General features: G+C 63.3%; 49 protein-coding genes and 1 riboswitch (2 of these 50 running past the window's edge). Of the genes, 29 read left to right on the forward strand and 20 right to left on the reverse strand.

The genetic code is table 11. The annotated features are described in order from the left end of the window. Positions 1-38: the 3' end of a L,D-transpeptidase family protein gene (locus AB8717_RS00265; protein WP_443750926.1), read on the forward strand. It extends 472 nt beyond the left edge of the window; the window shows 38 of its 510 coding nt (coding positions 473-510); the start codon falls outside the window, past its left edge; its stop codon occupies positions 36-38. Here AB8717_RS00265 and AB8717_RS00270 read toward each other — a convergent pair whose 3' ends face one another. Continuing rightward, positions 39-662, reverse strand: a complete 624-nt coding sequence (locus AB8717_RS00270; RefSeq protein ID WP_443749022.1) for a YggS family pyridoxal phosphate-dependent enzyme — start codon at positions 660-662, stop codon at positions 39-41. Positions 663-721: 59 nt separating this feature from the next. Between AB8717_RS00270 and AB8717_RS00275 the strand changes: the two genes are divergently transcribed. Beyond that, positions 722-1357, forward strand: coding sequence for a thiamine phosphate synthase (locus AB8717_RS00275; RefSeq protein ID WP_443749023.1), 636 nt, complete (start codon positions 722-724; stop codon positions 1355-1357). Here AB8717_RS00275 and AB8717_RS00280 read toward each other — a convergent pair. After that, a complete protein-coding gene (locus AB8717_RS00280) occupies positions 1354-1797 on the reverse strand; it encodes an NtrZ family periplasmic regulatory protein (protein ID WP_443749024.1) in 444 nt (147 codons plus the stop codon). The genes AB8717_RS00275 and AB8717_RS00280 overlap by 4 nt on opposite strands. 586 nt (positions 1798-2383) lie before the next feature. Here AB8717_RS00280 and AB8717_RS00285 point away from each other — a divergent pair. After that, positions 2384-2908 carry a DUF3576 domain-containing protein gene (locus AB8717_RS00285; RefSeq protein ID WP_443749025.1) on the forward strand — a complete coding sequence of 175 codons (525 nt, stop codon included), beginning with the start codon at positions 2384-2386 and terminating at the stop codon, positions 2906-2908. 135 nt (positions 2909-3043) lie between these two features. On the opposite strand, the gene rimO is transcribed toward AB8717_RS00285, so the two are convergent. Beyond that, complete coding sequence (gene rimO, locus AB8717_RS00290; RefSeq protein WP_443749026.1) at positions 3044-4453, reverse strand: 30S ribosomal protein S12 methylthiotransferase RimO; 1410 nt, start codon at positions 4451-4453, stop codon at positions 3044-3046. A gap of 131 nt (positions 4454-4584) precedes the next feature. Between rimO and fsa the strand changes: the two genes are divergently transcribed. Continuing rightward, positions 4585-5238: a fructose-6-phosphate aldolase gene (gene fsa / locus AB8717_RS00295; protein WP_443749027.1), complete on the forward strand. Its 654-nt coding sequence runs from the start codon at positions 4585-4587 to the stop codon at positions 5236-5238. Positions 5239-5285: 47 nt separating this feature from the next. Here fsa and AB8717_RS00300 read toward each other — a convergent pair whose 3' ends face one another. Further along, positions 5286-6527: a serine hydrolase domain-containing protein gene (locus tag AB8717_RS00300; protein ID WP_443749028.1), complete on the reverse strand. Its 1242-nt coding sequence runs from the start codon at positions 6525-6527 to the stop codon at positions 5286-5288. A gap of 127 nt (positions 6528-6654) precedes the next feature. Then, complete coding sequence (gene glmM / locus AB8717_RS00305; RefSeq protein ID WP_443749029.1) at positions 6655-8010, reverse strand: phosphoglucosamine mutase; 1356 nt, start codon at positions 8008-8010, stop codon at positions 6655-6657. Between the two features lie 352 nt (positions 8011-8362). Between glmM and glmS the strand changes: the two genes are divergently transcribed. The 4 genes from glmS to AB8717_RS00325 all read left to right on the forward strand — a co-directional run bounded on the left by glmS (position 8363) and on the right by AB8717_RS00325 (position 15013). After that, on the forward strand, positions 8363-10204 hold the full coding sequence (glmS, locus tag AB8717_RS00310; RefSeq protein WP_443749030.1) for a glutamine--fructose-6-phosphate transaminase (isomerizing): 1842 nt from the start codon (positions 8363-8365) through the stop codon (positions 10202-10204). Positions 10205-10718: 514 nt separating this feature from the next. Further along, positions 10719-11207, forward strand: coding sequence for a hypothetical protein (locus AB8717_RS00315; RefSeq protein ID WP_443749031.1), 489 nt, complete (start codon positions 10719-10721; stop codon positions 11205-11207). A gap of 23 nt (positions 11208-11230) precedes the next feature. Then, the gene (locus tag AB8717_RS00320) at positions 11231-13240 is read left to right on the forward strand and encodes a TonB-dependent receptor plug domain-containing protein (RefSeq protein ID WP_443749032.1); all 2010 of its coding nucleotides are present in this window, start codon (positions 11231-11233) and stop codon (positions 13238-13240) included. 57 nt (positions 13241-13297) lie between these two features. After that, complete coding sequence (locus tag AB8717_RS00325) at positions 13298-15013, forward strand: methyl-accepting chemotaxis protein (protein WP_443749033.1); 1716 nt, start codon at positions 13298-13300, stop codon at positions 15011-15013. A 9-nt stretch (positions 15014-15022) separates the two neighbouring features. Here the strand turns inward: AB8717_RS00325 and AB8717_RS00330 are convergent, their stop codons facing one another. Further along, positions 15023-15940: a metallophosphoesterase gene (locus AB8717_RS00330; RefSeq protein WP_443749034.1), complete on the reverse strand. Its 918-nt coding sequence runs from the start codon at positions 15938-15940 to the stop codon at positions 15023-15025. 98 nt (positions 15941-16038) lie between these two features. Between AB8717_RS00330 and AB8717_RS00335 the strand changes: the two genes are divergently transcribed. Beyond that, the gene (locus AB8717_RS00335; protein WP_443749035.1) at positions 16039-16518 is read left to right on the forward strand and encodes an SRPBCC family protein; all 480 of its coding nucleotides are present in this window, start codon (positions 16039-16041) and stop codon (positions 16516-16518) included. Next, positions 16508-16813: an ArsR/SmtB family transcription factor gene (locus AB8717_RS00340; RefSeq protein ID WP_443749036.1), complete on the forward strand. Its 306-nt coding sequence runs from the start codon at positions 16508-16510 to the stop codon at positions 16811-16813. Before AB8717_RS00335 ends, AB8717_RS00340 begins: the two co-directional genes overlap by 11 nt. Here AB8717_RS00340 and metE read toward each other — a convergent pair. The 3 genes from metE to AB8717_RS00355 form a co-directional block, all read right to left on the reverse strand. After that, complete coding sequence (gene metE / locus AB8717_RS00345; RefSeq protein ID WP_443749037.1) at positions 16810-19149, reverse strand: 5-methyltetrahydropteroyltriglutamate--homocysteine S-methyltransferase; 2340 nt, start codon at positions 19147-19149, stop codon at positions 16810-16812. The genes AB8717_RS00340 and metE overlap by 4 nt on opposite strands. Before the next feature lie 103 nt (positions 19150-19252). Next, positions 19253-19457, reverse strand: a riboswitch (cobalamin riboswitch). A 54-nt stretch (positions 19458-19511) separates the two neighbouring features. Continuing rightward, a complete protein-coding gene (locus tag AB8717_RS00350; protein WP_443749038.1) occupies positions 19512-19994 on the reverse strand; it encodes a group I truncated hemoglobin in 483 nt (160 codons plus the stop codon). A gap of 13 nt (positions 19995-20007) precedes the next feature. Then, entirely contained in the window at positions 20008-20883 is an 876-nt protein-coding gene (locus tag AB8717_RS00355; protein WP_443749039.1) for a DUF3034 family protein, read from the reverse strand. A 224-nt stretch (positions 20884-21107) separates the two neighbouring features. Here AB8717_RS00355 and AB8717_RS00360 point away from each other — a divergent pair, with 224 nt between their 5' ends. The 3 genes from AB8717_RS00360 (at position 21108) to AB8717_RS00370 (ending at position 24125) form a co-directional block, all read left to right on the forward strand. Then, positions 21108-22319, forward strand: coding sequence for an LL-diaminopimelate aminotransferase (locus AB8717_RS00360; RefSeq protein ID WP_443749040.1), 1212 nt, complete (start codon positions 21108-21110; stop codon positions 22317-22319). 267 nt (positions 22320-22586) lie between these two features. Next, positions 22587-22793 carry a hypothetical protein gene (locus AB8717_RS00365; RefSeq protein ID WP_443749041.1) on the forward strand — a complete coding sequence of 69 codons (207 nt, stop codon included), beginning with the start codon at positions 22587-22589 and terminating at the stop codon, positions 22791-22793. A 72-nt stretch (positions 22794-22865) separates the two neighbouring features. Continuing rightward, a complete protein-coding gene (locus tag AB8717_RS00370) occupies positions 22866-24125 on the forward strand; it encodes a glycosyltransferase (protein WP_443749042.1) in 1260 nt (419 codons plus the stop codon). Here the strand turns inward: AB8717_RS00370 and AB8717_RS00375 are convergent. Then, entirely contained in the window at positions 24109-25071 is a 963-nt protein-coding gene (locus AB8717_RS00375) for a hypothetical protein (protein ID WP_443749043.1), read from the reverse strand. The genes AB8717_RS00370 and AB8717_RS00375 overlap by 17 nt on opposite strands. A 126-nt stretch (positions 25072-25197) precedes the next feature. Between AB8717_RS00375 and AB8717_RS00380 the strand changes: the two genes are divergently transcribed. The 4 genes from AB8717_RS00380 to rimM all read left to right on the forward strand — a co-directional run bounded on the left by AB8717_RS00380 (position 25198) and on the right by rimM (position 28762). Next, positions 25198-25683, forward strand: coding sequence for a MarR family winged helix-turn-helix transcriptional regulator (locus tag AB8717_RS00380; RefSeq protein WP_443749044.1), 486 nt, complete (start codon positions 25198-25200; stop codon positions 25681-25683). A 210-nt stretch (positions 25684-25893) separates the two neighbouring features. Then, complete coding sequence (gene ffh, locus AB8717_RS00385) at positions 25894-27471, forward strand: signal recognition particle protein (protein ID WP_443749045.1); 1578 nt, start codon at positions 25894-25896, stop codon at positions 27469-27471. 39 nt (positions 27472-27510) lie between these two features. Further along, positions 27511-27948 carry a 30S ribosomal protein S16 gene (gene rpsP, locus AB8717_RS00390; protein ID WP_443749046.1) on the forward strand — a complete coding sequence of 146 codons (438 nt, stop codon included), beginning with the start codon at positions 27511-27513 and terminating at the stop codon, positions 27946-27948. A gap of 307 nt (positions 27949-28255) precedes the next feature. Beyond that, positions 28256-28762 (forward strand): ribosome maturation factor RimM, encoded by a 507-nt coding sequence (gene rimM, locus AB8717_RS00395; RefSeq protein ID WP_443749047.1) that lies wholly within the window; start codon positions 28256-28258, stop codon positions 28760-28762. Positions 28763-28955: 193 nt separating this feature from the next. On the opposite strand, the gene AB8717_RS00400 is transcribed toward rimM, so the two are convergent. Further along, positions 28956-29705, reverse strand: coding sequence for an SDR family NAD(P)-dependent oxidoreductase (locus AB8717_RS00400; RefSeq protein WP_443749048.1), 750 nt, complete (start codon positions 29703-29705; stop codon positions 28956-28958). A 97-nt stretch (positions 29706-29802) separates the two neighbouring features. On the opposite strand from AB8717_RS00400, the gene AB8717_RS00405 reads away from it, so the two are divergent. Together AB8717_RS00405 and AB8717_RS00410 are read left to right on the forward strand one after the other, a co-directional pair. Then, entirely contained in the window at positions 29803-30699 is an 897-nt protein-coding gene (locus AB8717_RS00405; protein WP_443749049.1) for a LysR family transcriptional regulator, read from the forward strand. A gap of 37 nt (positions 30700-30736) precedes the next feature. Further along, entirely contained in the window at positions 30737-31750 is a 1014-nt protein-coding gene (locus tag AB8717_RS00410; protein ID WP_443749050.1) for a LacI family DNA-binding transcriptional regulator, read from the forward strand. 63 nt (positions 31751-31813) lie between these two features. Here AB8717_RS00410 and AB8717_RS00415 read toward each other — a convergent pair whose 3' ends face one another. Further along, positions 31814-34246 (reverse strand): glucan 1,4-alpha-glucosidase, encoded by a 2433-nt coding sequence (locus tag AB8717_RS00415; protein WP_443749051.1) that lies wholly within the window; start codon positions 34244-34246, stop codon positions 31814-31816. 376 nt (positions 34247-34622) lie between these two features. On the opposite strand from AB8717_RS00415, the gene AB8717_RS00420 reads away from it, so the two are divergent. From AB8717_RS00420 to AB8717_RS00430, 3 genes are all read left to right on the forward strand, one after another. Next, entirely contained in the window at positions 34623-35642 is a 1020-nt protein-coding gene (locus AB8717_RS00420) for a LacI family DNA-binding transcriptional regulator (RefSeq protein ID WP_443749052.1), read from the forward strand. A gap of 430 nt (positions 35643-36072) precedes the next feature. Continuing rightward, a complete protein-coding gene (locus AB8717_RS00425) occupies positions 36073-38871 on the forward strand; it encodes a TonB-dependent receptor (RefSeq protein ID WP_443749053.1) in 2799 nt (932 codons plus the stop codon). Positions 38872-39156: 285 nt separating this feature from the next. Continuing rightward, positions 39157-40674, forward strand: coding sequence for a tryptophan halogenase family protein (locus AB8717_RS00430; RefSeq protein ID WP_443749054.1), 1518 nt, complete (start codon positions 39157-39159; stop codon positions 40672-40674). Here the strand turns inward: AB8717_RS00430 and AB8717_RS00435 are convergent. The 3 genes from AB8717_RS00435 to AB8717_RS00445 are packed head-to-tail and all read right to left on the reverse strand — an operon-like array spanning position 40671 to position 43670. Continuing rightward, a complete protein-coding gene (locus tag AB8717_RS00435; RefSeq protein WP_443749055.1) occupies positions 40671-41525 on the reverse strand; it encodes an alpha/beta hydrolase in 855 nt (284 codons plus the stop codon). The genes AB8717_RS00430 and AB8717_RS00435 overlap by 4 nt on opposite strands. Positions 41526-41532: 7 nt before the next feature. Continuing rightward, a complete protein-coding gene (locus tag AB8717_RS00440) occupies positions 41533-42309 on the reverse strand; it encodes a DUF1365 domain-containing protein (protein WP_443749056.1) in 777 nt (258 codons plus the stop codon). After that, positions 42309-43670: an NAD(P)/FAD-dependent oxidoreductase gene (locus AB8717_RS00445; RefSeq protein ID WP_443749057.1), complete on the reverse strand. Its 1362-nt coding sequence runs from the start codon at positions 43668-43670 to the stop codon at positions 42309-42311. Before AB8717_RS00445 ends, AB8717_RS00440 begins: the two co-directional genes overlap by 1 nt. A 154-nt stretch (positions 43671-43824) precedes the next feature. On the opposite strand from AB8717_RS00445, the gene AB8717_RS00450 reads away from it, so the two are divergent. The 3 genes from AB8717_RS00450 to AB8717_RS00460 are packed head-to-tail and all read left to right on the forward strand — an operon-like array spanning position 43825 to position 45499. Then, positions 43825-44457, forward strand: coding sequence for a sigma-70 family RNA polymerase sigma factor (locus AB8717_RS00450; protein WP_443749058.1), 633 nt, complete (start codon positions 43825-43827; stop codon positions 44455-44457). Next, positions 44454-45110 (forward strand): ChrR family anti-sigma-E factor, encoded by a 657-nt coding sequence (locus tag AB8717_RS00455; RefSeq protein WP_443749059.1) that lies wholly within the window; start codon positions 44454-44456, stop codon positions 45108-45110. Before AB8717_RS00450 ends, AB8717_RS00455 begins: the two co-directional genes overlap by 4 nt. Then, a complete protein-coding gene (locus tag AB8717_RS00460) occupies positions 45110-45499 on the forward strand; it encodes a DUF2177 family protein (RefSeq protein WP_443749060.1) in 390 nt (129 codons plus the stop codon). Before AB8717_RS00455 ends, AB8717_RS00460 begins: the two co-directional genes overlap by 1 nt. On the opposite strand, the gene AB8717_RS00465 is transcribed toward AB8717_RS00460, so the two are convergent. From AB8717_RS00465 to AB8717_RS00485, 5 genes are read right to left on the reverse strand one after another with little or no spacing between them, the layout of a single operon-like run. Beyond that, on the reverse strand, positions 45477-46379 hold the full coding sequence (locus tag AB8717_RS00465) for a hydroxymethylglutaryl-CoA lyase (protein ID WP_443749061.1): 903 nt from the start codon (positions 46377-46379) through the stop codon (positions 45477-45479). The two genes, AB8717_RS00460 and AB8717_RS00465, sit on opposite strands and share 23 nt — an antisense overlap. Beyond that, positions 46376-47542, reverse strand: a complete 1167-nt coding sequence (locus AB8717_RS00470) for an isovaleryl-CoA dehydrogenase (RefSeq protein WP_443749062.1) — start codon at positions 47540-47542, stop codon at positions 46376-46378. The genes AB8717_RS00465 and AB8717_RS00470 overlap by 4 nt, the downstream gene beginning before the upstream one ends. 4 nt (positions 47543-47546) lie before the next feature. Next, positions 47547-49268: an acetyl/propionyl/methylcrotonyl-CoA carboxylase subunit alpha gene (locus AB8717_RS00475; protein WP_443750832.1), complete on the reverse strand. Its 1722-nt coding sequence runs from the start codon at positions 49266-49268 to the stop codon at positions 47547-47549. After that, positions 49268-50026: an enoyl-CoA hydratase-related protein gene (locus AB8717_RS00480; protein ID WP_443749063.1), complete on the reverse strand. Its 759-nt coding sequence runs from the start codon at positions 50024-50026 to the stop codon at positions 49268-49270. Before AB8717_RS00480 ends, AB8717_RS00475 begins: the two co-directional genes overlap by 1 nt. A gap of 5 nt (positions 50027-50031) precedes the next feature. Then, positions 50032-51639, reverse strand: coding sequence for a carboxyl transferase domain-containing protein (locus tag AB8717_RS00485; protein WP_443749064.1), 1608 nt, complete (start codon positions 51637-51639; stop codon positions 50032-50034). A gap of 80 nt (positions 51640-51719) precedes the next feature. On the opposite strand from AB8717_RS00485, the gene AB8717_RS00490 reads away from it, so the two are divergent. The 4 genes from AB8717_RS00490 to AB8717_RS00505 all read left to right on the forward strand — a co-directional run. After that, positions 51720-52586, forward strand: coding sequence for a LysR family transcriptional regulator (locus AB8717_RS00490; protein WP_443749065.1), 867 nt, complete (start codon positions 51720-51722; stop codon positions 52584-52586). Positions 52587-52685: 99 nt separating this feature from the next. Beyond that, complete coding sequence (locus AB8717_RS00495) at positions 52686-54743, forward strand: FAD-dependent monooxygenase (protein ID WP_443749066.1); 2058 nt, start codon at positions 52686-52688, stop codon at positions 54741-54743. A 62-nt stretch (positions 54744-54805) separates the two neighbouring features. Further along, positions 54806-55906 (forward strand): DNA polymerase IV, encoded by a 1101-nt coding sequence (dinB, locus tag AB8717_RS00500; protein ID WP_443749067.1) that lies wholly within the window; start codon positions 54806-54808, stop codon positions 55904-55906. 272 nt (positions 55907-56178) lie between these two features. Further along, positions 56179-56598, forward strand: partial view of an OmpA family protein gene (locus AB8717_RS00505; protein ID WP_443749068.1) — the 5' portion only. 810 nt of this gene lie beyond the right edge of the window; only the first 420 of its 1230 coding nucleotides appear in the window; the start codon lies at positions 56179-56181; the stop codon falls past the right edge of the window.

Raw genomic sequence — 56598 nt, forward strand, 5'->3', positions numbered from 1 at the left:
AAGCCGAGCCGGGCAGCCAGGTCGAGATTCGCGACTAACTAACTCCGCGCGCCGAAAATGGCCGAACCGACGCGGATTTCGGTCGAGCCGAAGGCCAGCGCAGTCTCGTAGTCGTCGCTCATGCCCATACTGAGCTGCGTTATGCCGTTGCGCCCGGCGATCTTTTTCAACAGTGCGAAACAGGGTCCGCGCGGGCCTTCGACCGGCGGAATGCACATCAGGCCGGCGACCGTCAGCCCATAGGTTTCGCGCGCGGTCTTTATAAAGGTGTCGGCCTCGCGCGGCGCGATACCGGCCTTCTGCTCTTCCTCGCCGATATTGACCTGGATCAGCAGCTGCGGCGACCGCGCCTGTTTCTGGATTTCGTCCGCGATGGCGCGGGCGATCTTGTCGCGGTCGACCGTTTCGATGACGTCGAAAAAGGCAACCGCGTCCGCCGCCTTGTTGCTTTGCAGAGGTCCGATCAGCCGCAATTCCAAGCCGGGATAGAGATCGCGCTTGCCGTCCCAGCGCTCGACGGCTTCCTGGACGCGGTTTTCGCCGAAACGGCGCTGGCCGGCCTCGAGCACGGGTTCGATCGCGGACCAGGCCTGCGTTTTCGAGACCGCGGTCAAAATAGCGCTGTCCTGCGGCCGCCCGGCCGCTTTCAGGGCCTTGTGCATCTTGCCGACAATCTTAAAATAGCCGGCAGCGGGGGAGGACTCGGAAAGTGTGTGCGGCGATGACATACAAGACCCGCTTTCAGTATCTGTTCGACAAGGCCCGGGACATAGCGCAGGCGCAGGCGGTTTTGAACCCGGCGGATCCCCGCCTGCCACCACTTTTTTTCGTCACCGACCCGAAACGTACCCCCCACCCGGAAGATATCGCCGCGCACCTGCCGGCGGGTTGCGGCGTGATTTACCGGTCCTTCGGCGAAGGCCATGCCGTGCAACGCGCCCGGCTGTTGCGGAAAATCGCCGACGATGACGGGCTGGTCCTGCTGATCGGCGACGATGAAGACCTTGCGCGTGAGGTCGGCGCCGACGGCGTTCACCTGCCGGAACGCCACATGGACCGCGCGCCGGCCCTGGCCGAAGACTTCCTGGTGACCGTGGCCTGCCATTCGCCCGACGCGATCGGCCGGCGGGATATTCATGCCGCCCACGCCGTGCTGGTGTCGCCGGTCTTCGCCAGCCGCAGTGCTTCGGCGGCCGGGGTCGAGCCTTTGGGTGTCAAGGGCGTACGGGCGCTGGTCGCGGCCAGCCCCGTGCCGGTCTACGGCCTGGGCGGCATCAGCTGCGACACGATCGGCATGCTGAAAGACAGCGGCCTGTCGGGGGTCGCCGCGGTCGATGCGTTCAGTTTATCTGATTAGAATTTAAACGTCGTTTCCAGGCGGACGCGCGGATGCGCCGTATTGGCCTGGGCGGCCGAGCTGGGCTCGGGCTTGAAGGCTTCGGTCTTTTCGCCGAAACCGGCAGCGACACCGACGCGTAAGGACGGCGACAGCTTGTAGAAAGCGCCGGCATCGACATCGTTGAGGCCGGATGGGCGCGATTCGGGCTGGTTGACGTCGAACTTCAGACCCCATTTGCCCTTGAGATCGAACTGGTAGACCTTGGACTTGCCGAAGGTCGTCGTCTGGTCGCTGATATAGGAGTCGCTGGCCGAAAACGGCGTGAGCGCGACGATATCGTTCGACTGATTGGCCTGTGCGCGTGCCTTGGACGACTGCGATGTAACCGCCCAGGCGGGAGCGCTTCCGGCCGCGGCCAGAATCGCTGCACACAGAGCGAGGGTTACAAAGGGCTTCATTCCGTCTTCAGTCTAACTCGATGGCGAATAAAAAATATACGCGACAAGCTGTAAAACTTCGGAAATTGCCCTGGTGCCCCCAAAGCGCATCCGCGAAGACCGTAGCTTCCGGCCGTATAAGTTTACACACCCATTCAGGCACACTTATATCAAGATCGAATAAAACCGATCGGCGATCGGGTCAAACGGATATGGGGCGCCTTTCGCCTATTTGCGATATTCGCCTATCGGCTGTGTCCAAACGGCCACGGATTCCGCCATATTTTGGTAATAATTCTATAATTTTTTCATATTAACAAAGGTTTACGTTAAGACAGGATGAGGGTCTGCAAGGGCCGCTTTTCCGGGCGGACCGGCCGCGCCCTTATGCGGGGCCACAGTCTTTCGCGGGCGTAACGCACACGGCAAACTTCGCGAAGTTTGGACTTAAATTTGCCGGACTGTTGCGATTGATGTAAACGAACTCTTGTCATCCCCCTTAGGCTGCATGCTATAGAGGTCGGCCAAGAGGCGGCGATAATTGGAAGACTCCCGGCAAAACGCAGTGGAAACAGGGGTCTCGACAGAGATGCGGAGTGATCATTCGATGACGACTATGCGACGTTCGGCCCTGGTCCTGGGGGCTTTGGCCGCGACCCTCGCTTTGGGCGCCTGCGCGAGTACCGCGCACAAGACCGACACCGCATCGGCTTACAAGACCCCTGCGACCGAAGACGAAAAGATTCCGCTTAGCCACCTGTTCGGCGGCGGCAACGGTCCGAAGAAGTCGAACGTGACCGAGCAGGCGGGCATCGGCGTGAACGCCTATCTGTGGCGCGCGTCGCTCGACACCATTTCCTTCATGCCCCTGACCTCGGCCGACCCGTGGGGCGGCGTGATCATTTCGGACTGGTACGCCAATCCGCAAAAGCCGGATGAGCGTTTCAAGACGACCATCTACATCCTCGACTCGCGCCTGCGCGCCGACGCGCTCAACGTCTCGGTCTACAAGCAGGTCCAGGTCAATGGCCAGTGGCAGGACGCCGATGTCTCGCAGCAAACCCAGCTCGACATCGAAAACGCCATCCTGACGCGCGCCCGCGAACTGCGTCTGTCGAACGTCAAGAACTAAGCGGTTCAGCCGCGCAAAGATAAAAGGCCGCTGGGGTTCCAGCGGCCTTTTTCGTTTTTTAAATCCGCGATATGAGGCGGTGCATCGGCTTTCGCATCGCCCTCATACAGCGAAGCGATAGGGCAAAAGCTTGCCTTATATGCGTGAAATGATCCTGTGCATTGGTTTGCGCGCCGTACCGGGCACCCGATTGAGCTTGATCAGGCCTTCGGGCTCGCCCCACAGGTCATAGGCGTCGGCGCGCGTCACCTTGGCCTTGACCAGGTCGCCAGCCTTCAGGCCCGTAAAGCCCTTCAGGAAGATATGGCCGTCGATTTCGGGGGCGTCGCCGCGCGTGCGGGCGATGGCCGTGCCGTCGTTGCGGATGTCGTCGACCAGCGCTTCCTCGATGCGGCCGACCTTGGCTTGCAGCTTCTGCGCCGAGATGCGTGACGCCACCGCCATGAAACGCGCCAGGCGGTCCTGCTTGACGTCTTCCGGCACATGATCCGGCAGCAGCTTGGCGGCCGCGCCTTCGACGTTTTCGTAGGCAAAGGCGCCGACGCGGTCGATCTTCGCCGCTTCGAGCCAGTCGAGCAGGAAGTTGAAATCGGCCTCGGTCTCGCCCGGGAAGCCGACGACGAAGGTCGAGCGGAGCGTAATGTCCGGACAGATTTCGCGCCACGACTCGATGCGTTGCAGGGTCTTGTCCTGATTGCCCGGACGGCGCATCGCCTTCAAAATCTTGGGACTGGCGTGCTGGAACGGGATATCGAGATAGGGCAGGATCTTGCCCTCGGCCATCAGCGGGATGACGCCGTTCACATGCGGGTAGGGGTAGACATAGTGCATGCGCACCCAGATGCCGAGTTCGCCCAGGCCGCGCGCCAGGTCTTCGAACGACGCCGACCAGTTCTGGCCGCGCCATTCGCCTTGGGCGTAGCGGATATCGAGCCCGTAGGCCGAGGTGTCCTGGCTGACGACCAGCAGTTCCTTGACGCCGGACTTGGCCAGGGTCTCGGCCTCGCGCAGCACCTCGGCCACCGGCCGTGACGCCAGGTCGCCGCGCAGGCTCGGGATGATGCAGAATGAGCAGCGGTGGTCGCAGCCTTCCGAAATTTTCAGATAGGCATAATGTTTGGGTGTCAGGCGCACGCCGGGATCATTTTCGGGGACCAGCGGGCGGAACGGATCGGGTTTTGGTGGAACGATCGTATGAACGGCGTCCATCACGGCGTCGTACTGGTGCGCGCCGGTGATCGCCGCGACATTGGGAAAGCGCGCGCGGATCAGGTCGGCTTCGGAGCCCATACAGCCGGTGACGACGACCTTGCCGTTCTCGGCCAGGGCCTCGCCGATGGCATTCAGGCTCTCTTCCTTGGCGGAATCGAGGAAGCCGCAGGTATTGACGACCACGACGTCGGCGCCGGCGTAATCGGCGGCGGTCGAATAGCCTTCGCCGCGCAGGCGCGTCAGGATGCGTTCGGAATCGACCAGGGCCTTGGGGCAGCCCAGGGAGACAAAACCCACCTTCGGGGCGTCGGACTTCAAAACGGCATCACTCATAAAGATAGAACTTGCTTTTCCATGGGGGAATGGGATTAAGGCTCCCCATACCGAATATTGACGCCGGGCGGAAGCTATTCCCGACACAGATAGTCAGGAAATATCCCCCTACAATACTGAAAGGGCCTTTAATGCTGCTTTTCGCCGATACCGCCGACACCAAGGTCCTGGCCGAACTGAACGAAACCGGCCTGATCGACGGCGTGACGACCAACCCGACGATCATCGCCAAGTCGGGCCGTAACATGTTCGAAGTGATCAAGGAGATCTGCGAACTGATCGAAGGCCCGATCTCGGCCGAAGTCGCCGCGACCGACGCTGAGACCATGATCAAGGAAGGCGAAAAGCTGGCGACCATCGCGTCGAACGTCGTGATCAAGGTGCCGCTGACGCTCGAAGGCCTGAAGGCGACGAAAGCCTTGTCCAGCCAAGGACTGATGACCAATGTCACCCTGTGCTTCTCGGTCAACCAGGCCCTGCTGGCCGCCAAGGCGGGCGCGACCTTCGTGTCGCCCTTCGTCGGCCGCCTCGACGACCAGGGTGCCGACGGCATGCAGCTGATCCACGACATCCGCACGCTTTACGACAATTTCGATTTCGACACCGAAATCCTGGCCGCAAGCCTGCGCACCCCCGCCCATGTCGCCCAGGCCGCGCTGGCCGGCGCCGACTGCGCGACCCTGCCGCCGCAGACCTTCAAGGACATGTTCAAGCACCCGCTGACCGACAAGGGTCTCGAAACCTTCCTGGCCGACTGGGCCAAGACCGGCCAGACCATCCTGTAAGGATCGTCATTCCAAACGTGAAAAAGCCCGGCAGGTGCCGGGCTTTTTTATGCCTTGATGGCCTGGAGGCCAAGCTTGGTCGCCTCGGTGCGCAGGGATTTCTGCGCGGCGCTGAAGCCAGGGGCCCCGCCGCCGTCCGAATTGTACAGGATGGCGACCGTCAGCTGGGTTTCAGGCACGCTGCGCAGGTGGCCGGTAAAGCCGTTGACGCGGCCGCCGTGCGAAATAACCTTCAGGTCGTCCTCAGGCAGGGTGCCGATGCCCATGCCCAGGCCATATTCCATGGCTTCCGGACCGCGGTGCTCATAGGCCGGCGTGCCGTTCTTCAACAGGGTGGGGGTCGTCATCGCCATGACGCTCTGGGCCTTCAGAACCTTGCCGGTCAGCAGGGCCTTGTGCCACAGGCACAGGTCTTCGGTCGTAGAACGGATCGCACCGGCGCCGCCGATGAAGCTGGGCGACACGGGCGGGTTCAGGTCGAAACCGTGCGGGGCGCGGAAGTTCGGCGTGTAGCCGGCGCAGACATTGGCCGTCGTGCAGGTCTTGTCGATGACCGTGTTGCGCAGGCCGGCCGGCCGGAACAGGTGCTGGTCGGTAAAGTCGGCGAAGGCCAGGCCCGATACCTTCTCGACCACGATACCCAGCAAGGCGAAGCCCGAATTGCTGTACAGCCACGACGTGCCGGGCTGGAAGCGATAGAGCGGCGTGCGGCTCTTGATGATCGGCACCAGTTCGTCGGCCGTATAGTCGCGCGTCTGCGCGGCGACCAGGATGTCGTGGCTCTGGCCGTTGATATAGTCGGACAGGCCGGCCGTATGGCTCAGCATCTGGCGCAGGGTGATATCGGCGGCGCGCGGAAAATCGGGCAGGAAGCGGGCCAGCGGATCGTCGAGCGTCAGCTTGCCCTGTTCGGCCAGCAGCAGGATCGAGGCGGCGGTGAACTGCTTGGTGATCGAGGCGACGCGCGATCCCGTCACCGGCGTCATCTCCACGCCCGATTCGACATTGGCCTGCCCGAAGCCCTTGGAATAGAGCAGGGTGCCCTGGTGCATGACGCTGAGGCTGAGGCCTGGCGTCAGCTTGCGCTTGACCATGCCATCGGCCAGGGCGTCGAGCGACGGCCAGTCGTGGATATCGCGCGGAATATCGACGGCGGCCAGCTTTTCGGCCACGGCCCTGGGCGTGGCGGCGGGTTTCGACGCCATACGGGCAATTTGCGTGGCGCTGCCGGCCAGGCTCAACAGAACCAGCCCGGCCAGACCTGTTTTCAGGGTCGTCCGGCGGGACACGACCCTTGGATCGAAAAGGCTCGCGCCCTCTGCCCCCTGATCGTCATGCTCTGTCATCATACGCTACTACCTCGATAGACTGTCGTTACCCCCGACCGCTGCCCGGCGGAAACTTGCGGGTTCGCCGTCACCCTGCGATGGCGGCGGAAATATTCCCGACCACGGTCCGGACCTGCTTTTCGTCATCGCCCTCGGCCATGACGCGGATCAGCGGTTCGGTGCCCGAAGGCCGGACCAGTACGCGGCCCGAGCCCTTGAGCATGGCCTCGCCCTCGCGGATCGCCTGCTTGACGGCGTCGGACTCGAGGGGCGAAGTGCCCGTGAAGCGAACATTTTTCAGAACCTGCGGCACCGTCTCGAACTGGCGGCCCAGCTGGCTCATGGTCTGGCCCGATTCCACCAGCACCGCCAGGACCTGGAGGGCGGCGATAAGGCCGTCGCCGGTCGTGGCGTGGTCGCTGAGGATGACGTGTCCGGACTGTTCACCGCCCAGGTTGAAGCCGCCTTCGCGCATGCGTTCCATGACGTAGCGGTCACCGACCTGGGTACGGTGCAATTTCAGTTTACGCTGGTTAAGAAAACGTTCAAGCCCAAGGTTCGACATGACGGTGGCGACGACGCTGCCGCCCTTTAGGAGGCCCTTGGCGGACAGGTTGCCGGCGATGATCGCCATGATCTGGTCGCCGTCGACGATCTGGCCGTGTTCGTCGCAGATGACGACGCGGTCGGCGTCGCCGTCCAGCGCGATGCCGATATCGGCGCGCAGTTCCTTGACCTTCTCGGCCATGGCCTGCGGCTGGGTCGATCCGCACTTTTCGTTGATATTGATGCCGTCGGGCGTCACGCCGATCGAGAAGACCTCGGCGCCCAGCTCATAGAGGGCCAGCGGCGCGACCTTGTAGGCGGCGCCGTTGGCGCAGTCGATGACGATACGCAGGCCGTTCAGCGTCAGGTGGCGCGGGAAGCTGGCCTTGGCGATTTCGACATAGCGCCACTGGGCGTCGTCGACGCGCTGGACGCGGCCCAGCTTTTGCGGCTCGGCGATGCCTTCCAGGATATTGCCGTCCATGCGCGCTTCGATGGCCAGCTCGACCTCGTCGCTAAGCTTGTAGCCATCAGGCCCGAACAGCTTGATGCCGTTGTCGGCGAAGGCGTTGTGCGAGGCCGAGATCATGACGCCCAGGTCGGCGCGCATCGAGCGCGTCATCATGGCGACGCCGGGGGTGGGCAGGGGGCCGAACAGGCGCACGTCCATGCCGACGCTGGTGAAGCCGGCGACCAGGGCCGGCTCGATCATATAGCCCGACAGGCGGGTGTCCTTGCCGATGACCACCAGGTGGCGGCGATCGGTTTCCGACATGAACATCTTGCCCGCCGCCATGCCGACGCGATAGGCGACTTCGGCCGTCATCGGGAAGGTGTTGGCGCGGCCGCGGATGCCGTCGGTGCCGAAATATTTTCTTTGGGTGGGCGTGGCGCTCATCAAGGACTCAACGAATTGGTATTATTCGGAAAAAGCAGAAAACGCGATTGGCTGCTTATAATCGACCCAGCGATTCCCGTGCAGTCACATCTTCGTGCCCGATGTTACAGAAGCATGGTTAAGAACTGATTTTTCCGGCAATTGGCAAGGGCTGTGAAATGTTTGGTCACCGCAATTTACGTGTCATCCACAACCGCTCTGTTATTAGAGCGCAATCCGACAAAGTGGATACCACTTTTCGGACAAATTGCGCGTTCAAGCAAAGACTTGAGACGCGCCTGCGATTCCTTGTAAACGCAGACGCGCGTCTCAAGCGAAAAACAACGCTCCCTGATCGAGGATATAGGACCACATGTGCGGCATTATCGGCATTATCGGCAATTCTGACGTCGCGCCCCGCCTGCTGGAGTCGCTCAGGCGACTGGAATATCGCGGCTACGATTCGGCGGGCATCGCCGTGCAGACCGGTCACGGTCCCGAACGCCGCCGCGCCGAAGGCAAGATCCGCAACCTCGAAGCCGTGATCGACGAACAGCCCCTGCCGGGCGTCGTCGGCATCGGCCATACACGCTGGGCGACGCACGGCGCCCCCAGCGTCCGCAACGCCCACCCGCACCACTACGGCAAGGTGACGCTGGTCCATAACGGCATCATCGAAAACTTCGCCGAGCTCAAGGCCGAGCTGAAGGCCAAGGGCCAGGTTTTCGAGTCGGACACCGATACCGAAGTCATCGCCCATCTGCTGAACGATGCCCTCGAAGGCGGCCAGCCCCTGAAGGATGCCTTCAAGCGCGTGCTCGACCGCCTGCACGGCGCCTATGCCCTGGCCATTTTGGTCGAAGGCGAGGAAAACACCATTCTCGGCGCGCGCCGCGGTTCGCCCCTGGTTATCGGCTGGGGCGAAAACGACGAAATGTTCCTGGGTTCGGATGCGCTCGCCGTCGGGCCGTTCACCCAGCGCGTCACCTATCTCGAAGAAGGCGACTGGGTCATTCTTTCGCGCGGCGGCGCCCAGACCTTCGACGCACAGGGCTTCCTGGTCAACCGCCCGGTGACGACGGTGTCGGCCTCGGCCGCCCTGGTCGAAAAGGGCTCGTATCGTCACTTCATGGAAAAGGAAGTGCACGAGCAGCCCGACAGCTGCCAGCGCACCCTGTCGGCCTATCTCGATCCGGTCGCCGGCGAAGTCCGCGCCGACATCAAGGCGGCTCTGGACTTCAGCCAGATCGTCCGGATCCAGATCATCGCCTGCGGCACGGCCTACTACGCCGGCTCGGTGGCACGCTACGCCTTCGAGAAGCTGGCGGGTCTGCCTGTGGATGTCGAGGTCGCCTCGGAATTCCGCTACCGCAGCCCGGCCATGATGCCCGGGACGCTGGCGGTCGCCGTGTCGCAATCGGGCGAAACGGCGGATACCCTGGCGGCGCTGCGCTGGTGCAAGGACGAAGGCCTGAAGACCGCCGCCGTCGTCAACGTCCATTCCTCGACCATGGCGCGCGAAGCCGACCTGATGTGGCCGACCCATGCCGGCCCGGAAATCGGCGTCGCCTCGACCAAGGCGTTCACGGCCCAGCTATCGGCCCTGCTGTGCCTTGCCGTCTGTGCGGCGCGCCAGCGCGGCCGCATCACGGCGCACGAAGAAGCGCACCTGGTCCAGGTCCTGCTCGAATCCCCCGGCCTGATCAGCCAGGCGCTTGGCATGGACGCGGACATCGTCCGTATCACGCATAAACTGTCCAAGGCGCGCGACGTCATCTACCTCGGCCGTGGCGACATGTACCCGCTGGCCCTGGAAGGCGCGCTCAAGCTCAAGGAAATCAGCTATATCCATGCCGAAGGCTATGCCGCCGGCGAGCTGAAGCACGGACCGATCGCCCTGATCGACGAAAACACGCCGGTGGTGGTCATCGCCCCGGACGACGCTCTGTTCGAAAAGACAGCGTCGAACGTCCAGGAGGTCGCCGCGCGCGGCGGCCGCGTTATCATGATCACCGACACGCCGGAAAAGGTGCCCGCCCTGTCGGAAGACGCCGCCAGGACCCTGACCGTGGTCAAGGCCCCGGCCTGCGACCCGTTCATCGCGCCGCTCGTCTATTCGGTGCCGATCCAGCTGCTGGCCTACCATACGGCCGTGCACAAGGGCACCGACGTCGACCAGCCGCGCAATCTCGCCAAGTCGGTCACGGTCGAATAGGGTTTTCCGGCCACCTTGTCCGAAATCGCTGCGACATCTTTGTCGCAAATCCTTACCTTGAGGAAAGAAGTCGTCCTGTGGTTGCGGCACCATAATGCCGCACCGCAACAGGACTTGGCCGCCCGGCTGTTAACGCCCGGCTGCCGCGGGACGGAATTGCCGGTCCGACTTTCTGCTTACCGCAGCCCTCGACGGGGCCGGGCGCGGTCATACCGGCTTGCAAAAAGTGCCGTGAAAAGCCCGGAATTTCTGTAAAACACAAGGTTATACCCGGTAATACCGCTGAAATTCCTTATATTTCGGAATGCCATCCGGTTATTAACGCTTGCCGCCGGGGAACAGTAAGTCGATCTGTCAAGTGCAGTTTGCAAACCTTTGCACAAATACTCAAACCATAACCTTTTGTTAGCCATTTTGCCGATTGTTTGGCCCCAATGGCACCAGAAAGTGGTGTCCAGCAGTGAGGCTTACAATGACAAAACGTCCTTTGCGTTTCGCAAGCGCGGCAGCGGCCATGGCGCTGCTTTCCATCCCTTTATGTGTCCATGCCGACGGCGCCCGTGAAATCCAGGTCGCCGGACGGACCCTGACCTTCCTTGACGGCGGGCCCTCGGGCAAAGTCGTTTTTGCAATCGTTTTCGATCCCTCGAAGCCGGCTTCGGTCGCCGAGAAGGATGAGGTCATGTCGGCCCTGGGCAGCGGCATGGCCGCCGGCGGCGCCACCATCGTGGGCAAGCCGGTCGAAGCCGGCGCGGCCGCCTCGGCCGGCGATGTCGGCGCCTTCTACATGACGCACGGCGTGAACTACGCCGCCGTGGGCGCCGTCGCCAAGTCGAAGAAGACATTGAGCATCAGCTCGGACATGGCCTGCGTCCAGTCGGGCGCCTGTGTCATGGGCGTGGCCGCCACCCCCAAGGTCGAAATCGTGGTCAATTCCGCGACCGCCGCCGCCGTTGGCGCCAAGTTCAAGGCCGCCTTCAAGATGATGATCAAGGAAATCTAGGCCCCGGGCCTGTGGAGTGTATCATGCGTAAAGTCGCAATCGTTTGTAAAATCGCCGCCTCGGCCCTGCTGCCGCTGGCCTTCGCCGCCGGCGCCCACGCCCAGTCGATCGACTATGGCTCGCTCGAACAGTTGTTCGGGGAGCCCGTCACCACCTCGGCCACCGGTTCGCCGCAACGCTCGACCGAAGTGCCGGTCGACATGACCATCATTTCGGCCGACGACATCAAGCGCTCGGGCGCCCACGACCTGCCGACCCTGCTCGGCCGTGTCGCCGGCGTCGACGTGCTGAACTGGTCGAGCCAGAGCAGCGATGTCGGCATCCGCGGTTATGATCAGCCGATGTCGCCGCGCCTGCTGGTTCTGGTCAACGGCCGCCAGGTCTATCTCGACCACTACGGCTTCACCGCCTGGTCGACGATTCCGGTCCAGCTGTCGGAAATCCGCCAGATCGAAGTCGTGAAAGGCCCGAACGCAGCCTTGTTCGGCTTCAATGCCGTGTCCGGCGTCGTCAACATCATCACCTACAATCCGAAGTACGATAATGTCGGCTCGGGTTCGGTGACGGTCGGCTCGCGCAACGACAAGGAAGTGTCGCTGGTCCAGACGATGCGCCTGACGCCGAGACTGTCGGCCCGCATCTCCGCCGGGGCCGCCAAGATGGACGAATGGGACAATACGTCCAACTTCACCTCCAACCAGTACTGGGCGACGCCGTCCCGCGCCACCTTCAACCTCGATACCGTGGCGTCGCTGACCGACAAGACCGAGCTGCGCTTCGAAAGCTCGTACTCGAATACCCAGGCGTCCGATCGCGTCTCGAACTATGACGCCATCTTCGGCAAGTACATCACCGGTTCGGTGAAGCTTAACCTGACCTCGGACACCTCGCTGGGCCTGGTGACGGCGACCGCCTATCGCAACACCCTGCGCGTCGACAACTACCTCGGCGGGCCGATCACCCTGCGCAACACCATCAGCGTCTACCAGGTCCAGGACCTGTTCAAGGTCGGCAAGCACACCTTCCGCCTCGGCGTGGAATACCGCAACAACGAAATGCCGACGACGCCGCTGGCCGGCGGCCAGGTCAGCTATCGCGTCGTGGCGCCGTCCGCCATGTGGAACTGGGCGATCTCCGACACGGTCAGCACGGCCCTGGCCGTCCGCTCGGACAATGTGTCGCTCAAGCGCACGGGCACCTTCCCGGCCGGCTTCCCCCTGGCCAGCAACGCCAACTGGGACCGCGACTTCTCGACCTTCAGCTACAATGCCGGCCTGGTCTGGCGTCTGAGCGACAAGGATACGGTCCGTCTGATGGGCGCCCGCGGCGTCCAGGCCCCGACCCTGATCGAGCTCGGCAGCTTCCAGCTGGTGGTGCCGGTGACCGGCGGCGCGCTGGCCGTCATGGGCAATCCGACGATCGCGCCCAGCGTGGTCGAAAACACCGAGGTCTCCTATGACCACAGCTTCAAGGCCGCCAAGCTCGGCATCCGCCTGTTCAGCCAGTCGAGCGACAACATCAAGGGCCAGCCCGACTCGACGCACCTGCTGCAGTATCCGACCCTGACGACCTATCCGGCGATCGGCTGGGACAACGCCTCGAATTCGAAGATGAACGGCTTCGAGATCTCGGCTTCGGGCAAGCTGGGCAGCAATGCGCACTGGAGCGGCGACTATACCGGCACGGACATCAAGGATACGGCGCTTGCCGGCCATGATGTCGTCGCCAGCCGCGTCGACTTCTCCCGCCTGTCGCCCAAGGAACGCGCCAATTTCAACATCGGCTGGGCCGGCGGCAAATGGACGCTCGATGCCTTCGTCCATCAGACCGGTCATTTCGAAACCTTCGCGCCGACGACCTACGCCATCGTGAAGATCCCGGCCTACACGACGCTGGCCGCCAATATCGGCTATGACCTGGGCCACCAGATGACCCTGGCAGTCAGCGGTCAGAACCTCAGCGGCGCCCACGTCCAGACCGCCGGCTTCAAGGTTCCGTCGACCGTCCTGGTCTCCCTGTCCAAGCGTTGGTAACACCATAGCCGCCGGGCCTTCCGCCCGGCGGCTTCCTCCTCTCCTAGAGTGCATGCCATGACCTCCCCGATCAAAAGCTGGACCCGGCCGTCAGACTGGCCGTTTATCTGGAAATTCCTGGTTCCGTCCGTGGTCGCCATGGTGCTGATCGCGGCCCTGGCCATCGCCGCGACCCTGGCGCTCGGCGCCCAGGCCCGGCGCATGGAAACCGTCGTCAACGGCACGATGGAAAACGCCATGTTCCTGAGCCAGGTCCGGGCCGACCTGCGCGGCGACGCCCGCGACCTCTATAACGCGCTGGCCGCGCGCGCCGGTGGCGACACCACGACCGGCAGCAGCGCCAACGCGTCCAGGATCGCCGAGAACCTGAAGTCGCTTCAGGACCGCGTCAAGGCGCGCGCCGCCAAGGCGACCGATCCCGAGGACAAGAAGGCCTATGACGAGCTGATCAAGGAAATCGACGGCCAGAAGGGCGCCGTGGAATTCGTCTCCTCGATGCTCGAAATCGACCTGAACGCCGCCATCTCCTTCCTGGGGCCATACGCCACCTCTGAAAAGAACACCGACGCCATCGTGCAGAAGGTGCTGGACCGCACCGAAGCCCGCGCCAAGGCCCAGGCGGCCGAAAGTGTGCACTCGGCGCAGGGCCAGGGCATGCTGATTGCCCTGATCGCCGGCATTGCCGCCGTCGTCGCCGGCGCTTTCGGCGTCATGATCGGCCGCAGCACGTCGAAGTCGATCGGCGCCATCGCCGACGCCACCCGCCGTCTGGCGGCGGCCGACATGTCGGTCGATCCGCGCCAGCTGCAGCGTGGCGACGAACTGGGCCAGGTCGTCCAGGCGCTGGAAGTGTTCAAGGACGTAACCCAGCAAAGCCGCGCCCTCAGCGCCGAACACGAAGAGGCCGCCCGCGCCCGTCTGGAACGCGCCGCCGAGATGGAAAGCCTGATCGGTGGCTTCAACAGCGAATTCGCCGGGCTGATCCGTGGCGTCGAAAAGGCGTCCGGCCACCTCGAGCAAAGCGCTTCGATCCTCAACACCGCGTCTTCGGACAATGCCAACCGCGCCCATTCGGCGGTGACCTCGATCTTCTCGGTGCGCGATTCCATGAGCGCCGTGGCGGCCGCCTCGGAGGAACTGGGCGCGACGATTTCCGAAGTCGACCGCCAGGCCTCGGCCTCGGCCGATGTCGCCCGCGAAGCGTCGCAGCGCGCCGACCAGACCCGGTCGGTGGTGGGCGACCTGACCCAGGCGGTCGCCCGGATCAATGAAATCGTCGACCTGATCTCGTCGGTCGCCAAGCAGACCAACCTCCTGGCCCTCAACGCCACCATCGAAGCGGCGCGGGCGGGCGATGCCGGCCGTGGCTTCGCGGTCGTGGCGCACGAGGTCAAGAGCCTGGCCGACCAGACGTCCAAGGCGACCGAGGAAATCCGCAACCGGATCGGCGATGTCCGCCGCGCCGCCGACCGCACGACGCATGAAATCGGCAGCATCGCCGACGTCATCGTCCAGATGCAGGGCATTTCCGAAAACACCTCGGAATCCGTGCGTCAGCAGGTCCAGGCGACGCGCGAAATCACCGTCAGCCTGTCGACCGCCGTGCAGGGCGCGGGCGAAGCCTCGGCGACGATCGAGGAACTGAACCGCTCGGCCGCCGACGCCGGCGAGGTGTCGGGCGCCGTGACCGAAGCCTCGCGCAGCCTGTCGAACCAGGCGGACGAAATGAAGACCGTGGTCGAGACCTTCCTCAAGCGGGCGGCCAACCTCTAAAGCTTGGCTTTAATGCAGCCAGACGTCCGGGACCGCGGTGACTTTCGCCGCCGGTCCCGGATGCACATTGAGCAGCATGATCTGCGGCGGCGCGTTGAAACGGACGGGAATCCCACTCGATCCCAGACCTCGCGTCACCACCAGGATGCGGTTGCCGATTACGGTCCAGCCTTTGGCGGTATCGTTGGTGTGGCGGCAGACGGTGATCGGTGCGCCGATCAGTGGAAATCGTACCTGTCCGGCGTGGCTGTGGCCTGACATCTGGATGCCGACACTATTGGACGCCCAGTCGAACAGGCCGGGATTATGCGTCAGCGCAACAGTCGCCGCCCCTTTCGGCGCCTGGGCTTCAGTGCCGGGGAAATCGGGATGCTCGGTCTGGCCGTCCTCGACGCCCAGGATCCATACATCACCTTCCGGTCGTGCGATCCGCGCCGCCTGGTTTTCCAGCAGCCTGACATGCGTCGTCGCCAGGATCTTGCGCACCGTGTCGCAATCCCACCAGCAGTCATGATTGCCCATGATGGCGTAGACGCCATACCTTGCCTGGAAGGCGCCAAGCGTGCGCAGGCCTTCTTCGTCGAGCGCGATCTGTTCCGGCGGACGCAGGGGCCGCGCGCCGAATTCCTTGCGGCCCTTGAAGACATCGCCGCCGATATAGTCTCCGGCAAACAGAACGACATCGGGACGCATGGCATTGACGCGGGCGGCAATGCTGCGCACCCGCGCCGGCGTCATGTGCAGGGTGTCCATATGCAGGTCGGACAGCAGGACGACGCGCAACGGCGCCGTCGTCTGCGGCCACGACGGCGTCGCGACATCCAGCTGCGTCAGGGTCAGGCTTTCCGGCTCGAACCAGAAGGCCACCGCCGCCGCCCAAGCCAGCAAGACGCCGGCTATCGCCCAAATGATTTTCCCCCGGCTCATGGGGGTTGCATAACACGGTTCCCTTGCACGAGAAAGGCAACTTTTGGGTTGCTATTTATAAGGCGCGTGGCTAAAAAAGCGCAACCATGGAGTTGCCAATGACTGACCGCATCGAAAAGACAATCATGCTGAAAGCGCCGCTGGAAAAGGTCTGGCGCGCCATTTCAGACTCGGCGCAGTTCGGCAGCTGGTTCGGCATGAAGCTGGACGGCCCCTTCGTCGCGGGCCAGGACATCACGGGCGCCATCGCGCCGACCACCGTCAATCCGGATATCGCGAAGATGCAGGAACCCTATGCGGGCAAACCGGTCCTGCTGCGTATCGAGACGATCGAGCCCATGACGCGCTTCGCCTTCGGTTGGCACCCTTACGCAACCGATCCGGACACGGACTATTCGACTGAGCCGATGACTCTTGTCACCTTTGCCCTGTCGGAAACCGAAGGCGGGACACGGCTGGTGCTGACCGAAGCCGGCTTCGAAAACCTGCCCGAACACCGCCGCGCCGAGGCGTTTAAAATGAACGACGGCGGCTGGACGGCGCAGATGGGCCTGATCGAGGCCTACCTTGCACGCTGAGGTCTTCGCGGCGCTGGGCGATGAGACGCGACTTGGCCTGATCCGGCGTCTGGGCGAAGGCGGTCCTGCCTCGACGGTGCGTTTAAGTACAGGTACCGGCATGACACGCCAGGCGGTGACCAAGCATCTGAATATGCTCGGCCGTGCCCGCCTGGTGCGCCATCGCCGCCAGGGCCGGGAAACCCTGTGGGACATAGACCCGGAAGGCTTCGATGCGGCGCGCGCCTTCATCGATGCGATGTCGCGGCAATGGGACACGCGCCTCGAAGCCCTCCGGCAGTTTGTCGAGGATTAGGCGTCTTCTCGCAACGCCTTCGCCGCCGCGACCATGTTGACCAGGGCCGGCTTGACCTCTTCCCACTTGCGCGTTTTCAGGCCGCAGTCGGGATTGACCCATAGCTGCGTGTCGTCGAGGCGTTGGCGGGCCAGCGACATCAGCCCGGTCATCTCGGTGACCTCCGGCACGCGCGGGCTATGGATGTCGTAGACGCCCGGCCCGATCTCGTTCGGATACTTTTTCGACGTAAAGACATCGAGCAGCTCCATCTTCGACCGCGAGGTCTCGATCGAGATGACATCGGCGTCCATGGCGGCGATGGCGTCCATGATGGCGTTGAATTCCGAATAGCACATGTGGGTGTGGATCTGCGTTTCGTCCGCCACGCCCGAGGCGCACAGCCGGAAGCTTTCGACCGCCCAATCGAGATAGGTCTGCCAGTCGCGGTGGCGCAGCGGCAGGCCTTCGCGCAGGGCGGCTTCGTCGATCTGGATCATCCGGCAGCCGGCGGCCTCAAGGTCGGCAACCTCGTCGCGGATGGCCAGGGCGATCTGACGGCAGCTTTCCGAGCGCGGTTGGTCGTCACGCACGAACGACCAGTTGAGTATGGTCACGGGTCCGGTCAGCATGCCCTTGACCGGCTTGCCGGTCAGCGATTGCGCGAACCACCACCACTGCACCGTCATGGGTTTGGGACGTGACACGTCGCCGAACAGGACCGGCGGGCGGACATAGCGCGATCCGTAGGACTGAACCCAGCCGTGTTTGGTGAAGGCAAAGCCCGACAGCTGTTCGCCGAAATACTGCACCATGTCGTTGCGCTCGAATTCGCCGTGCACCAGGACATCCAGCCCGATCTCCTCCTGCCAGGCGACGGCGCGCGCCGTTTCAGCCTTGAGAAAGGCTTCGTAGCCCTCCGCGCTCAGCTCGCCCCTGGCATGGGCCGAGCGCGCCTTGCGGACTTCGGCGGTCTGGGGGAAGGAACCGATGGTCGTAGTCGGAAAGGCGGGAAGGGCGAACTGCGCGCGCTGGACCCGGGCGCGGGCGGCGAAGGCGCTCTTGCGCTGCCCGTCGGCGGCGGTGACGGCGGCCAGGCGCGCGGCGACCGCCTTATTGTGAATCTTGGCAGACGTCCGGCGCGCCGCCGCGGCCTGGGTCGAGTCGTCGAGCAGGGCAAGGCTCGAAACCGAGTCCTCGTAGCCGCCGCGCAACGCCCCGGCGACCGTCACCAGTTCGCTCATCTTCTGCACCGAGAAGGCCAGCCACGACCGGACGTCGGCGTCGAGCGCGTCTTCCAGGTCGAGATCGATCGGCACGTGCAGCAGCGAGCATGACGGCGCGATCTGGAAGCGGTCCTTGCCATGGGCGGCGATGACCGGCTCCAGCGTGTCAACGATCGCGGCCAGGTCGGCGCGCCAGATATTGCGGCCGTCGATCACGCCCAGCGACAGGACCAGGCCCTCCGGCGCACGGTCGAGGACAGGGTTCAGTTGCTGCGGTTTACGCACCAGATCGATATGCAGACCGGCGACGGGTAGTCCAACGGCCGTGTCGAGGTTTTCCTCAAGGCCGCCGAAATAGCTGGCGACGATGATCTTCAGGCCGGGCACCTGTTCGGCGAACGTCGCATAGGCGACCTTCAGGGCAGCCGTTATGGCCGGCTCGCCGTCGAGCGCCAGCACGGGCTCATCCACCTGCACCCAGTCGGCGCCGGCGTCGCGCAGGCGCGTCAGGATATCGACATAGACCGGCGCCAGGCGATCGATCAGCGACAGCGGATCGAAGCCTTCGTCCGTGCTCTTGCCCAGCTTCAGGAAGGTCACCGGCCCGACCAGAACCGGACGCGTGTGATAACCCTGGCGCTTGGCTTCCAGGAACTCATCGAGCGGCTTGAACGAGGTCAGGTGGAAGGTTTGGTCGCGCGTGAATTCCGGCACCATGTAGTGATAATTGGTGTCGAACCACTTGGTCATTTCCTGCGCCGGCACGCCGTGGCCGTGATGATGGACATGGCCGTGTTCGCAGGTTTCGGTGTGGCTCTTTTGCGAGCCGCGCGCCATGGCGAAATAGGTGCCGAGGTCTGCTTTTGCGCCGTAGATGGCTGGAATGGCGCCCACCATGAAGCTGGTGTCCAGCATCTGGTCGTAGAGCGAGAAATCGTTCGACGGAATGATATCGACGCCGCGCGCCTTTTGCCGTGCCCAGTTGGCGGCGCGAAGCTCAGCCGCCGTCTGCAGCAGCGCCGTCTGATCGGTCTTGCCAGCCCAGTAGGATTCGAGGGCGAATTTGAGGTCCCGTTTCAGGCCGATGCGCGGTGTCCCGAGCGTGGCGACGGGCAGTTGGAGGTTTGACACTTTGGTCCCCGTAATGATCGGTCGGGGAGTTTCAGGCACACGTCGGCGATAACGATCCGTATACGGAACGAAAAGACGACGCAGCCCGCGGCCCACCGCCCGGGTTGGATATGCGGTCGGGGCAGGTCTCCTGGCTCGCGGGTCACGGCCTTGATCCGCCTTCTCGGGCCGGTCCGTGTCGGGACCTGTCCAATGGCATAGTGGATCTTGGCTCGCCGCCTACAGTTGCGGGGGCAGCGCCGGCCTTGCACCGGCTTCCCTCTTGGCCGTGATGCACGCAACACGGAACCTCGACCCTGCCTGTATGCGGCAGGTCGGGGCCAAAGTCAATAAAGATATAAAGATATCTTTATATGGTTATATTATTGAACGTCGTCGCCGCTCGGCTTGTAGACGATGGCGCGGTGCTGCGGCGCCAGCGCCGCGAGCAGCTGGTTCTGCGCGGCGAACGGCACATGGTTCTTGTCCATCGCCTTTTGCAGGTCCTCGACCAGGGCGTTGAAGTCGCCTTCGTGGATGCCGATCTTGGCGTGCGTCGCGTTCATCTCGCGGCCGGTATAGGTGCAGCCGCCGCCCAGGATCTGGCAGAATTGCAGGACCAGCATGGCCTTGATGTGCGGAATCTTCTGCGGCTCGAAAAAGCCGTTGATGCGCGGATCGGCCATCACATTGACGAACAGGTCGTCGGTAATGTGGACCAGGCCGTCATGGCCGCCGAACGCCTTGTACAGATGGTCGTCGTGGGCGATGACCGGCGCGGCGGGCGGATAGGTTTCCGCCTGGGCCGTCGCCGAAACGAGACAGCCGGCCAGGGCGATAACGGGGGCGATACACAAGAAACGCATGGGATGATCCTGATCAGAAGCCGGCTTGCAGCGAGGCGTAAAAGCCGGTCTGGCGGCGCGTGACGATATTGCCGAGGTCGACATAGGCGACGGTCAGCGACAGGTGGCGGTTGAAGGCATAGGCGGCGAAGGCGTCATAGGCGGTGCCTTCATGGGCGACGGCCAGGTTGTCGGGCTTGGCGCGCACCTCGGCGCCGACAGCCAGCCGCTTGCTCAGCAGATAGGCGGCCGAAGCCTCGAATTCGGTATGGTATTTGTCGTCGATGCCGCCGAAACCCAGTATGCCGTACTGGTTGGCCTTTGTTTCGCGCACCGTGGCGTTGAGCAGCAGGCTGTGCGCCAGCAACAGCTTGGTAGCGCTGAGATAAAGGTCGGTACCCTTGCCGCTGCGCGCGCCCAAGGCTGTGACAAGGCCCGCCTTGTCGTTGGACTTGTACTGCACGCCCGCCGAAATCTGCGGCAGCCAGCGGTCCTGGTCCAGCACGGCGTCGCCGATCAGCCGCACCTTGGCGCCCAGCGTCGTCTGGTTGATCGTGTAGCCGTAGCCCAGGCCGAGCGCTGCACCGACGGCCTGCGTGTCGAACGCCTGGCGCGACGCCGACAGTTCGATGCGGTTGTCGACGCTGAACAGCACGCCTTGCGAGGTGATCTTGTAATCGGTGGTCTTGATTTCGGTGGCATAGGCGTTGCCGCCGAACTGGCCCGCGCTGTCATTGCCGCCGATGACCGCCCAGGGTGTAAGGCCGCCGCCGGCCGAACCTTCGACCTGGCTGACGCCGCCGGTCAGCAACAGCTTGCCGCCCGTCACCGGAATGGACTGGGCATGGACGGCTACCGGCGCGATCAGCAGCAGGGCCGCCATCCAGGCACCGGAATACAAACGCTTCATTACCTGTACTCTTTGCAAACAAGGTCTTTCCCGCGAAATTATGACAGACAGCTATTAAGGACGGGTGTCCGTCCGGCGTGTCATTTGCGCACAGTTTTTCCACGTTGCGCAAAAATTTCCGAAAAAAGCACACTTCGTGGGATGACAAACGACGAGACATCGGCCATATGACGCGTCTCATCGCTTTTTGTTCCCTCCCATTGGTCTTCGGGTCCCTCACCGTCATGCGCGACTTTTACCGTATCCGCCGCCTGCCTCCGTACGTCTTCGAAGAGGTCAACAAGGTCAAGGCTCGGCTGCGCGCGGAAGGCGTCGACGTCATCGATTTCGGCATGGGCAATCCCGACATGCCGACGGCGCCGCACATCGTCGACAAGCTGGTGGAAACCGTCAGGAAGCCCAAGACGCACGGCTATTCCGTGTCGAAGGGCGTGCAGGGCCTGCGCAAGGCCATGGCCGGCTATTACGACCGCCGCTATGGCGTGAAGCTCAATCCCGATACCGAAGTCGTCGCCACGCTCGGTTCGAAGGAAGGCTTTGCCAACCTCGCCATGGCGATTACGGCGCCGGGTGACACGGTCATCTGTCCGAACCCGGCCTATCCCATCCACGCCTTCGGATTTTTGATGGCTGGCGGCGTCATCCGCCACGTTCCGGCCCTGTCGCCGGAACAATACCTGGCCGGTATCGACAAGGCGGTGAAGCATTCGGTGCCGACGCCGTCGGTGATGATCGTGTCCTACCCGTCGAATCCGACGGCGCAGTGGGTCGATCTCGACTTCTACAAGGAGGTCATCCGCCTGGCCAGGAAGCACGATCTGCTCGTGCTGTCCGACATCGCCTATTCGGAAATCTATTTCGACGACAATCCGCCGCCTTCGCTGCTCCAGGTCGAAGGCGCCATCGAGCGTTCGGTCGAAATCAATTCGCTGTCCAAGACCTACGCCATGGCCGGTTGGCGCATCGGCATGGTGGTCGGCAATTCCGAAATCTGCGCGGCGCTGGCGCGGGTCAAGTCCTACCTCGACTACGGCGGGTTCGCGCCGATCCAGGTGGCGGCGGCCGCGGCGCTCAACGGACCGCAGGACAATGTCGACGACATCCGCGCGACCTATAAATCGCGCCGCGACGTGCTGATCGACTCGATGAAGCGCGCCGGCTGGGATATCCCGCCGCCGCCGGCTTCGATGTTCGCCTGGGCGAAGATTCCGCCGAAGTTCGAGCATATGGGGTCGATCGACTTCGCCAAGCTGCTGATCGAGGAGGCGCACGTCGCCGTGGCGCCGGGCCTGGGCTTCGGGGAATATGGCGAAGGCTATGTCCGCATCGGCCTCGTCGAGAACGAGCATCGCATCCGCCAGGCCGCGCGCAACATCAGGAAGCTGTTGCAGCCGGAGTCCAAACCTGCGTCGAAAAAGGCCGAAACGGTAGATTAAGTCCGTCCGCCTTCGGAAAATTCGCGCGATTGACGTTTTTGCGACAATCGCGCCACACCCTTGGCGTGTCAGGTGTTTACCATGCTTAGGCTTTGACAAGCGCTTAAAATTGCGCTTCACTCCGACTATTGTGCAGTGCACACGTTTTTGCACGAACTTGACAATATTTGCGCGGACTTCACATCGACGGTTGCGGGTTACAGCCCTATCCCTGTCCGGTGTCGTCTCAGACAATTGAGGTGTAGCGTGGTTAGTGTTGAATTTAACATGGACTCGCCGTCGGAACAGGATGCGTTCCTCGGTGCGTTTTTCAAGTTTGTAGAAGCCGCCTCCATTCAGAATACCGATTCGATCTCCGTCCGTGCCGACACCCATGGCGCCAACCAGGTCAAGGTCGTGACGTTTGAAGACGCCATCCAGGCCGATCAGTTCCGCACCTACTGGACGCAACGCCGCCGCTGGCTGGGCCTTTAATTTCATATGTCCGTGATTGAACCGGGCGTGCGCACCCGTTAGGGTCGGTGCGTCTCCGATTCCCGGTCTCTTATGCTGCGCCTCAGGCATCTCCCTCTTCGTTATCGCCTGCCGCTTATCCATGGCGCCCTGTGGCAGCTTGTCCGCTGGCGGTCGCGGCACTGGCCCAAGGCCACGCCGCATGATGCGCTCAAGGCCGGTGATTTCGTCGTCTCGGGCTTTTTCAACGAGTCCCTGGGCATAGGGCGCGCCGGCCGGCTGTCGGCTGCGGCGCTTCGTTCGGCTGGCTATTTCATTACCGAACACGACCTGCGCCCTGCCTTCCGGGGTATCCTGAAAGGCAGGGCCGAGCTGCCGGGCAGGGGCGGCGTCTGGTATATCCATGCCAATCCCGCCGAACTGATGGTCGCGCTGCTGGCCCATGCCCCGGCGCAGTGGGCCGGCCGCTACCGTATCGGCTACTGGGCCTGGGAAACCCCGAAGGTGCCGGCCAGCTGGGTCTGGATGGCCGACTTCCTGCACGAAATCTGGGTGCCCAGCCGCTACGTCCACGACGCGCTGTCTCAGGCCTTTACCGCCGAAGGTCGGCTCGACCTGATCGACCGGTTGCGCCTGATGCCGCATCCGGTTCCGCTGCCTGTGGTCAAGGGCCATGGCGAGCGCAATGCCCTGCGCGAAGGCTTCGGGCTACAGCCGGGCCTGGTCGAAGTCCTGTCGCTGTTCGACACCAAGTCGTCGGCCGTACGCAAAAATCCCTGGGGCAGCATCGAGGCCTGGACCCGGGCCTTTCCCCAGCCCGCCGAGACGGCGCGCCTGACGCTCAAGGCCAGCGACCTCGGCGACGACCGCGCCACGGCGCAGCGCCTGAACGCCATCCTCAATGAACGCGAGGACATCCGGCTGGTAACCGAACGCTTCAGCGATGCCGACATGGACCGCTTTTCCGCCTGCTTCGATATCGTGCTGTCGCCGCACCGCTCCGAAGGTTTCGGCCTGCCGCTGGCCGAGGCCATGGCGGCGGCCGTGCCGGTGATCGCTACCGGCTATTCCGGCAATCTCGACTTTATGAACAGCGGCAATGCGCGGCTGATCCCCTTCGCCCTCATCCGCATCGACGATGTCGACGGTCCCTATACCGGCCTGGAGAAGGATCCGGATCAGGTCTGGGCCGATCCGGATCTCGATGCCTTAAGCGCCGCGATCCGCGAACTGGTCGAGTCCCACGCTCTGCGGGAAGCGCTCGGCAAGGCGGGCCGGGAAGCGGTGCGGCGCCTTTCGGAGCCGTGGCGGGCGGAGAGTCTTGCCGCCCAGCCATTCAACGCGTGGCTCTGAAGGCCCGCCAGCCCGCGACGCCGCACAGCAGGACGAAGGCCGCCGCGATGACCATATGGCCCTGAAGGTCGGCCTTGCCGTGCAGCTCCATGTCGGTCATGAAGCCCTGCCAGACATAGACCATAAGCCCGCCTGCCATCACGGCGAAGCGTTGCACCGCCGTCCATGAGCGGCCCAGCGTAAAGACCGCCATAAAGGCGACGAATGCGACTTCGCAGCCCAGCATCAAGGCCACGCCGACCGTCCACGGCCAATGCGCCAGCGCCGGTCCGAGGTGTTCGATGATCATTAATCCGGACCCGGACAACAGGGCTGCGCCGAACAGGATGGCCGCATGCGGCGCGGGCTTTCCGGTGGTTTCGCTCGGCTTCGGCCACAGCAGGGCCGCGACGATCAAAGCAACGACGACCAGCCCGTTGCCGACCAGTTGCGGCACCGACGCCATGAATGGCACCTGCTTGTAGGTAAAGACCGCGATCAGGGCCGAACCGGCCAGGAAGACCAGCGCGAACAGGGGAATGGTGACCGGCCCCAGCCAGCGCTCGGTCCGCTTGTCGTTATAAAGCGTCTCGGTCAGGGCGATCGGCACGCTCATGCTCCAGATGACATGGATGGAGATGACGAAAATCACCCAGGGCAGGGCAGTGCCGATGGCCGGCAGATAGCCGAAATCGAGCAGGCGCAGGTGCATGTAGTTGGGATTGAACAGGGACTGCGTAATGAAGCCCTCTTCGATGAAGCCATAGGCCGTGGCCAGCAGCACGATCGACGGCCAGCCCTTGCCGGTGCGGCGGACGACTTCGCGGATCAGCAGGGCGCCCGATCCGTACATGGCGGCCATCAAAGGCAGGATGGCGATCATCGACATGGGCAAACTGCCCAACAGATATTCGCCGACCAGCGGCGACAACAGGAACAGCGACAGGATCGGGAACAGACGGCGCATGGAAACATCTCCTCAATATCGTCTGATAAACAGATAATCTAATATTAGACAATCTGCAAATGGATTATATAAGATTGTTGAAACTGCCGCCGCGGCCCCCTATGTTCACCGTCCAAGGAGATGCCCATGAATCCGATCCATCCTGCGCCGCTCGACGACGAAATCGTCCAGGTCCATGCGCGCAGCTTCGGATACGTCCTGGCCCACGTCCACGGCCTGTTCAATGCCCGCCTGGCCAGGGCGCTCGAAGGCTCGGGGCTGCATATGGGCCAGGTCGTCGTTCTCGCGACCCTGTGGGCGCAGCGCGAACTGCATCAGGAAAGCACCCTGACCCAGACGCGGTTGGCCCAGGCGTCGGGCATCGAAAAGTCGTCCCTGGTCCTGTTCCTCGATGCTCTGGAAAAGGATGGCTGGATCGAACGCCGCCGCCATCCCACGGACCGCCGCGCCCATATCATCCACCTGACCGACAGCGGCGTCGCCCGCTTCGGCGAGGTCGGCGTGCGGCTGCAGAAACAACAGCAGCTCAATCTGTCAGTTCTGACGGCCCACGAACAGGCCGACATGCTGCGCCTGATGACGCGGTTGTTGCAGCATTTGCAGGCGGAATAGGCGCCTGGCTTGACTCTGCCGGGCTTTTGCGGCATTGCAGCGGCCCACATCCGCGCAAAACGCTTGCGCCCTTGTCCAGACCCCTTCGCGATCACGTCAGGCCCTTGCGCCACAGAGGATCGGAAGGATCCCCGTCAGCGCGTCGCGCCCACGGGGATTTTTCGTTTGGATAAACGGCGCAGGCGATAAGCGCAACCTTAGGAATCTGGCATGTTTGACAGCTTGAACGAGCGCCTTTCGGGTCTCTTCGACCGCCTCTCGGGGCGGGGCGTCCTTTCGGAAAAGGACGTCGACGAAGCCCTGCGCGAGGTCCGCGTCGCCCTTCTCGAGGCCGACGTCGCCCTGCCGGTAGTGCGCCAGTTCATGGACAAGGCGCGCCAGCTGGCCACCGGCGAAGAGATCATCAAGGCGGTCAAGCCGGCCGACCAGGTCGTCAAGATCGTTTATGACGGCCTGATCGACATGCTGGGCGGCGAAGAGCCCGAGCCGCTCAATCTCAACGCCGTTCCGCCCGTCGTCATCCTGATGGCCGGTCTGCAGGGTTCGGGCAAGACGACGACCTCGGCCAAGCTGGCCCTGCGCCTGTCGAAGTTCGAGCGCAAGAAGGTCATGATGGCCTCGCTCGACACCCGCCGCCCGGCCGCCATGGAGCAGCTGAAGCTGCTGGCCGAACAGGTCGGCGTCGACTTCCTGCCGATCGTGGCGGGCCAGAGCGCCGTCGACATCACGCGCCGCGCGCTTCAGGCCGCGAAAATCCAGGGCTTCGACGTCCTGATCCTCGACACCGCCGGCCGCACCACGCTCGACGAAGCGCTGATGACCGAGGCGGCCGAGATTGCGAAGATCTCGAACCCGACCGAAACCTTCCTGGTCGCCGACAGCCTGACCGGCCAGGACGCCGTGCGCACGGCCGCCGCCTTCCATGAACGCCTGCCTTTGACCGGCCTGATCCTGACGCGCGCCGACGGTGACGCCCGCGGCGGGGCCATGCTCAGCATGCGCGCCACGACCGGCCTGCCGATCAAGTTCCTGGGTGCCGGCGAAAAGGTCGAGGCGCTCGACGTCTTCGACGCCCGCCGCATCGCCGGCCGTATCCTGGGTCAGGGCGACGTCGTGGCCCTGGTCGAAAAGGCCGCGCAGGAGCTGGATGCGGCCAAGGCCGCCGCGACCGCGCGCAAGATGGCCAAGGGCCAGTTCGACCTCAACGACCTATCCGACCAGTTGCAGCAGATGAAGCGCATGGGCGGCCTGGGCGGCATCATGGGCCTGCTGCCCGGCGTGCAGAAGGTCAAGAAGCAGATCGACGAACTGAACATCAACGACAAGACCTTCGACCGCCAAGTGGCGATCATCTCGTCGATGACCAAGATCGAGCGCAAAAAGCCCGACCTGCTCAATGCCTCGCGCAAGCGCCGCATCGCGGCCGGCGCTGGTGTCGAGGTCCAGGAAATCAACCGCCTGCTCAAGCAGCATCGCCAGATGGCCGATACCTTCAAGGCGATGTCGCGGTCCAACGGCCGTGGCGCCATGGGCCAGATGGCCAAGATGTTCGGCATGGGCGGTGGCGGTGCCGCGCCTTCCCAGGCCGATCTCGAAGACATGGCCAAGAAGATGGGGATCGACCCCAATGCGGCCGGTGGCGGCGTGCCGAATGTCGATCTCGACAAGCTGAAAAATCTCGGCGCGGGTTCCGGCCTTCCGGGTCTCGGCGCCAAACCTCCTTCGGGCCTGTTCGGTGGCCTGCCGGGCTTGCCCGGCGCAAAGCCGTTCGACCCAACTAAGAAATAGTAATCCCCCCAATTCCCAAAAATTACCAAGGAAATTGAAATGCTTAAGATTCGTCTGTCCCGTGGTGGCTCCAAGAAGCGCCCCTACTACACCATCGTCATCGCCAACTCGACGGCGGCCCGCGACGGCAAGTTCATCGAAAAGGTCGGCACCTACAACCCGATGCTGCCGAAGGACGCCCAGCGCGTCACGCTGAAGGTCGAGCGCATCGCCGAATGGCTCAAGAAGGGCGCCCAGCCGACGGACCGCGTCGCGCGCTTCCTGTCGAAGGAAGGCCTGGTCGAGTGGAAGCACGGCAACAACCCGCAAAAGGGTACGCCGGGCAAGAAGGCCCAGGAACGCGCCGCCGAGCGCGCCCAGCGCGAAGCCGACCGTCTGGAAGCCGAAGCGGCTGCCAAGGCCGAAGCGGCCGCTCCGGCCCCGGCTGCTGACGAAGCCCCGGTTGAAGCCGCCGCTGAAGAGCCCGCCGGCGAATAATCTTTTCGCCGCATGCGATAAGGGCCGGAGTGCAAACTCCGGCCCTTTTCATTTGAAGAGACATCGCAAAATGGCGGAAACATGGGCGATTCTTGCAAAGTCGGGTTCCCCCTTCCGTCACTCGCTCCGCGAGCGCCACCTTCCCCGTAAACGGGGAAGGAATTAGACTATCACACTCCCTTCCTTCCCCGTTCACGGGGAAGGTGGCTGGATCGGCGTCAAGCCGAGCCAGACGGAAGGGGGAAGCGGTGGTAGCTGCAGGCGATTCTGCTTCATGTAAAAGTCATAACGCTCCAGAGATATCCCCATGAGCAAGACCGAGCCCCAACTGATCTTCGTCGCCCAGGTCGGCGCCGCCCACGGCATCCAGGGCGAATTCCGCCTGAACAGCCATATGGACGACCCCGCAAGCGTGCTGGAATATAATCCGCTGCTGGGGGCGGACGGCAAGCCGGCGCTTGAGATCACCACGGCGCGCGAACACAAGGGTGCGCTGATCGTCCGTGCGAAAGAAGCGCCCGACCGTACGGCGGCGGAAAAGCTCAACGGCCTGAAGCTCTATATCGACCGGGCAGAGCTGCCCGAGGCCGAGGAAGACGAATATTACATCACCGACCTGATCGGCATGGCGGTGGTCGATGTCGACGGAAACGCGGTGGGCCGCGTGCTCAACGTCGACAATTTCGGCGCCGGCGACCTGCTCGATATCCAGCCGGAAACGGGCCCGAGCTTCTATCTTCTCTTCACCAACGACAATGTCCCCGAAGTCCGGCTGGACGACCGGGTCATCGTGGTGGATCTGAGCGGGATTTAGCGTCTGTAAGGGACCCCTCCACCCCTTCCTTGCGCTTGCCAAGGCTATACCTTGGCTACGCTCACCCTCCCCACGCTTCGCGTAGGGAGGAGAAATCGAGCTCAGCCGCTCCTCCCCATCATCGATGGGGAGGGTGAGCGCAGCCGAAGTACAGCTTCGGCAAGCGCAAGGAAGCGGTGGAGGGGTATCTTTCTTAGTGTATCCCGCCGGCGGCTTCGATGCGCTGGCCGTTGATCCAGCCGGCTTCGTCCGACAGCAGCATGGCGATGGCACCGCCGATATCGTCCGGCAAGCCGACGCGGCCGAGCGGCGTCTGGGCGGCAAGGGCGGCATTGAGCTCGGCGTCGTCGCGCACGCGGCCACCGCCGAAATCGGTCTCGATGGCGCCAGGCGCCAGGGTATTGACCGCGATGCGGCGCGGCCCCAGCTCCTTCGACAGGTAGCGCGTGAAGACCTCGATTGCGCCCTTCATCGACGCATAGGCCGCGTAGCCCGGATAGCTGAAGCGCGCCAGGCCCGACGAGATGTTGACGATGCGGCCGCCATCGGCGATCAGCGGCAGCAGCGTCTGCGTCAGGAAGAAGACGCCCTTGAAATGGATATTCATCAGGCGGTCGAACTGGTCTTCGGTCGTGTCGGCGATCGGGTTGTAGAGGCCGATGCCGGCATTGTTGACCAGGAAGTCGAAGCTGTCGCGGCCCCAGGTGTTTTTCAGCGCGGCCTTCACCTGATCGACAAAGGCCGGGAAGCTGGAAACATTACCGGTATCGAGCTGGAGCGCCACGGCCTTGCGGCCCCTGGCCATCAGCTGGGCGACGGCGTTTTTCGCCTCGACATCGTTGGAATGGTAGGTGAACAGGATATCGACGCCTTGCGCGACAAGGTGTTCGGCCATGTTGCGGCCGAGGCCGCGGCTGCCGCCGGTGATCAGTGCGATTTTCATGAGGCAATCTCCGTGTTGGGATGGCCGTCTATTTACTGTACGCGATAAAGGCGATAAACATCGATCAAACACCCATACTGTTCGTAAAATCAGAACAATGAATCGTCTCGACGCTGTCCTTGCCTTTGTCCGTGTCGCCGAACTGAGCAGTTTCACGGCGGCTGCCACGTCGCTGGGTGTGCCGAAGTCGAGCGTCTCGGCCGCCGTCCAGCAGCTTGAAACGCGGCTGAAGGTTCAGCTTCTTTACCGCACCACGCGGCGCGTCCAGCTGACGCACGATGGCCAGGCCTATTACGAGCGGGCGCGCGAAATGTTGGCCGACCTCGACGACATGGACTCGATGTTCGAAACGTCGAAGGACCTGACCGGCACGCTACGCGTCGATATGTCGGTGGCCGCCGCGCGCAAGCACGTCATCCCCCGCCTGCCGGAATTTCTCGACGCCCATCCGGGCCTGTCGATCGAGCTGTCGTGCACCGACCGCCGCGTCGATGTCGTCGCCGAAGGCTTCGACTGCGTGCTCCGCGCCGGGGCTTTGGTCGACTCGACCCTGGTGGCGCGGCCGCTCGGCCATATGAAGATGGTCAATGTCGCGGCGAAAACCTATGTCGATCGCCATGGCGCCCCCGGGACACTCGACGACCTCTCGCGCCATCGCCTGATCCACTACAATCTGCAATTCGGCTCGAAACCCGACGGCTTCGAATACTGGGACGGCGCGCAGTACCGCATGATCGCCATGGGCGGCGTGATCATGGTCAACAATACCGAGGCCTATCACAGCGCGCTGACGGCCGGCCTGGGCATCAACCAGTCGCCGACCTCCAGCGTGCGGGCCGGCCTGGCCGACGGTTCGCTGGTCGAGATACTGCCGCAGTATCACGCCGAACCTCTGCCGGTGTCGCTGATCTATCCCCGCCGGCGGCACCAGGCGCGACGCGTGCGCGTCTTCATGGACTGGATGGCCGATATCCTGCAGGACATGCTCGACTAACGCTGTCTTCAGTGTCATTGTCGGATAAAGAAAAACAATGAAACGCCCGACTTCCTTCGACATAGCGGCCCTTGCCGGCGTCAGCCAGGCGACGGTGTCGCGCGCCCTGTCCAACGCCTATCCGGTCAGCGAGGACGTGCGCCGCCGGGTATACGAAGCGGCGGCCAAGCTCAACTACACGGTCGATATCAATGCGCGCAAACTGCGCTCGAAGAAGATCAACACCATCGCGGTGCTGGTCTCGGAAGATCTCGACCAGCCCGACAACCGCATCAACCCTTTCTTCCTGCCGCTGATCGGCTCGATCCTCGACTATGCCGGCGAAAAGGGCGTCGATGTCCTGGTGTCGCTGCAAAAGCAGAGCGACAACTGGGGCGTCGACTACGGCTTTTCGCGCCGTGCCGACGGCATCATCTTCCTGGGGTATCGCGATTTCGAGACCTACCGGCAGAAGGTCGAGGTGCTGCGCCAGGTGGGTGAGCCCTGGGTGGTCTTCGGACCGCAGATCGCCGAAGATCCCGACCTGTTCGTCGGTTCGGACAACGAAGGCGGAGCCTATGCGGCGGTGTCGCACCTGATCGGGCTCGGCCGCAGACGCATCGTTTTCCTGGGCGAGGCGTCGGAGCGCCATTCGGAATTCTTCGAGCGCTTCAAGGGCTATGTCCGCGCGCACGAAGAGGCGGGATTGAAGGTCGATCCGGCCCTGGCCATCGACTGTTTTATCTCGCGTGAGGAGGGGGGCGCCGCGATCCAGCGCCTGCTCGACGAAGGGGCGGATTTCGACGCGGTGTTCGCCGTGACCGACCTTCTGGCCATCGGTGCGATCCAGACCCTGCAAAAGCGGGGCTATGGGGTGCCGAAGGACGTCTCGGTCATGGGCTTCGACGACCTGTGGGTCTGCACGTGCATCAATCCTGAGCTGTCGACCGTGCGCCAGGATACGACGACGGCGGCGCGCGTCCTTGTCGATACGCTTATCCGCCTGATCGACGGCCAGCCGGCCGAGATGACGCGCATCCCGACCCAGCTTGTTCTTCGCGAATCCTGCTGAAACAAAATTGCCCTCGCCGTGGGAGTGACGGCGAGGGCACAGTTGGGGTCAAAGGGTTGAGACCTAGTCTTTGACCTGAGCGAAGTGCGCGGCGGTGACGGCGGAACGGTCCCAGACCGTGCGGTCACGCAGAGAGCGCAAGAGTTTGACGTATTCGGCGTGGCTCCAGGCCAGCGGCGTGGCGCTGTCCGTGCCTTCACCGATAGTGTAGCCGTGCGGGTCGGGCGAACCGACGCCGTCGAAGACCTGTTCGGGGATCATCAGGCCGTCATTGGCGAACAGTTCCATGCCCTTGACGTAGACGGCGCGGATGGCGTCGATATCGGACGGGGTCGCGCCGCCGGGCTTGAGGGCATCGAGCGCCAGTTCGTAATGTCCGCGCTCGCCGGTGAAGATCGGCCAGACGCGGCCGCGCTGGTCGGGGCTCATGGTGCCGTTGACCGCATAATCGCCGCCGCTCGTCTTGTCGCCATAGCCGTCATTGCCGTAGCGGCGGAAGCCGGGCACGACGACGTTCGAGCCGGGAAAGCGGAAGTCGTAGCGGACGCGCAGATTATCAGGCAGGTCCTGGTCGTCGACGACCTTGAGCGAATCCGTGATGTGGCTGTCGTCGGCGCGGCGCACGCCATAGCGCACCAGTTCCAGGAAGCCGGCGTCGACCATCAGGTCGGAGCGCAGGCCGGCGTGGCCATTGCGTTCGTCCTGGGTGCCGGGATTGTTGGCGTCGTCGCTGCGCGAGATGCGCAGATAGTAGCTGGCGGGTTTGTCCTCGCCCATGACCTTGCCGCTTGTGGTGAACAGGCGCTGCTCGAGCTTTTGCGAATATTCGTCCGCCTTCTGACGATAGAGCGTGGCGTCGGCTGTATCACCGGCGCGGGTGGCGATATCGGCCGCCGTCGTCAGGCCGGCGATGATCGCTGCCGTGGTCGACGGCGAATGGCCCTCCTGCTCTTCCCAGCGTTCCTGCTGCGAATAGGGCGGGGTGATCGTGGCATGGTTCCAGTCGAGCCCGACCGTGCCGCCCTTGGCCAGGAAGTCGGCGGCGGGCTTCAGCATGGTCTTGTAGGATGCCGACAGCTGGGCGTTCGAGATCAGGCCGAGCTGGTTGAGGCGTTCGCCCAGCAGGATCGGCATGGCGGTCTGGTCGAGCTGCACACCCACCCATTCCGGCGTACCGTCGACGTGCGATTTCTGCTGGAACCAGCCGGTGGCGCCCGTATTGCCTTTGGTCTTCGCGGTGACCTGGACGGTCGGCAGGTAGCGGAAGGCGGCGACGGGGGTTTCCTTGTCGCCGAGCGCGGCCAGCGCCATGGCGACCTGATAGAAGTCGCGCGGCCAGACGGCCTTGTAGCCGGTCGACGACTTGTCGGTCTTCAGCTCGTCGCCCCACGGATTGCTGAGCGAGGCGATCAGCGCGCCGGCGGCGGTGTGGTCTTCCTGGACCTTGAGCGCGATGGCGCTGGCATAGAGCAGCCTGCCATTGTCTTCCGACACGGGGACCAGGCTTTTCAGCTCGGTCAGCGACGCCAGGTAATCTTCCCAGCCGACGCGCTTGCCGGTGCCGTTGAAGCGGGCCAGCACTTCGGTATAGCCGGTCTTCAGAGTGCCCTGGGCAGACAGGTCGGCGGCGGCCGTCGTGGCGCCGAAGCCGACCGCCAGGTCGAAGTTCGTGCTATCCGAAACCACGGGAAGCTGGCCCACCAGCACGATATTGCCGCGGCCCTTGTCGAGGCCGGCGTGGACCGTGCCCAACGCCTGACGGGCGGTAATGTCGGCGATGCCGTCGGACACGCCCGTATAGCCGACATTGGCCTTGACGAACGGCACCGAGGCGCGGGCGCTCAAGGCGACCTTGCCTTCCCAGGCCTGCAGGGCGCCGCCACCCACGCGGCCTTCGTCATCGCCCGACGTATTGGCCATGCTGGGGTCGAGTATCAGATAGGGTGTGATCTTTCCGGCCATGCTCTTGACGGTGAAGCGCACCATCAGCGACTGGCGGTCCGGGTCGGTGAAGACGTCCTTCACGATGACGAAGCGGCCCTTTTTATCGGTCGTCGTCAGGCGATAGGCGGGCGACAGGGGACGGCCGGCGGTATCGGTGTCGATATAGGCGACGGTCGAGGTCGTATCCGTGCCTTCGAAGGCCGTCCAGCCGTCGCCGGCAATGGCCAGCTTCAACTCGCGGATCTGCGCCTCATGGATGCGGCCGTACATGGTTTCGGTGACGATGCCGTCAGCCAGCGAGAACCACACCTTCGACACCGGGCCGGTGACGGCTTTGTCCGAATACTGATAATTGACATAGGCTTCGTAGGCGGTGCCGATGCCCTGCTTGCCGGAATAGGACCAGGGCGACGCCTGGCCGGGGCCGTCGGTGGCCGCGCCGCCGGCATTGAGGGTCGGATTATGGTTGGCAGGCGTAATGGCGGGCTTGTCTTCGGCCTGCGCCGAAAAGGCCAGCAGACCGGCCGCCAGGACCAGTGCGCCGCCGGACACGCCTTTGAAACCCCGAACGCGGGCCTTGCCGAAACCTGAAACCACCCTGAGCCTCCATTACGCCGTCATCGCGGCGACTGTCGTTTTTTGCAAAGTACCGCAAAAATGTGGCTCCCGTCGTCATGTATACGTATTCACGGAATCGATTTTTTTAAATTTCTGGCTAATACTACCAATAACAATTTGATAAAATGAGATATTTTTGATCGTGGGTCGCAAATCGGCATGGTTTGGAATTTTGCAGAGGTTTTGCAATAAGCCTGTCTTCTCTGATAGGGGACTGTGGCGGTGACTTTTTTTGCAGACTTTATGAAAGCACTTGCCTGCAAAGGAGAAAGTGTTCACCGTAGGTCAACGGCACTCGGGTAGCGGCGTAATGGACGGCATCAAGGGCAAGATACGGCTGGAAGACCTCGCGCGCATCGCGGGTGTCTCCGTGGCGACCGTGTCGCGAGCGCTCAACGACTCCCCGGCGGTCAATCGCGTGACCAAGCGCCGGGTCTGGAAGATCGCGCGCGATCACAACTACGTCCTCAACCAGGACATGCCCATGTCGATGTCGGGCAGCCAGGCCACGATCGCCATCGTCATTCCGCCGCCGCACGGCCGCGAAGGCCGCTTTTCGGATCCCTTCTACCAGGAACTGATCTCGGCGGTCGGCGAAGCGGCGCGTGACATGGGCTGCGACCTTCTGCTGTCGCACCTGACGCCGCGCAACCAGAACGACCTGGTCACCCTGATGCAGAACATCAAGGCCGACGGCGTCATCTTCCTGGGGCAGTCTTATCTGCACGACCGCTTCAACCACCTTGCCGAAACGACGCAGAAGTTCATCGTGTGGGGCCAGGAGCTGCCGGGCCAGAAATATTGCACAGTCGGTTCGAACAACCTGCAGGGCGGCACGCGCGCCACCAGCCATCTCGTCCGCCTGGGGCGCAAGCGCATCGCCTATTTCGGAGAGACCGAAGGCAGCGAGATGAAGCAGCGCTTCCAGGGCTATCTCAATGTCCTGTCGGAAGCCGGTATCCCTTACGATCCGCGCCTGGTGGTGCCGACGCATTTCGATATCGCCTCGGCCGAGGCCTCGATGCTGGCCCTGCTCAACCGTGATATCGGCGTCGACGGGCTGTTCGCCTGCTCGGACATCATCGCGCTGGGCGCCATCCGTGGCCTGATCCGCTCCGAGCTTTCTGTGCCGAAGGACGTGTCGGTGGTCGGCTATGACAATATCCAGCTGGCCAGCCTGACCCACCCGTCCCTGACAACGATTTCCCAGGACCTGACGCGGGCGGGAAAGCTGATGGTGTCGAAGCTGATCGGCTCGATTTCCAACGACGAGACCCATTCCGAGATCGTTTCGACCGAGCTCGTCGTGCGCGAGTCCTGCGGCGGCTGATCGCCCTGGTAGCGCCAGCCATTTAACGGAAAAACCGGCCGTCAGCCTCCGCAAGCCACGCCGCGCGGGTAAGCGCTGTCACGGTATTCCTATCCCTTTTTGCAGAAAATTTCATTTATTTGCAAAATTTTGCAATGGTTGTCAAAAATCGCAAACTGCCGATTTGACGGCTGAATCGCCCAAATCTTCCGGTAAAAATATTACAATTTACCGTGTTTATGCCCCTTTTGGGCCAATTCCGTCACATCAAAGTCACATCATTACGAATTGTTCAGGTTTTTTCGGTCCGCTTTTTTGCATCATCTTGCAAAAAATTGCAGACCGTTGGATAGTAGGGTCAGGCGCCGGCAAAAAGAGCGCTGAAGGGTTGAGATGTTGAAGATGCGTCTTTGGCGCAACGAACAGATCAGGTTCAGGAGGAACAAAAAATATGTCTAAAGTAATCGGCCAGGCGCTCCCGCATGCGGTGGCGCTGAAAAGAAGCCTGCTCACCTGCGGCGGCACCCTCGCCCTGCTGACGGCCTGCGCCTTCACGGCGCCCGCCATGGCCCAGGACGCCAAGCCGGCGGCGTCCAATTCGGCCGACACCCAGACCGTCGTCGTCCGCGGCATCCGCAAGGGCATCCAGGACGCCATCACGGCCAAGAAGAAATCTTCGCAGATCGTCGAAGCCGTCTCGGCGGAAGACATCGGCAAGCTGCCCGACGCGTCGATCGCGGAATCGATCGCCCGCCTGCCGGGCATCGCCGCCCAGCGCACCAACGGCCGCGCCCAGACCCTGTCGGTCCGCGGCCTCGGTCCCGACTTTACGCTGACGACGCTCAACGGCCGCGAACAGGTGTCGACCAACGACAACCGCTCGGTGGAATTCGACCAGTATCCGTCCGAACTGATCAGCCAGGTGCTGGTCTACAAGACCCCGAACGCCGGCATGGTGGCGCAAGGCCTGGCCGGCACGGCCGACCTCCTGACCGTCCGTCCGCTCGCCTTCGGCAAGAAGGCCTTCGCCGTCAGCGTCCGCGGTGAAAAGAACAGCGAGACCGCGGCCATCGGCGGCATGAAGAACACCGGCAATCGCCTGTCGGCCATGTACATCGACCAGTTCGCCAACAAGACGATCGGCCTGGCCATCGGCTACGCCCATACCGACTCGCCGTATCAGACGCTCAAGAAGGAATCCTGGGGGTTCACGACCTGCTCGGCCTGTCAGCCGGCCGACCAGAGCCTGATGATCACCGGCGGTGAAAAGGATGCGGTCGACTCGTCGAACCTGACGCGCGACGGCTATATCGGCGTGCTGGAATTCAAGCCGAACGACCACCTGCATGTCACCCTCGACGCCTACCACTCGGATTTCAACGAGCTGCAGCGTATCGCCCGCCTCGAATATCCGCTCGCCTGGGGCGCCAACAACCTGCAACCGGGCTATACGACCGGCAATGGCTATGTCACCAGCGGCACCTTCACCAACGTCAAGACGGTGGTCGAAAACTACATCAACCAGCGCAAGGCCAAGCTCGACTCGTTCGGCGCCAACGTCACCTACGACCTGAACGACCAGTGGTCGCTGCTCGGTGACGCCAGCTATGGCAAGGTCACGCGGAACGACTTCCTGATCGAATCGACCGCCGGTACCGGCGCTTCGGGTTCGGGCGCCACCGACACGATCAACTTCACCCAGAATGCCGACGGCACGACCAACCTCAAGGGCACGGTCAACTATGCCGACTTCAGCAAGGTCTTCCTGACCGATCCGGGCGGATGGGGCGGCCCGATCGCCAACCGCGCCGGCTACGCCAAGATTCCGCACATCACCGACGAGATCAAGGCGATCAAGGCGGCGGCGACGCGCAAGCTGAACGGCGGCTTCCTGGCCGACATCAGCTTCGGTATCGACCATACCGAACACACCAAGGCCAAGGTCGGCGTCGAAGGCTATCTGGGTCTCAAGGGCTCGTCGGCGACGGCGGTCGTTCCGGCCGACTACCGTACCGGCACGACCGATGCGCAGTTCCTCGGCAATTCGTCGGGCATGATCTCGTACGACGCGCTGGGCCTCTACCAGTCGGGCTTCTTCAACTTCCAGGAAGACACGACGACGGCGTCGCTGCAAAAGACCTGGAGCGTCAAGGAAAAGGTCGACTACGCCTATATCCGCGGCGATATCGATACGACCTTCCTGGGCAAGCCGCTGTCCGGCAATATCGGCGTCATGTCCGAACACGCCGACCAGCAGGCGACGTCGCTCTATACCACGGGCGCGGGCGACTTCGCCCCCGTCACCGGCGGCACCAGCTACACCGACATCCTGCCTTCGGTCAGCCTGAACTGGCAGGTCGCCGACGACACCACCCTGCGCTTCGGCGCCGCAACGACGGTAGCCCGTCCGCGCATGGACGACATGGCCGCCGGCAGCAGCTACAGCGTCGCGACCGATGGCACGACGTCCGGCAGCATCAACGGCCAGGCGGTCTATTGGTCGGGTGGTGGCGGCAACCCGAAGCTCAAGCCGTGGAAGTCGAACAATGTCGACCTGTCGCTTGAAAAGTATTTCGGCCGCAAGGGCTACGTGTCGGCGGCGATCTTCTACAAGGACCTGAAGACCTTCATCTTCAACGACACGACGATCCACGACTTCACCGGCGTGCCGTTGCCGTCGTACTGCAAGAACTCGTCCAACGTGAACATCTGCACCAGTGCCGATGCAAACCGTATCGGCCTCAGCTCGCAGATGAACAACGGCAAGGGCGGCCATATCGAAGGCATCGAACTGTCGGCGTCCATTCCGGGCGAAATGGTGGCGCCGTGGCTCGACGGCTTCGGCATTACCTGGAGCGGCGCGCTCAACCAGTCCCAGGTCAACATCCACGGCAGCAATTACGACGTGCCGGGCCTGTCCAAGCAGGTCATCAACACGACGGTCTACTACGAAAAGCATGGCTTCTCGGCGCGGCTCAGCAACCGCTACCGCGGGGACTTCCTGGGTGAAGTGCCGAACTACACCAACACGCTGGAATACGACTGGGTGCATTCGGAATCGATCATCGACGCCCAGCTCGGCTATTCCTGGGATGCCGGCCCGCTGAAGGGCTTCTCGGTGTCGCTGTCGGGCCAGAACCTGACCAACGAACCCTTCACCCTCTATCAGGGCAAGGGCCAGCGCAACCATACCATCCGTTCGGAAAAGTATGGCAGCACCTACCTGTTCGGTATCAATTACCGCTACTAGGACTTGAAGACACCTTGTGCACCTGCCGGTTTTGCGACCGGCAGGTGTTTGTTTTTTTTGAGCTCAGGCGCCGCATTTCCCCCTTCCGTCACTCGCTCCGCGAGTGCCACCTTCCCCGTAAACGGGGAAGGAATTAGAGAGAATTAAGCTCCCTTCCTTCCCCGTTTACGGGGAAGGTGGCTGGATCGGCGTCAAGCCGAGCCAGACGGAAGGGGGAATGTGTCGTTACAGCGAGCAATACTGCTTCACGTTAGAACTACAACGATCTTGTCCAGGGAGGCCCGCATGGCGCGTCCGGTAGAAAATATCCTGATCCTTGGCGGCGGCACGGCGGGCTGGCTGTCGGCCACCATGCTGAGCAAGGTGCTGGACGGCCAGGCCAGGATCACCCTGGTCGAATCCGACGATATCGGCACGGTCGGCGTCGGCGAAGCGACCATTCCGCCCATCCTCAATCTTTTCACCTTCCTCGGCCTCAACGAGGATGAACTGATGCGGCACGTCCAGGGGACGTTCAAGCTGGGCATCGAATTCATCGACTGGAAGCAGAAGGGCCACGCCTATACCCACACCTTCGGCGGACCGGGCAATCCGCTGGGTATCCTGCCGTTTTACCAATACTGGCTGAAACAGGTTCAGCGCGGCCCGGAATGGGCGGCGAAGACCGGATCGCTGTGGGACTACAGCTTCAACGACCTGGCGGCCAAGGCCAACAAGTTCGCGCGCCTGAAGAAAATTCCCGACACGCAGATGGACGGGTTGAACTACGCGCTGCATTTCGACGCCGGGCTGCTGGCGCGTTATCTTCGCGGCCATTGCGAACAAAACGGTGTCGTTCGCCGTGAAGGCAAGGTCGGGAGCGTGAACCTGCGTTCGGCGGACGGTTTTATCGAGTCGCTGACATTGGAATCCGGCGAGACGATCGCCGCCGATTTCTTTATCGACTGCTCGGGCTTCCAGGGCCTGCTGATCGAAGGCGCGCTCAAGGCGGGCTATGAGGACTGGAGCCAGTGGCTGCCGTGCGACCGCGCGATCGCCGTGCCGACCGCCTCGTCGGGGCCGCTCAAGCCCTATACCCAGGCGCGCGCCCACCCGGCCGGCTGGCAATGGCGCATCCCGCTGCAACACCGCACGGGCAACGGCCACGTCTTTTCCAGCCGCTTCATGGAGCCCGAGGCGGCGCAGCGCATCCTGCTCGATCACGTCGACGGCGAACCGCTGGCTGAACCGCGTCTGTTGAAGTTCACGACCGGCCGGCGCAAGCAATCGTGGATCAAGAACTGCCTGGCGCTCGGCCTGGCGTCGGGCTTCATGGAGCCGCTGGAATCGACCAGCATCCACCTGGTGCAGTCAGGCCTGCAGCGTCTGATGCTGTGCTTCCCCGACATGGACTTTCCGCAGGCCGAGATCGACGAATTCAACCGCGCCACGCGCCACGAATATGAGCTGATCCGCGATTTCCTGGTGCTGCACTACAAGGCGACCGAGCGGAACGACAGCCCGTTCTGGGACTACTGCCGCACCATGCCGGTGCCCGACAGCCTGACGCGCAAGATGGACTATTTCGCCTCGCGCGGCCGCGTGCTGATCGAGGAAGAGGATCTGTTCAAGGAGATGAGCTGGATCCAGGTCCTGCTGGGCCAGGGCATCATGCCGAAGGGCGCGTCGCCCCTGACCGAAGCCCTGCCGCCCGAGCACCTCCACGAATATTTCCAGAGCATCAAGCAGATCCTCGACCATACGGTGCAAAGCCTGCCCAGCCACGCTGACTATGTGGCGCGCTACTGCAAGGCGCCCGCTTAGAGCGTCTCCGCCAGGAAGGCTTTGACGTCAGCAAAGATGGTACCCTTGCCGCGGAACGGGATCGACATCGCAGCCGCCATGTCCTGATGGCTCAAACCGTCATAGAGCTTCAGCCGGCAGTCGTCGCCGATCGCCCGCAGCTTCGCGTCGAGGTTCACGGCGTTGTGGATATAGACGACCGTGTCGGCGCGGCTGTGCAGCAGCAGGAAATGCGTATCCAGCTTTCGAACGTGGTTGACCGGCAGGGTTTCCTGCGGACGCGGCCACTGGCCGAAGGCGTCGCGGCTGGCCGGCACGTCGAAGGGATAAAAGTCGTACGGGCCCGATATGCCGACGACGGCCTTGACGGGGATGTCGCCGAGATACTGCGGATCGAGCGCCACCATGACGGCGTTGTAGGCGCCGGCGGAATGGCCGCTCAAGGCCAGCCGGGTGGCGTCCGCGCCGTAATCGCCGGCGTGCGCCACAAAATGCCGGACCGCCGCGCCGACGTCCTCGACAAACGCCGGATAGCGGACGTCCGGCACCAGCCGATAGTCGGGCAGCATGCAGACATAGCCCATGGCGGCAAAGGCGTGGCCCATCCAGCTGTAATCGGCCTTCGACCCGGAGGCCCAGTTGCCGCCATAGATGAAGACCACGACCGGCAGCTTTTCGCCGTCGCGATTGGCCGGACGATAGACGTCGTAGCGCTGGCGAGGATCGTCGCCGAACGCAATGTCTTGTGCGACACGGCGCACCGGCCCGTCCTTGGGCGTCACGGCGTTGAACATCGTCAGGGTATTGCACGCTGAAAGCGCCGTAGTCAGCCCGCCGAGCAGGCCCATGGTCAGCAGGCGGCGTTTGGTCATTATCGTCTCATGCATCGGCGACGCTTATGCCCGATTTCGGTGTCGGCGGTTTCGGTTTCAAGCCTATGCCCTTCAGTGCGATCTTCAGCGCTTCCCAATGGATACCGGCGACGACTTTCAAAGTCATCAGCGGAAGTCCCAGAAACAGCCGCCAAAGGGCCTTGTCGGCAAGCGCCTCCCGCCGGGCAGTGAAGGCAGCGAACAGCATCCTTTGCTCGCCCTTTTTCAGGTCGATCTTGAGAGCAAAGGTTTCGGCAGGCGCGATCAGGTCGAAATCGTAGCTGTGACCCCTGGTCTCCATGAAGGGCGAGACGTGCAGGCGTTTGCCGCTGTGCTGGTGGATCGTCCGGCCGGCATCGTGCACCGGCATGACGTAGGAATGGCGGTCGCCGAAGGTGTTGTTGACCTCATAGACGATGGTGCGCACGCGGTCGTCCGGCGTCACGACAAAGTAGAGGCTGATCGGATTGAAGACGAAGCCCAGCACGCGCGGCATGGCCATGAGGAAAATACGGTCGCCGTCTGTCCAGGCGTCGCGGCCGCTGAGCATGGCGGCCATCCGGTCGCGCAGGGAGCCGGCCTTGTCGGCCTGGTCCGGGCCATGGTCGCGGTCGTAGAAGCCGAACAGGTTGAAGCGATTTCGCGACAGCAGGTGCACGGTCTTAAGATCGTCGTCGATAGTGTCGAGATCGAGGAGGACTTGAAAGATATGATAGGCCAGGCGGTGCTGTTTCGGTGCAAAGCGCCGGTGGACGACCTCGCCGCTGTAAAGGCCCGTTTCCATCACTCGGCTGCCTGAAGGATAACATCATCCGTCCACGGATTATATTGAATGCGGCTGTGGCTCCAGTCGAAATCCCAGGGCCGGTGGACGCCGCTGATCGCTTCCGCCACGGCCAGTCCCGATTGCAGCCCGTCTTCATGGAAGCCCGAACCGAAATAGGCGCCGCAGAACCACAGGCCTTGTGCCCCTTGCAGATCGGCCAGCTGGCCTTGCGCCTTTATGGCATGGGCGTCGAACAGGGGGTGGTCGAAGACGATTCGTTTGATCGTCTTTTTCGGATCGACGTCGTGCGTCGGATTGAGGGTGACGAAGTAGTTCTGTTTGGTCTTAAGGACCTGAAGCAGGTTCATCCAGTAGGTGACGCAGAGCTGCCGGTCTTCGGCGGATATGCGTTCGCCCAGATAGTTCCAGCTCGACCACGCCGCCCGGCGTCTGGGCATGAAGCTGTCGTCGGTGTGCAATACCACTTCATTGGGCGTGTAGCGGAAGGCGCCGAGCACGCGCTTTTCGGCGGGTGTGGCCGCGTCACCGAGGATTTTCAACGTGACATCCGCGTGGGTGGCGAAGACGACCTCGTCGAAGGTTTGGCGCTCGCCTGACTTCAGGATGACCGTCACGCCGCCCTGCCGGCGCTCGATGCCTGCGACGGGCGACCCGGTGCGGATGCGGTCGGCGAACGGCCTGATCAGTGCCTTGAGATAGGCCTGGGCGCCGCCTATGACGCTGCGCCACAGGATGCGATCCATGATCTGCAACAAGCCGTGGTTCTCGAAGAAGGCGATAAAGGCGCGGAACGGATAGTCCATGATCTGCGCCGCAGAGGTTGACCAGATGGCTGCGGCCTGGGGCAGCAGATGGTCGTCGATAAAGGCCCGGCCGTAATTGCGGTCGCGGAGATAGTCGCCCAGGCGATAGTCCTGGCGGGCGCGGGCGGCCAGGTCCCGGGGCGCCTCGCGATAGAAGCGCGCGACGTCGTAAAGCAGCGACAGGAAGCGCGGACGAAAGAGGTTGCGCGCCTGCGCGAACAGGCCGCGCATGCCGAGGCTGGAATATTCCAGCCGGCCCTGGTCGATCGACACGCCGAACGACATGTCGCTGAGCTGATGCGCCACGCCGAGGTGCGCGAACAGCGCCACAAGGTTGGGGTAGCAAGGCTCGTTGAAGACGATAAAGCCCATATCGACCCACAGCGGGTCTGCCTCGGTGCCGACATTGACGCTATGACTATGGCCGCCGGGCTGCGCTTCGCTTTCGAAGACGGTGACGTCGCGATGCGGGTTGAGATGCCAGGCGCAGGACAGGCCCGCTATGCCGGAACCGATGACAGCGACGCGTCTTTTTCTGAAAGTCTGTCCGTCCATTGTCGTGTCTCCCGGGCGTATTGGAAGGTCTACGCGGACACACGAACCTTGGATCACCTGCGATTTTCCGGCAGCCGGTGATCCGGTGACGGGATGACGGCGTATTCCATTGCAACTGCATCGGCGGATGACGGCATCCGCCCGGAGTGGGAAAATGACCTTTGACCATATCTCCGTAATCGGCTTTGCTCATCCTGGCATGGACACGGATACGAACCCGCTGCGCGACACGACCCCGGATCTGCCTCCGGAGCGTTTGATCGCGCGTATTGCCGAAGCCCGTGACCGCGCCGCCTATGCCGCATTGTTCACGCGCTTTGCCCCCAGGCTGAAGGCTTTTGTCATGGGCCAGGGCTTGCCCGCCCAGGAGGCCGAAGACCTGGCGCAGGACGCCATGCTCAATGTCTGGCGTAAGGCGCATCTGTTCGATCCGGCCAGGGCGACCGCCGTCACCTGGATCTACTCGATCGCGCGCAACCTGCGCATCGACGCCGCCCGCAAGGCCAAACGCGTCCGCGACCTGCCCGACGACCTGTGGCAGGGTGAGGGCGATAAACCCGCCGATCAGGAACTGATCGATCACCAATCCGCGCGTTCGGTATCGGCGCTTATCCGCGCCCTGCCGGCGGATCAACAAACAGTACTCAAGATGTCGTTTTACGAAGACCTTTCCCACGGGGATATCGCCAGGGCCCTGTCGCTGCCGCTTGGCACCGTCAAGTCGCGGCTGCGCCTGGCCCTGACGCGCCTGAAGACCGCTCTGGCTGTTCCGGGAGGCCGCGCATGACGCATGTTCATCCCCCCGAGGACCTGTTGTGGGACTATCACCGCGGCCGCCTGTCGCCGGGCATGCGGCTGGTTGTCCGCACGCACATGGACCTGTGCCCGCAGTGCCGGTCGGAGCTGAGGCTGTTCGACCAGGTCGGTGGTGCGCTGTTGGAGGAGATCGAAGGCGTGGCCATGTCGGACACTGCGCTCGACCTTGCCATGGCGCGCATCGAGCGCCCGGATGAGCCGGAGCCGGAGCCGGCCGCGACGATCAAGCGTCCGGCTTTCCTTGAAGGCTTCGACTTGCCGGAAAGCCTGAAGACGGCAAATATTCCCGGCCGCTACTGGGCGGCACCCGGTGTGTGGATAGCACCGGTCAAGTTCGATGAGGATACCCAGGGCACCAAGACCTATCTGATGTTTGTCAGGCGCGGCATGGTCATGCCTGAACATACCCACCGTGGTTGCGAAATCACCTTGATGCTCAAGGGCACGTTCAATGACCTGAATGGCAGCTATAGCCGCGGCGACTTCGTGCTGTGCGACGAAACGATCCAGCATTCGCCGGCGGTCGGTGCCGATGAGGATTGTCTGTGTCTGGTGGCGCAGGACGGCCTGATCCTGCCGAAGACCCTGCTCGGCAAACTGTTGCAGCCGTTCGCGCGAATCTGATGCGCGCCGTCCTTACCTATTTCGTGACGCTGCTGGTCATGCTGCCGCTCGATGCGGCCTGGCTGACCCTGACGGGCGGCGCCTATCGCCAGATCATGGGCAGTCTGCTGAAACCGCAGTTCGATCTGCCGGCGGCGATCGCCTTTTATATGGTCTACGTTTTCGGCGTGACGGTGCTGGTGACCTTGCCGGCATCGAAACCTCTGCCGGCGGCGATGCGGGGCGCAGTCTTCGGCTTTACGGCGTACGCCACCTATGATTTGACCGCGCTGTCGGTCATTCGCGACTGGCCTCTGTCCCTGAGCCTGGTCGATATGGCATGGGGCACGGTGCTGACGGCTGTCGCTTCCTGTGTCACGGTGTGGATCATGAACCGGAAGACCGCATAGCACGGGCGACTTTCGAGCGTGGCGCCCGGCCGAGCACACCCGAAATGAACCAGGCCGTGTCGATAACAGCGTCGAGGTCGACACCGGTCTCGATACCCATGCCGTCCAGCATATAGAGCACGTCTTCCGTCGCGACATTGCCTGACGCGCCCGGCGCATAGGGGCAGCCGCCCAGGCCGCCGACCGAGGCGTCGAACACGGCAATCCCGTAGTCCAGCGCCGTCAGGATATTGGCAAGGGCCTGGCCGTAGGTATCGTGGCAGTGCAAGGCGATCCTGCCGGTGGGTATGAACTTCAAAACCATGTCGAGCAGGCGCCGGATATCGCCGGGCGTGGCCACACCGATCGTATCGCCGAGACTGATTTCATAGCAGCCCAGGTCGAGCATCTTTTGCGCCACAGGAACCACGGCTTCGGGCGCGATGCGGCCCTCATAGGGACAACCGACGATGCACGACACATAGCCGCGTACTTTCAGGCCGTCGCGCGCGGCGCTTTCAGTGACGAAGCGAAAGCGTTCCAGGCTCTCGCCGATCGAGCAGTTGATATTCCTGCGGCTGAAGGTCTCGGACGCCGCGCCGAAGATGGCGACGGTGGCGGCGCCCGCGTCGCGCGCCGCCTCGTAGCCTTGCAGGTTGGGTGTCAACACGGGGTATGACACACCGTGGCGGCGTGCGATCCCCGCCATGACCTCAGCCGCGTCGGCCATTTGCGGCACCCACTTTGCCGATACGAAGCTGGCGGCCTCGATATGCTGCAATCCGGTCTGCGACAGCCGGTCGATCAGCGCGATCTTGTCGGCGGCCGACACGATCTCCGTCTCGGCCTGCAAGCCGTCGCGCGGCCCGACTTCATATAGCGTGACGCCTGACGGTCTCACTTCGTTTCCTCGAACAGCTCGCGGCCGATCAGCATGCGGCGGATTTCGGAGGTGCCGGCGCCGATTTCGTACAGCTTGGCGTCGCGCCATAAGCGGCCTGCCGGATATTCGTTGGTATAGCCGTTGCCGCCCAGGGCCTGGATGGTCTCGCCCGCCATCCAGGTGGCTTTTTCGGCGGCGTAGAGGATGCAGCCGGCGGCGTCCTTGCGCGTGGTCTCGCCACGGTCGCAGGCGGCGGCTACGGCATAGACATAGGCGCGGCAGGCGGCCCAGGTCGAATACATGTCGGCGACCTTGCCCTGCATCAGCTGGAAGGTGCCGATGGGGGCACCGAACTGCTCGCGGGTGTGTACATAAGGGATGACGACGTCAAGGCAGGCGCGCATGATGCCGAGCGGCCCGCCCGACAGCACGACGCGCTCATAGTCGAGGCCCGACATCAGGACGCCCGCGCCGCGCCCGATCGCGCCCAGCACGTTTTCCTCCGGCACTTCGCAGTCGACAAAGACCAGTTCGCCGGTGTGCGAGCCGCGCATGCCCAGCTTGTCGAGCTTCTGCGCCACCGCAAAGCCCTTGAAACCCTTTTCGATGAGGAAGGCGGTGATGCCCTTCGACCCGGCGTCCGGATCGGTCTTGGCGTAGACGACCAGAGTGTCGGCGTCGGGCCCGTTGGTGATCCACATCTTGCTGCCGTTGAGCACGTAGCGGTCGCCACGCTTTTCGGCGCGGAGCTTCATCGACACGACGTCGGAACCCGCGCCGGTCTCGCTCATGGCCAGCGCACCGACATGCTCGCCGGAAATCAGCTTCGGCAGGTATTTCGCCTTCTGCGCCTCGTTGCCGTTGCGCGCGATCTGGTTGACGCACAGGTTGGAATGGGCGCCGTACGACAGGCCGATACTGGCCGAGGCGCGCGAAATCTCCTCCATGGCGATGGTGTGCGCCAGATAGCCCATGGCCGCGCCGCCATAGGCTTCAGGCGCCGTCATGCCCAGCAATCCCATATCGCCCATCGCCCTCCACAGGTGCATTGGGAACTGGTCGCTGCGGTCGGTCTCGTCGGCCAGGGGTGCGATCTCGGCGGCAGCAAAGCGTGCGACCGCGTCGCGCAACTGGTCGATATCCTCGCCGTGGCCGAAGGAAAGGTGCGGGAAGTGGATCATGGGCTTAGTCCCTGATTTCGACCAGCAGCGCCTTGTCGGCGACCTGGTCGCTTGCGCTGGCGTGGACAGCGGTGACGGTGCCGGCCTTGGGCGCCTTAATGGTGTGTTCGATCTTCATGGCGCCGAGGATCAGCAGTTTCTGGCCTTTTTCAACGGCGTCGCCGGGCTTGACGAAGACATCGATCAGCTTGCCGGGCATGGGGGCGTGGATATCGCCCGACACCGTGCCTGCATGGTCGGCATCGCCGCGATCAAGATGAAGGTGGGCGCGCGGCGGCAGGTTGAGCCAGAAGCCGTTTATGTCGTTCCACGGCGACGTCGGATCGGCGCGAACGGCCGCCGCATCGGGCTCTGCGTCAGGCCAGGGCAGGGTGAGTGTGTCGATATGGCGGCCGATAAAGCCAGTGTCGATCTCGCCCGCGGCAAAGTCTGTGTCCGACACGACACGGCGCAGGAAGCCGAGATTGGTTGTCAGGCCTTGAACACCTGTATGGATCAAGGCCTCACGCAGTTTCGCGATGGCGTGGGCGCGGTCGTTTCCGTGGACGACGATCTTGGCGATCATGGGATCGTAGAAGACGCTGACCGCGTCGCCCTGTTCGACCGCGGACTCGATGCGCGCCGTCTTCGGAAACTCCAGCCTTTCCAGCTTTCCGGTCGCCGGCAGGAAGTCGTTTTCCGGGTCTTCGGCATAGAGACGGACCTCGATGGCGTGGCCCAAAATCGCGAGGTCGTCCTGGTTTTTCGGCAGGGGCTCGCCACAGGCGACGCGCAACTGCCATTCGACCAGGTCGGTGCCGGTGATTTCCTCGGTCACCGGGTGTTCGACCTGAAGGCGGGTGTTCATCTCCATGAAGTAGAAGGGCGCGCTGCCGATGCCGCCCGACACATCGACGATGAACTCCACCGTGCCGGCACCGACATAGCCGATCGCCAGGGCGGCCTTGACGGCGGCCTGGCCCATCTTTTGGCGCAGGCCCTCGGGCAGGTGGGGGGCGGGGGCTTCCTCCACGACCTTTTGGTGGCGGCGTTGCAGCGAACAGTCGCGTTCAAACAAATGTACTACATTGCCGTGCGTATCGGCGAACAGCTGGATCTCGATATGGCGCGGGATCTCGATATATTTCTCGATCAGCACCTTGGGATCGCCAAACGCGTTCTGGCCTTCTCGCTGTGCCGAAACCAGGGCGTCGGCGAAATCGGCGGCCTGGTCGACGCGGCGCATGCCCTTGCCGCCGCCGCCCGCCACCGCCTTGATCAGTACGGGATAGCCGATACGGGCGGCCTCGGTCTGTAAGCCATCGGGGCTTTGGTCATCGCCATGATAGCCGGGCGTGACGGGCACGCCGGCTGCGCTCATCAGCGCCTTGGCCGCGCCCTTCAGCGCCATGGCGCGGATCGCCGAAGGCGTCGGGCCGATAAAGACCAGACCGGCGGCCGTGCAGGCTTCGGCGAACTCGGCGTTTTCCGACAGGAAGCCGTAGCCGGGATGGATGGCCTGGGCGTTGTGGTTGAGCGCCGCCGCGATCATGCGATCGCCGCGCAGGTAGGAGTCGGCAACCGCCGCCGGGCCGATCAGCACGGCCTCGTCGGCCTCGCGCACAAAGGGAGCATGACGGTCGGCTTCGCTGAAGACAGCGACGGTGCGCACGCCCAGGCGCTTGCAGGTGCGGATGATGCGCCGGGCGATTTCGCCGCGATTGGCGATCAGGACCTTGTCGAACATCATTTCGCCCATCCCGGCTTGCGCTTTTCCAGGAAGGCGGCGATGCCTTCGCGGCCCTCGGCCGAGGCCCGGCGGGCCGCGATGCGTTCGGCCGTCATGGCCAGCAGCGCCTCGTCTATGGCGGCGTGCGCCACGTCGCGGATCAGCGCCTTGGTGTCGGCCATTGCGTCGGGGCCGTTGGCCATCAGGCCGGATATGATCGCGTCGGCGTCGTCGCCGATCTCGTGCACCAGGCCGATACGGCGCGCGGTGTCGGCGTCGAAGCGCTCGCCGGTGAGCATGTAGCGGCGCGCCTGGCTTTCGCCGATTTTTCTTGTGACATAAGGCGAAATCGTCGCTGGTATGAGGCCGATCCTGACTTCAGTCAGGCCGAACTGCGCCGCGCCTTGCGCCACCACGATATCGCAGCAGGCGACCAGCCCAACCCCGCCGCCCAAAGCCGCGCCATTGACCAGGGCGACGACCGGCTTTGGGCAAGAATCGATCGTATATAACATCCGTGCTAACTTATAAGCGTCCTGCTGGTTGGCCTCGAAACCTTGTGTTGAGGCCGCCTGCATCCAGTTGAGGTCGGCGCCGGCGCTGAAATTTTTGCCCGCGCCCGTCAGCACGATAATCCGCGCTTCGGCGTCGCTGCCAAGACGGCGGAAAGTGTCCTTCAGGTCGGCGATCATCGCGACGTTCATCGCGTTATGCACCTCGGGCCGATTGAGCGTCACCAGTGCTATGCCCTGATCGATGGAAACGGAAATCGTCATGAGGCTTACATCCGGAAGACGCCGAAGCGCGTCGGCTCTATTGGGGCGTTCAGTGCGGCGGACAATCCGAGGCCCAGGACCCGGCGCGTGTCGGCGGGATCGATGACGCCGTCGTCCCACAGCCGCGCCGAGGCATAGTAAGGGTGGCCCTGCGCTTCGTAGGTGTCGCGGATCGGGGCCTTGAAGGCCTCTTCCTCGGCGGCCGGCCAGGCGCCGCCCCTGGCTTCGATGCCGTCGCGCTTGACGGTCGCCAGCACATTGGCTGCCTGTTCGCCACCCATGACCGAGATGCGCGCATTGGGCCACATCCACAGGAAGCGCGGGTCAAAGGCCCGGCCGCACATGCCGTAATTGCCGGCGCCGTACGACCCGCCGATGATGACGGTGAATTTCGGCACATTGGCGCAGGCGACGGCGGTGACCATCTTGGCGCCGTGGCGGGCAATGCCTTCGTTTTCATACTTCCGCCCGACCATGAAGCCGGTGATGTTTTGCAGGAAGACCAGCGGAACACCGCGTTGGGCGCACAGCTCGACAAAGTGTGCACCTTTCAGCGCGCTGTCCGAAAACAGCACGCCGTTATTGGCGACGATGCCGACCGGATAGCCGTAAAGATGGGCGAAGCCGCACACCAGGGTCTCGCCGAACAGCTTTTTGAACTCGTCGAATTCCGAGCCGTCGACCAGCCGGGCGATGACTTCGCGCACGTCATAGGGCGTGCGCGTGTCGGCCGGGATAACGCCATACAGTTCATCAGGCGCATAAGCCGGCTCGACGGCCTCGCGAACCTTGAGCGGCACAGTCTTGCTGCGATTGAGATTGCCGACGATACGCCGTGCGATCAGAAGCGCGTCGGCGTCGTTGGCCGCCAGGTGGTCGGCGACGCCGGAGATGCGCGCGTGGACGTTGCCCCCGCCCAGGTCCTCGGCCGAGACCTCTTCGCCGGTCGCCGCCTTGACCAGCGGGGGGCCGCCCAGAAAGATGGTGCCCTGGTTGCGCACGATGATGCTTTCATCGGACATGGCCGGGACGTAGGCGCCGCCGGCTGTGCAGCTGCCCATGACGACGGCGATCTGGGGAATGCCGCGCGCCGACATCTGCGCCTGGTTGAAGAAGATGCGCCCGAAATCGTCCTTGTCCGGGAAGACTTCGTCCTGGTTGGGCAGGTTGGCGCCGCCCGAGTCGACCAGATAGACGCACGGCAGGTTGTTCTGCTGGGCGATTTCCTGGGCGCGCAGGTGCTTCTTGACGGTCAGAGGATAGTAGGTCCCGCCTTTCACCGTCGCGTCGTTGCACACCACGACGCATTCGGTGCCGCTGATACGGCCGATGCCGGTGACGATGCCGGCGGCGGGGACCTCGTCGTCGTAAACCTTGTGCGCTGCCAGCGGCGACAGTTCCAGAAATGGCGAGCCTGGGTCGATCAGCCCGGCGATACGGTCGCGCGGCAACAGCTTTCCGCGCGCCAGATGTTTGTCGCGCGCCGCGTCGGAACCGCCGCGGGCTATGTCTGCGGACAGGGCACGCAAGTCATCGACCAGGCCGCGCATCCGGGCGGCGTTGGCGGCGAAATCGGGGTCGGCGGGGTCGAGTTCGGAGGTGAGGCGGGTCATGCTTCCCGCAAGGTACGCCCTTTCATTGCATTGTTAAAATCAATAATGCCGATGAAATGAATAGATGATATCTATGTATCATGGAGCTCTATCTGTTGCGTTATTTCCTGGCGGTGGTCGAAACCGGCAGCTTCACCAAGGCGGCACAGGCCTGTCTGATTACCCAGCCGACCCTGTCCGCCGGCATCCGCCGCCTCGAAGAGCAGATGGGCGTCGGCCTGTTCGTCCGCAACAACAAGCGCGTCTTTCTGACGGCGGCCGGATCGCGTTTCCTGCCGCGCGCCAAGGCGATCCTGCACGAGGTCAATATGGCCACGGCGGAACTGGCCGAAACCGAAACGGATGCGGTCATCCGCCTGGGCGTCCTGCAAACCATTCCGGCGTCGCTGGTCGCCGGCTGGCTGCGCGATTTTCTCGTGGATCATGCGGACGTTCGCTTCGATCTTTATGACGGCACCGAGCAGGAGCTGCTCAACCGGCTCGACGAACGGGGCATCGATTATGCGCTGTCGATCCGCCGCGTCGCTGACGACACGGCCATGCCGCTGTTCGAAGAGGGCTATCGCCTGGTCCTGCCGCGCAATCATCCCTTGTCGGGGCAAGCGGTGATCGACGGCGAGGCCCTGGCCAACGAAAACATGATCGTGCGCACGCGCTGCGAAGTCCTGTCGGAAACCTCGAGGCACTTCACCGACCGCAATGTGCGGCCACCGCTGGTCTATCGCACGCCGCAGGACGAACGCGCGCTCAGCATGGTCGGGGCCGGGGTCGGCATCACCGTCATGCCGGACAGCTACTCGGCGGACGATATTGCCGGCGTCCCCCTGGCCGGATTTACCCCGCGCCGCACGATCGGCCTGTTTCGTCCCCGCTACGGCTTGTCCGAACGGACACGACTGGCCGGCGAGGCGTTTTCAACCTTTCTGTGCAAGCGCTTTTTATCCTGAAAACAGGCCGGAACTGGCACCATTCTTGAACATCCCGATACCGCGCACGGCAGTGTGTCCATTTTTTAAACGGTATAGCCATTTCGGGATTCTACAGCCTTGGACGATCTCTCCTATATCCGCGAACCGCACCGGGCTCCGACCGGCACGCGTGAAGCCCTGACCTGCGATGTCGTGATCGTCGGCGGCGGTTTTGCCGGCGCGCTGATGGCCCTGGTCCTGGCGCGGCGCGGACTGTCGCCGGTCGTGGTCGATCCGCACGACATCCATCCGCAGGACTTCCGCTGTGAAAAGTTCTCGCTGGCCCAGGTCGACGGCCTGGTGGCCCTGGGTGTGGCGGATGCATTCGCGCCCCTGTTCGGGCGAAACGCCGACGCCATGACGCACCGGGGCCTGCGCTATGACCAGATGGTCAACGCCTTGCGCGAGCACTGGGGCGACGGTGTGCGCCTGGTCAGGGGCAAGGTGACGGCCGTTGCCCGTGATCATGCGTCGCAGACCCTGACGGTGGCCGGCTTCGGCACGGTGACGTCGCGCCTGTGCGTGCTGGCGACCGGGCCGGGTGAGCGCCTGCTCAAGGACCTCGGTGTCAGGCGCCAGGTCCTGTCGCCCGATCATTCGGTGTGCATCGGTTTTACGCTTTTGCCCGGGCCGGACGGCTTCGGCTTCGACAGCCTGATCCATCGTGGCGAAAAGCCTGGCGACGGTGCGGGTTTCGTCAGCCTGTTCCGCATGGCGGGTGACCCGTCGGACGCCCTGCGCGCCAACCTGTTCCTTTACGACGCCATCAAGAGTGAGCGCGTCCTGCGGTTCCGCCGCGATCCCCTGGCGGCGCTTCTGGCGGTTATGCCGGGCCTGAAGGGGCGTCTTGGCGGCGCGACGGTCGCGGGCGAGGTCGAGCTGCGCGCCACCGACCTCTATACGGCGGATGTGCCGGACCTCGAAGGCGTGGTGCTGATCGGCGATGCGCGCCGGACCTCGTGTCCGGCCTCTGGCACGGGTATCAGCCGCATCATCAATGATGTGCGCATCCTGGCCGACCGTTTCCTGCCGGACTGGCTGGCGGCGCACACCGAGGTTTCGCGTTTCTATGCCGACGCGGCTGTCCATCGTCTGGACGCCGACCTGCACCGCCGCTCGATGAACGGCCGCAGCCTGGCCGTCGATACCGGAGCGGTCTGGCGCCTAAAGCGTCTGGCGCACAAGGCGCGCGCGATGTTCACGCGGCCGGCCCCGCCGGCCGCGGAGGCGCATTTCTACACTGGTGACGGGGTGCGCGTGCGCTCCGCCGTCGAAATCCTGGCTTCGCTCGACATGGACGGCACGCTCGACGGTCTGCCCTTCATGCCGGAAATGGTGGCGCATATCGGCCAGACCGCCCGCGTCTTCCGGCGCGCCGACCGCACCTGTGTCGAAGGCCACGGCCTGCGCGGCATGAAGGATGTCGTCTTTCTCGACCAGTTCCGCTGCGACGGACGGGCTCACGACAACTGCCAGCGCGATTGCCTGATGTTCTGGAAGGAAGCCTGGCTGGCGCCGGACGGTCCGGCCCTGACGCCGACGCCGCGCGCCGAGGCGGCGGCGCGCCAGACCCTGCTGCACCTCGCCACGCGCGGCATCGACGGGCGTTACACCTGCCAGTCGACCGAACTGGCGCGGGCCAGCCATGCCCTTTCGAAGACGCACCTGGGCGCGCTGCTGAGCGAGCTGAAAAGCGGCGAACTGAAGCCCCAGGCCTTCGGCACGATCGTATGGCGGGCGCTGGTCAACAAGGCCCGGGCCGTCATGAAGCTGCCGGAACTGGGCCAGATCGTCGGCCCCAAGGGGTCAAAGTCCAAGGGCGACCTCAACCTGCAACCGGGCGAGTGGGTGAGGGTGCGCGACGCAGCCACCATCCGCGCCACGCTCAACGGCAAGGGGCGCAATCTCGGCCTGAGTTTCGAGCCTGAGATGGAGCGGCTGATCGGCCAGGTCCGGCAGGTCGACCGGGTGGTGGAACGCATGGTCCATGAAGAGACGGGTGAAATGGTCCGTCTTGAGCGCACCGTTTCGTTGAAGAGCACCTATTGCAAGGGCGCCTGCGCCAAGAGCTGCCCGCGCGCCAATCCGCTGTTCTGGCGCGAGGTCTGGCTGGAACGGGTTCCGGCGCCGGAATAAAATCGGTTCACAGTTTGTTCTTGATGACATAAACTGACGCGAGTCAGTTGAAGATCAAGGCCATGTCCGAGGCGCCGACACCTCCCGATGCACCGGTGCGAAAGGTGATCCATATCGATATGGACGCCTTCTACGCGTCCGTCGAGCAGCGCGACAATCCGGACCTGCGGGGCAAGCCCGTGGCGGTCGGCGGCGCGCGAGAGCGCGGCGTGGTGGCGGCGGCTTCGTACGAGGCGCGCAAATACGGCGTCCATTCGGCCATGGCGTCGGTGACGGCGCGGCGCAAATGCCCGGAGCTTGTCTTCGTCAAGCCGCGCTTCGAGGTCTACAAGGCCGTGTCGCGCCAGATCCGCGATATCTTCCTCGACTACACGCCGCTGGTCGAGCCGCTGTCGCTCGACGAAGCCTATCTCGACGTCACCGAGAACCTGAAGGGCATGACGTCGGCGACCGAAATCGCGCTGGAAATCCGCCAGCGTATCCTTGAAGCGACCGGGCTGACGGCCTCGGCCGGCGTGTCGTACAACAAGTTCCTGGCCAAGCTGGCCTCGGATTACAACAAGCCCAACGGCCAGTTTGTGGTGACGCCCAGGATCGGCCCGGCCTTTATCGAAAGCCTGCCGGTGCGCAAGTTCCACGGGGTCGGGCCGGCGACGGCCGAGCGAATGCGCAAGCTGGGGATCGAGACGGGCGCCGACCTGCGCGCGAAATCACTGATCTTCCTGTCTCAGCATTTCGGCTCGTCCGGCGAATGGTACTACTGGATTTCGCGCGCCGTCGATCCGCGCCGTGTGCGGCCAGACCGGGAACGCAAGTCTGTCGGCGCCGAGACGACATTCTTCGACGACCTGTCCGAAATCGGGACGGCGCGGGACGGGTTGTTGCCTCTGATCGACAAGGTGTGGCGGCATTGCGACGCCCACGGGTTGCAGGGCCGCACCGTTACGGTCAAGGTCAAGTACAGCGATTTCCACCAGGTCACGCGTTCGCATACAGGACGCAAGGGTCCGGCAAGTCTCGCGGAACTGCGCGATCAGAGTTTCGCGCTTCTGGACAGTGTTTTCCCTGTACAGAAAGGGATTCGGCTGCTTGGCGTCACGGTCTCGTCCTTTCCCGGCGGGCACGAAGTGGAAGACGAACCGCAACTCAGCTTTGACCTGTGAACGGCTATACTGTAGACCTTTTGTCCAGGCTGCCATATACGGGCGGCGGCACAGGTGAGGCCGTCAAGGCACACTATTTTATTCGCCTGTTCGGCGTATGGCATTGATTTTGCATTGCACATACGCTTAAGAACCTGAAAGTTAATCGCTTTTGGGCTGGTGTTGTAATTTCGCTATATCGCACCTGCGATGTTTCGTATAGCCTGCGGATTATTGGCATTCGAAACAGCCGGGCGATGCCGTTTTTTTTTGACATTGAGCTGGGGTAATTCATGAAGTCGATTGTTGTGATGGTTGGAGCGCTGGCTGGCGCCCTGGCGGCCTCTCAGGCCGTTGCCGAGCAGGCGCCGGGCCTCTATGTGGCCGGCGGCATCGGTTATAACTGGAAGTCCGACCAGGAAGTGAAGTCGGACAATGCGATCGGCAGCACCGGTCAGAAATATATCTACGACCTGTCCACCAAGGACACCCTGGCCGGCTTCGCCCGCCTCGGCTGGCGTTACAACGACCATTTCCGCGTGGAGCTGGAAGGCGCTTATCGCCCCGGTGACATCAACGCGGCCCACGGCCCGGAAAAGCGCGACTTCGGCCACGGCCTGAAGGACGACGCGATCTGCGGTACGGTCTCGGCGACCGTCTGCACCTCGCCCAGCGGCAAGATCGACCAGACGACCCTGTTCGTCAACGCGATC

Origin of the sequence: Asticcacaulis solisilvae (assembly GCF_052327315.1) — a bacterium.
Taxonomy (GTDB): domain Bacteria; phylum Pseudomonadota; class Alphaproteobacteria; order Caulobacterales; family Caulobacteraceae; genus Asticcacaulis; species Asticcacaulis solisilvae_B.

What these genes read in the sequence shown, in the direction of transcription:
- AB8717_RS00270 (WP_443749022.1), bottom strand. Translation starts at nt 662, where the DNA reads ATGCACAAGGCCCTGAAAGCGGCCGGGCGGCCGCAGGACAGCGCTATT.
- AB8717_RS00275 (WP_443749023.1), top strand. Translation starts at nt 722, where the DNA reads ATGACATACAAGACCCGCTTTCAGTATCTGTTCGACAAGGCCCGGGAC.
- AB8717_RS00280 (WP_443749024.1), bottom strand. Translation starts at nt 1,797, where the DNA reads ATGAAGCCCTTTGTAACCCTCGCTCTGTGTGCAGCGATTCTGGCCGCG.
- AB8717_RS00285 (WP_443749025.1), top strand. Translation starts at nt 2,384, where the DNA reads ATGACGACTATGCGACGTTCGGCCCTGGTCCTGGGGGCTTTGGCCGCG.
- rimO (WP_443749026.1), bottom strand. Translation starts at nt 4,453, where the DNA reads ATGAGTGATGCCGTTTTGAAGTCCGACGCCCCGAAGGTGGGTTTTGTC.
- fsa (WP_443749027.1), top strand. Translation starts at nt 4,585, where the DNA reads ATGCTGCTTTTCGCCGATACCGCCGACACCAAGGTCCTGGCCGAACTG.
- glmM (WP_443749029.1), bottom strand. Translation starts at nt 8,010, where the DNA reads ATGAGCGCCACGCCCACCCAAAGAAAATATTTCGGCACCGACGGCATC.
- glmS (WP_443749030.1), top strand. Translation starts at nt 8,363, where the DNA reads ATGTGCGGCATTATCGGCATTATCGGCAATTCTGACGTCGCGCCCCGC.
- AB8717_RS00315 (WP_443749031.1), top strand. Translation starts at nt 10,719, where the DNA reads ATGGCGCTGCTTTCCATCCCTTTATGTGTCCATGCCGACGGCGCCCGT.
- AB8717_RS00320 (WP_443749032.1), top strand. Translation starts at nt 11,231, where the DNA reads ATGCGTAAAGTCGCAATCGTTTGTAAAATCGCCGCCTCGGCCCTGCTG.
- AB8717_RS00325 (WP_443749033.1), top strand. Translation starts at nt 13,298, where the DNA reads ATGACCTCCCCGATCAAAAGCTGGACCCGGCCGTCAGACTGGCCGTTT.
- AB8717_RS00330 (WP_443749034.1), bottom strand. Translation starts at nt 15,940, where the DNA reads ATGAGCCGGGGGAAAATCATTTGGGCGATAGCCGGCGTCTTGCTGGCT.
- AB8717_RS00335 (WP_443749035.1), top strand. Translation starts at nt 16,039, where the DNA reads ATGACTGACCGCATCGAAAAGACAATCATGCTGAAAGCGCCGCTGGAA.
- AB8717_RS00350 (WP_443749038.1), bottom strand. Translation starts at nt 19,994, where the DNA reads ATGCGTTTCTTGTGTATCGCCCCCGTTATCGCCCTGGCCGGCTGTCTC.
- AB8717_RS00355 (WP_443749039.1), bottom strand. Translation starts at nt 20,883, where the DNA reads ATGAAGCGTTTGTATTCCGGTGCCTGGATGGCGGCCCTGCTGCTGATC.
- AB8717_RS00360 (WP_443749040.1), top strand. Translation starts at nt 21,108, where the DNA reads ATGCGCGACTTTTACCGTATCCGCCGCCTGCCTCCGTACGTCTTCGAA.
- AB8717_RS00365 (WP_443749041.1), top strand. Translation starts at nt 22,587, where the DNA reads ATGGACTCGCCGTCGGAACAGGATGCGTTCCTCGGTGCGTTTTTCAAG.
- AB8717_RS00370 (WP_443749042.1), top strand. Translation starts at nt 22,866, where the DNA reads ATGCTGCGCCTCAGGCATCTCCCTCTTCGTTATCGCCTGCCGCTTATC.
- AB8717_RS00375 (WP_443749043.1), bottom strand. Translation starts at nt 25,071, where the DNA reads ATGCGCCGTCTGTTCCCGATCCTGTCGCTGTTCCTGTTGTCGCCGCTG.
- AB8717_RS00380 (WP_443749044.1), top strand. Translation starts at nt 25,198, where the DNA reads ATGAATCCGATCCATCCTGCGCCGCTCGACGACGAAATCGTCCAGGTC.
- ffh (WP_443749045.1), top strand. Translation starts at nt 25,894, where the DNA reads ATGTTTGACAGCTTGAACGAGCGCCTTTCGGGTCTCTTCGACCGCCTC.
- rpsP (WP_443749046.1), top strand. Translation starts at nt 27,511, where the DNA reads ATGCTTAAGATTCGTCTGTCCCGTGGTGGCTCCAAGAAGCGCCCCTAC.
- rimM (WP_443749047.1), top strand. Translation starts at nt 28,256, where the DNA reads ATGAGCAAGACCGAGCCCCAACTGATCTTCGTCGCCCAGGTCGGCGCC.
- AB8717_RS00400 (WP_443749048.1), bottom strand. Translation starts at nt 29,705, where the DNA reads ATGAAAATCGCACTGATCACCGGCGGCAGCCGCGGCCTCGGCCGCAAC.
- AB8717_RS00405 (WP_443749049.1), top strand. Translation starts at nt 29,803, where the DNA reads ATGAATCGTCTCGACGCTGTCCTTGCCTTTGTCCGTGTCGCCGAACTG.
- AB8717_RS00410 (WP_443749050.1), top strand. Translation starts at nt 30,737, where the DNA reads ATGAAACGCCCGACTTCCTTCGACATAGCGGCCCTTGCCGGCGTCAGC.
- AB8717_RS00420 (WP_443749052.1), top strand. Translation starts at nt 34,623, where the DNA reads ATGGACGGCATCAAGGGCAAGATACGGCTGGAAGACCTCGCGCGCATC.
- AB8717_RS00425 (WP_443749053.1), top strand. Translation starts at nt 36,073, where the DNA reads ATGTCTAAAGTAATCGGCCAGGCGCTCCCGCATGCGGTGGCGCTGAAA.
- AB8717_RS00430 (WP_443749054.1), top strand. Translation starts at nt 39,157, where the DNA reads ATGGCGCGTCCGGTAGAAAATATCCTGATCCTTGGCGGCGGCACGGCG.
- AB8717_RS00435 (WP_443749055.1), bottom strand. Translation starts at nt 41,525, where the DNA reads ATGACCAAACGCCGCCTGCTGACCATGGGCCTGCTCGGCGGGCTGACT.
- AB8717_RS00440 (WP_443749056.1), bottom strand. Translation starts at nt 42,309, where the DNA reads ATGGAAACGGGCCTTTACAGCGGCGAGGTCGTCCACCGGCGCTTTGCA.
- AB8717_RS00445 (WP_443749057.1), bottom strand. Translation starts at nt 43,670, where the DNA reads ATGGACGGACAGACTTTCAGAAAAAGACGCGTCGCTGTCATCGGTTCC.
- AB8717_RS00450 (WP_443749058.1), top strand. Translation starts at nt 43,825, where the DNA reads ATGACCTTTGACCATATCTCCGTAATCGGCTTTGCTCATCCTGGCATG.
- AB8717_RS00455 (WP_443749059.1), top strand. Translation starts at nt 44,454, where the DNA reads ATGACGCATGTTCATCCCCCCGAGGACCTGTTGTGGGACTATCACCGC.
- AB8717_RS00460 (WP_443749060.1), top strand. Translation starts at nt 45,110, where the DNA reads ATGCGCGCCGTCCTTACCTATTTCGTGACGCTGCTGGTCATGCTGCCG.
- AB8717_RS00470 (WP_443749062.1), bottom strand. Translation starts at nt 47,542, where the DNA reads ATGATCCACTTCCCGCACCTTTCCTTCGGCCACGGCGAGGATATCGAC.
- AB8717_RS00475 (WP_443750832.1), bottom strand. Translation starts at nt 49,268, where the DNA reads ATGTTCGACAAGGTCCTGATCGCCAATCGCGGCGAAATCGCCCGGCGC.
- AB8717_RS00480 (WP_443749063.1), bottom strand. Translation starts at nt 50,026, where the DNA reads ATGACGATTTCCGTTTCCATCGATCAGGGCATAGCACTGGTGACGCTC.
- AB8717_RS00485 (WP_443749064.1), bottom strand. Translation starts at nt 51,639, where the DNA reads ATGACCCGCCTCACCTCCGAACTCGACCCCGCCGACCCCGATTTCGCC.
- AB8717_RS00490 (WP_443749065.1), top strand. Translation starts at nt 51,720, where the DNA reads ATGGAGCTCTATCTGTTGCGTTATTTCCTGGCGGTGGTCGAAACCGGC.
- dinB (WP_443749067.1), top strand. Translation starts at nt 54,806, where the DNA reads ATGTCCGAGGCGCCGACACCTCCCGATGCACCGGTGCGAAAGGTGATC.